Annotated in this window: 57 protein-coding genes (2 of these 57 cut by a window edge); 29 read left to right on the top strand and 28 right to left on the bottom strand. The window is 69.7% G+C overall.

The genetic code is table 11. The annotated features are described in order from the left end of the window. Together C693_RS0101330 and C693_RS0101325 are read left to right on the top strand one after the other, a co-directional pair. On the top strand, nt 1-817 hold the 3' portion of the coding sequence (locus tag C693_RS0101330) for a DNA-3-methyladenine glycosylase 2 family protein (protein ID WP_017460445.1). Its footprint begins 677 nt before the window's first position; 817 of the gene's 1,494 nt are visible here — the last part of the coding sequence; its start codon lies beyond the left edge, outside the window; its stop codon occupies nt 815-817. After that, on the top strand, nt 814-1,320 hold the full coding sequence (locus tag C693_RS0101325; protein ID WP_017460444.1) for a methylated-DNA--[protein]-cysteine S-methyltransferase: 507 nt from the start codon (nt 814-816) through the stop codon (nt 1,318-1,320). The genes C693_RS0101330 and C693_RS0101325 overlap by 4 nt, the downstream gene beginning before the upstream one ends. Nucleotides 1,321-1,332: 12 nt before the next feature. On the opposite strand, the gene C693_RS23500 is transcribed toward C693_RS0101325, so the two are convergent. Next, the gene (locus C693_RS23500) at nt 1,333-1,755 is read right to left on the bottom strand and encodes a hypothetical protein (RefSeq protein WP_157798526.1); all 423 of its coding nucleotides are present in this window, start codon (nt 1,753-1,755) and stop codon (nt 1,333-1,335) included. Nucleotides 1,756-1,815: 60 nt separating this feature from the next. On the opposite strand from C693_RS23500, the gene C693_RS0101315 reads away from it, so the two are divergent. Next, a complete protein-coding gene (locus C693_RS0101315; RefSeq protein ID WP_017460442.1) occupies nt 1,816-3,069 on the top strand; it encodes an ectonucleotide pyrophosphatase/phosphodiesterase in 1,254 nt (417 codons plus the stop codon). Between the two features lie 105 nt (nt 3,070-3,174). Next, nucleotides 3,175-4,431 carry an ectonucleotide pyrophosphatase/phosphodiesterase gene (locus C693_RS0101310; protein WP_017460441.1) on the top strand — a complete coding sequence of 419 codons (1,257 nt, stop codon included), beginning with the start codon at nt 3,175-3,177 and terminating at the stop codon, nt 4,429-4,431. An 896-nt stretch (nt 4,432-5,327) separates the two neighbouring features. Here the strand turns inward: C693_RS0101310 and C693_RS0101305 are convergent. The 3 genes from C693_RS0101305 to C693_RS0101295 all read right to left on the bottom strand — a co-directional run bounded on the left by C693_RS0101305 (nt 5,328) and on the right by C693_RS0101295 (nt 8,760). Beyond that, nucleotides 5,328-6,605: an MFS transporter gene (locus tag C693_RS0101305; RefSeq protein WP_017460440.1), complete on the bottom strand. Its 1,278-nt coding sequence runs from the start codon at nt 6,603-6,605 to the stop codon at nt 5,328-5,330. 92 nt (nt 6,606-6,697) lie between these two features. Continuing rightward, nucleotides 6,698-8,077, bottom strand: a complete 1,380-nt coding sequence (locus C693_RS0101300; protein ID WP_017460439.1) for a sensor histidine kinase — start codon at nt 8,075-8,077, stop codon at nt 6,698-6,700. Beyond that, nucleotides 8,074-8,760, bottom strand: coding sequence for a response regulator (locus C693_RS0101295; protein WP_026107090.1), 687 nt, complete (start codon nt 8,758-8,760; stop codon nt 8,074-8,076). The genes C693_RS0101300 and C693_RS0101295 overlap by 4 nt, the downstream gene beginning before the upstream one ends. A gap of 132 nt (nt 8,761-8,892) precedes the next feature. Between C693_RS0101295 and C693_RS0101290 the strand changes: the two genes are divergently transcribed. Next, on the top strand, nt 8,893-9,399 hold the full coding sequence (locus tag C693_RS0101290) for a Spy/CpxP family protein refolding chaperone (protein WP_017460437.1): 507 nt from the start codon (nt 8,893-8,895) through the stop codon (nt 9,397-9,399). Nucleotides 9,400-9,551: 152 nt separating this feature from the next. Continuing rightward, a complete protein-coding gene (locus tag C693_RS0101285) occupies nt 9,552-10,103 on the top strand; it encodes a hypothetical protein (protein ID WP_017460436.1) in 552 nt (183 codons plus the stop codon). Nucleotides 10,104-10,164: 61 nt separating this feature from the next. On the opposite strand, the gene C693_RS23495 is transcribed toward C693_RS0101285, so the two are convergent. After that, nucleotides 10,165-10,332 carry a YXWGXW repeat-containing protein gene (locus tag C693_RS23495; protein ID WP_017460435.1) on the bottom strand — a complete coding sequence of 56 codons (168 nt, stop codon included), beginning with the start codon at nt 10,330-10,332 and terminating at the stop codon, nt 10,165-10,167. Nucleotides 10,333-10,419: 87 nt separating this feature from the next. After that, entirely contained in the window at nt 10,420-11,796 is a 1,377-nt protein-coding gene (locus C693_RS0101275; RefSeq protein WP_017460434.1) for a formimidoylglutamate deiminase, read from the bottom strand. A gap of 78 nt (nt 11,797-11,874) precedes the next feature. Between C693_RS0101275 and C693_RS0101270 the strand changes: the two genes are divergently transcribed. From C693_RS0101270 to hutI, 3 genes are read left to right on the top strand one after another with little or no spacing between them, the layout of a single operon-like run. Continuing rightward, complete coding sequence (locus C693_RS0101270; RefSeq protein WP_017460433.1) at nt 11,875-13,440, top strand: bifunctional GNAT family N-acetyltransferase/carbon-nitrogen hydrolase family protein; 1,566 nt, start codon at nt 11,875-11,877, stop codon at nt 13,438-13,440. A gap of 26 nt (nt 13,441-13,466) precedes the next feature. Further along, entirely contained in the window at nt 13,467-15,008 is a 1,542-nt protein-coding gene (locus C693_RS0101265; protein ID WP_017460432.1) for a chloride channel protein, read from the top strand. A 16-nt stretch (nt 15,009-15,024) separates the two neighbouring features. Then, nucleotides 15,025-16,251, top strand: a complete 1,227-nt coding sequence (gene hutI / locus C693_RS0101260; protein ID WP_017460431.1) for an imidazolonepropionase — start codon at nt 15,025-15,027, stop codon at nt 16,249-16,251. 62 nt (nt 16,252-16,313) lie between these two features. On the opposite strand, the gene C693_RS22840 is transcribed toward hutI, so the two are convergent. From C693_RS22840 to gltX, 5 genes are all read right to left on the bottom strand, one after another. Continuing rightward, the gene (locus tag C693_RS22840) at nt 16,314-16,475 is read right to left on the bottom strand and encodes a 30S ribosomal protein THX (protein ID WP_017460430.1); all 162 of its coding nucleotides are present in this window, start codon (nt 16,473-16,475) and stop codon (nt 16,314-16,316) included. Between the two features lie 89 nt (nt 16,476-16,564). Next, nucleotides 16,565-16,993, bottom strand: a complete 429-nt coding sequence (locus C693_RS0101250; protein WP_017460429.1) for a MerC domain-containing protein — start codon at nt 16,991-16,993, stop codon at nt 16,565-16,567. Between the two features lie 109 nt (nt 16,994-17,102). Beyond that, nucleotides 17,103-17,606: a transcriptional repressor gene (locus C693_RS0101245; RefSeq protein WP_017460428.1), complete on the bottom strand. Its 504-nt coding sequence runs from the start codon at nt 17,604-17,606 to the stop codon at nt 17,103-17,105. A gap of 69 nt (nt 17,607-17,675) precedes the next feature. Beyond that, nucleotides 17,676-17,966: a hypothetical protein gene (locus C693_RS0101240; protein ID WP_017460427.1), complete on the bottom strand. Its 291-nt coding sequence runs from the start codon at nt 17,964-17,966 to the stop codon at nt 17,676-17,678. A gap of 36 nt (nt 17,967-18,002) precedes the next feature. Continuing rightward, nucleotides 18,003-19,403 (bottom strand): glutamate--tRNA ligase, encoded by a 1,401-nt coding sequence (gene gltX, locus C693_RS0101235; protein ID WP_017460426.1) that lies wholly within the window; start codon nt 19,401-19,403, stop codon nt 18,003-18,005. A gap of 14 nt (nt 19,404-19,417) precedes the next feature. Between gltX and C693_RS0101230 the strand changes: the two genes are divergently transcribed. Continuing rightward, a complete protein-coding gene (locus C693_RS0101230) occupies nt 19,418-20,212 on the top strand; it encodes a transporter (RefSeq protein WP_157798525.1) in 795 nt (264 codons plus the stop codon). 12 nt (nt 20,213-20,224) lie between these two features. On the opposite strand, the gene C693_RS0101225 is transcribed toward C693_RS0101230, so the two are convergent. Next, nucleotides 20,225-20,560: a hypothetical protein gene (locus C693_RS0101225; RefSeq protein ID WP_017460424.1), complete on the bottom strand. Its 336-nt coding sequence runs from the start codon at nt 20,558-20,560 to the stop codon at nt 20,225-20,227. Nucleotides 20,561-20,706: 146 nt separating this feature from the next. On the opposite strand from C693_RS0101225, the gene C693_RS0101220 reads away from it, so the two are divergent. Both C693_RS0101220 and C693_RS0101215 read left to right on the top strand, forming a co-directional pair. Beyond that, the gene (locus C693_RS0101220) at nt 20,707-21,867 is read left to right on the top strand and encodes a glycosyltransferase family 4 protein (RefSeq protein ID WP_017460423.1); all 1,161 of its coding nucleotides are present in this window, start codon (nt 20,707-20,709) and stop codon (nt 21,865-21,867) included. Next, nucleotides 21,836-22,405 carry a phosphatase PAP2 family protein gene (locus C693_RS0101215; protein WP_017460422.1) on the top strand — a complete coding sequence of 190 codons (570 nt, stop codon included), beginning with the start codon at nt 21,836-21,838 and terminating at the stop codon, nt 22,403-22,405. The genes C693_RS0101220 and C693_RS0101215 overlap by 32 nt, the downstream gene beginning before the upstream one ends. A gap of 294 nt (nt 22,406-22,699) precedes the next feature. Here the strand turns inward: C693_RS0101215 and accD are convergent, their stop codons facing one another. From accD to trpB, 3 genes are all read right to left on the bottom strand, one after another. Continuing rightward, nucleotides 22,700-23,572: an acetyl-CoA carboxylase, carboxyltransferase subunit beta gene (gene accD / locus C693_RS0101210; RefSeq protein WP_017460421.1), complete on the bottom strand. Its 873-nt coding sequence runs from the start codon at nt 23,570-23,572 to the stop codon at nt 22,700-22,702. Between the two features lie 45 nt (nt 23,573-23,617). After that, entirely contained in the window at nt 23,618-24,418 is an 801-nt protein-coding gene (gene trpA, locus C693_RS0101205) for a tryptophan synthase subunit alpha (protein WP_017460420.1), read from the bottom strand. Between the two features lie 120 nt (nt 24,419-24,538). Continuing rightward, nucleotides 24,539-25,774: a tryptophan synthase subunit beta gene (gene trpB / locus C693_RS0101200; protein WP_017460419.1), complete on the bottom strand. Its 1,236-nt coding sequence runs from the start codon at nt 25,772-25,774 to the stop codon at nt 24,539-24,541. Between the two features lie 126 nt (nt 25,775-25,900). Between trpB and C693_RS0101195 the strand changes: the two genes are divergently transcribed. Next, nucleotides 25,901-26,809 (top strand): LysR family transcriptional regulator, encoded by a 909-nt coding sequence (locus tag C693_RS0101195; RefSeq protein WP_017460418.1) that lies wholly within the window; start codon nt 25,901-25,903, stop codon nt 26,807-26,809. Here the strand turns inward: C693_RS0101195 and C693_RS0101190 are convergent. From C693_RS0101190 to prmB, 9 genes are all read right to left on the bottom strand, one after another. Continuing rightward, on the bottom strand, nt 26,793-27,797 hold the full coding sequence (locus C693_RS0101190; protein WP_017460417.1) for a cupin-like domain-containing protein: 1,005 nt from the start codon (nt 27,795-27,797) through the stop codon (nt 26,793-26,795). The two genes, C693_RS0101195 and C693_RS0101190, sit on opposite strands and share 17 nt — an antisense overlap. Before the next feature lie 19 nt (nt 27,798-27,816). Next, nucleotides 27,817-28,446, bottom strand: coding sequence for a phosphoribosylanthranilate isomerase (locus C693_RS0101185; protein WP_017460416.1), 630 nt, complete (start codon nt 28,444-28,446; stop codon nt 27,817-27,819). After that, nucleotides 28,443-29,210 (bottom strand): tRNA pseudouridine(38-40) synthase TruA, encoded by a 768-nt coding sequence (truA, locus tag C693_RS0101180; protein ID WP_026107089.1) that lies wholly within the window; start codon nt 29,208-29,210, stop codon nt 28,443-28,445. Before truA ends, C693_RS0101185 begins: the two co-directional genes overlap by 4 nt. Before the next feature lie 108 nt (nt 29,211-29,318). Beyond that, on the bottom strand, nt 29,319-31,610 hold the full coding sequence (locus C693_RS0101175) for a FimV/HubP family polar landmark protein (RefSeq protein ID WP_017460414.1): 2,292 nt from the start codon (nt 31,608-31,610) through the stop codon (nt 29,319-29,321). Nucleotides 31,611-31,770: 160 nt separating this feature from the next. Further along, complete coding sequence (locus C693_RS23950; RefSeq protein WP_198506815.1) at nt 31,771-31,965, bottom strand: hypothetical protein; 195 nt, start codon at nt 31,963-31,965, stop codon at nt 31,771-31,773. A 130-nt stretch (nt 31,966-32,095) separates the two neighbouring features. Continuing rightward, nucleotides 32,096-33,124: an aspartate-semialdehyde dehydrogenase gene (locus C693_RS0101165; protein WP_017460412.1), complete on the bottom strand. Its 1,029-nt coding sequence runs from the start codon at nt 33,122-33,124 to the stop codon at nt 32,096-32,098. Between the two features lie 123 nt (nt 33,125-33,247). Beyond that, nucleotides 33,248-34,267 carry a 2-hydroxyacid dehydrogenase gene (locus C693_RS0101160; RefSeq protein WP_017460411.1) on the bottom strand — a complete coding sequence of 340 codons (1,020 nt, stop codon included), beginning with the start codon at nt 34,265-34,267 and terminating at the stop codon, nt 33,248-33,250. 44 nt (nt 34,268-34,311) lie between these two features. Beyond that, on the bottom strand, nt 34,312-35,400 hold the full coding sequence (gene aroC / locus C693_RS0101155; RefSeq protein ID WP_017460410.1) for a chorismate synthase: 1,089 nt from the start codon (nt 35,398-35,400) through the stop codon (nt 34,312-34,314). Between the two features lie 103 nt (nt 35,401-35,503). Then, a complete protein-coding gene (prmB, locus tag C693_RS0101150) occupies nt 35,504-36,424 on the bottom strand; it encodes a 50S ribosomal protein L3 N(5)-glutamine methyltransferase (RefSeq protein ID WP_017460409.1) in 921 nt (306 codons plus the stop codon). Nucleotides 36,425-36,487: 63 nt separating this feature from the next. On the opposite strand from prmB, the gene asd reads away from it, so the two are divergent. Both asd and C693_RS0101140 read left to right on the top strand, forming a co-directional pair. Then, nucleotides 36,488-37,324 carry an archaetidylserine decarboxylase gene (gene asd / locus C693_RS0101145; RefSeq protein ID WP_017460408.1) on the top strand — a complete coding sequence of 279 codons (837 nt, stop codon included), beginning with the start codon at nt 36,488-36,490 and terminating at the stop codon, nt 37,322-37,324. Nucleotides 37,325-37,458: 134 nt separating this feature from the next. Next, the gene (locus tag C693_RS0101140) at nt 37,459-37,902 is read left to right on the top strand and encodes a hypothetical protein (RefSeq protein WP_017460407.1); all 444 of its coding nucleotides are present in this window, start codon (nt 37,459-37,461) and stop codon (nt 37,900-37,902) included. A 3-nt stretch (nt 37,903-37,905) separates the two neighbouring features. On the opposite strand, the gene C693_RS0101135 is transcribed toward C693_RS0101140, so the two are convergent. Continuing rightward, nucleotides 37,906-39,384 carry a transglycosylase SLT domain-containing protein gene (locus C693_RS0101135; RefSeq protein WP_017460406.1) on the bottom strand — a complete coding sequence of 493 codons (1,479 nt, stop codon included), beginning with the start codon at nt 39,382-39,384 and terminating at the stop codon, nt 37,906-37,908. A 109-nt stretch (nt 39,385-39,493) separates the two neighbouring features. Here C693_RS0101135 and C693_RS0101130 point away from each other — a divergent pair, with 109 nt between their 5' ends. Genes C693_RS0101130 through greB form a run of 3 tightly spaced genes read left to right on the top strand, consistent with a single transcriptional unit; the run spans nt 39,494 to nt 42,761 of the window. After that, nucleotides 39,494-40,996: a helicase HerA-like domain-containing protein gene (locus C693_RS0101130; protein ID WP_017460405.1), complete on the top strand. Its 1,503-nt coding sequence runs from the start codon at nt 39,494-39,496 to the stop codon at nt 40,994-40,996. Beyond that, nucleotides 40,993-42,258, top strand: coding sequence for a hypothetical protein (locus C693_RS0101125; RefSeq protein WP_017460404.1), 1,266 nt, complete (start codon nt 40,993-40,995; stop codon nt 42,256-42,258). The genes C693_RS0101130 and C693_RS0101125 overlap by 4 nt, the downstream gene beginning before the upstream one ends. Beyond that, entirely contained in the window at nt 42,255-42,761 is a 507-nt protein-coding gene (greB, locus tag C693_RS0101120) for a transcription elongation factor GreB (RefSeq protein WP_017460403.1), read from the top strand. Before C693_RS0101125 ends, greB begins: the two co-directional genes overlap by 4 nt. A gap of 52 nt (nt 42,762-42,813) precedes the next feature. On the opposite strand, the gene C693_RS0101115 is transcribed toward greB, so the two are convergent. Continuing rightward, entirely contained in the window at nt 42,814-43,650 is an 837-nt protein-coding gene (locus tag C693_RS0101115) for a sulfotransferase domain-containing protein (protein ID WP_017460402.1), read from the bottom strand. Between the two features lie 660 nt (nt 43,651-44,310). Between C693_RS0101115 and C693_RS0101105 the strand changes: the two genes are divergently transcribed. The 3 genes from C693_RS0101105 to C693_RS0101095 all read left to right on the top strand — a co-directional run bounded on the left by C693_RS0101105 (nt 44,311) and on the right by C693_RS0101095 (nt 46,490). After that, nucleotides 44,311-45,303: an OmpA family protein gene (locus tag C693_RS0101105; RefSeq protein WP_017460400.1), complete on the top strand. Its 993-nt coding sequence runs from the start codon at nt 44,311-44,313 to the stop codon at nt 45,301-45,303. 156 nt (nt 45,304-45,459) lie between these two features. After that, nucleotides 45,460-46,098: a peroxiredoxin-like family protein gene (locus C693_RS20795; RefSeq protein WP_017460399.1), complete on the top strand. Its 639-nt coding sequence runs from the start codon at nt 45,460-45,462 to the stop codon at nt 46,096-46,098. Between the two features lie 107 nt (nt 46,099-46,205). Beyond that, a complete protein-coding gene (locus C693_RS0101095; protein ID WP_017460398.1) occupies nt 46,206-46,490 on the top strand; it encodes a hypothetical protein in 285 nt (94 codons plus the stop codon). Here the strand turns inward: C693_RS0101095 and C693_RS20790 are convergent. Beyond that, nucleotides 46,487-47,362 carry a DUF3025 domain-containing protein gene (locus C693_RS20790; RefSeq protein ID WP_017460397.1) on the bottom strand — a complete coding sequence of 292 codons (876 nt, stop codon included), beginning with the start codon at nt 47,360-47,362 and terminating at the stop codon, nt 46,487-46,489. The genes C693_RS0101095 and C693_RS20790 overlap by 4 nt on opposite strands. Continuing rightward, nucleotides 47,359-48,702 carry a 30S ribosomal protein S12 methylthiotransferase RimO gene (gene rimO / locus C693_RS0101085; RefSeq protein WP_017460396.1) on the bottom strand — a complete coding sequence of 448 codons (1,344 nt, stop codon included), beginning with the start codon at nt 48,700-48,702 and terminating at the stop codon, nt 47,359-47,361. The genes C693_RS20790 and rimO overlap by 4 nt, the downstream gene beginning before the upstream one ends. Nucleotides 48,703-48,838: 136 nt before the next feature. On the opposite strand from rimO, the gene C693_RS0101080 reads away from it, so the two are divergent. The 8 genes from C693_RS0101080 to C693_RS0101045 form a co-directional block, all read left to right on the top strand. Beyond that, nucleotides 48,839-49,495: a dienelactone hydrolase family protein gene (locus C693_RS0101080; protein WP_017460395.1), complete on the top strand. Its 657-nt coding sequence runs from the start codon at nt 48,839-48,841 to the stop codon at nt 49,493-49,495. A 77-nt stretch (nt 49,496-49,572) separates the two neighbouring features. Next, a complete protein-coding gene (locus tag C693_RS0101075) occupies nt 49,573-50,247 on the top strand; it encodes a dienelactone hydrolase family protein (RefSeq protein ID WP_017460394.1) in 675 nt (224 codons plus the stop codon). Next, nucleotides 50,244-50,666, top strand: a complete 423-nt coding sequence (locus C693_RS0101070; protein WP_017460393.1) for an HIT domain-containing protein — start codon at nt 50,244-50,246, stop codon at nt 50,664-50,666. Before C693_RS0101075 ends, C693_RS0101070 begins: the two co-directional genes overlap by 4 nt. Before the next feature lie 7 nt (nt 50,667-50,673). Next, complete coding sequence (pxpB, locus tag C693_RS20785; protein WP_043598285.1) at nt 50,674-51,378, top strand: 5-oxoprolinase subunit PxpB; 705 nt, start codon at nt 50,674-50,676, stop codon at nt 51,376-51,378. Continuing rightward, entirely contained in the window at nt 51,375-52,352 is a 978-nt protein-coding gene (locus C693_RS0101060; RefSeq protein ID WP_017460391.1) for a biotin-dependent carboxyltransferase family protein, read from the top strand. Before pxpB ends, C693_RS0101060 begins: the two co-directional genes overlap by 4 nt. Further along, nucleotides 52,349-53,113: a LamB/YcsF family protein gene (locus tag C693_RS0101055; protein ID WP_017460390.1), complete on the top strand. Its 765-nt coding sequence runs from the start codon at nt 52,349-52,351 to the stop codon at nt 53,111-53,113. The genes C693_RS0101060 and C693_RS0101055 overlap by 4 nt, the downstream gene beginning before the upstream one ends. Next, nucleotides 53,110-53,796: a DUF969 domain-containing protein gene (locus tag C693_RS0101050; RefSeq protein ID WP_017460389.1), complete on the top strand. Its 687-nt coding sequence runs from the start codon at nt 53,110-53,112 to the stop codon at nt 53,794-53,796. The genes C693_RS0101055 and C693_RS0101050 overlap by 4 nt, the downstream gene beginning before the upstream one ends. A 3-nt stretch (nt 53,797-53,799) precedes the next feature. Beyond that, nucleotides 53,800-54,503, top strand: partial view of a 5-oxoproline transporter, DUF979 family subunit gene (locus C693_RS0101045; protein ID WP_017460388.1) — the 5' portion only. Its footprint extends 268 nt past the window's final position; only the first 704 of its 972 coding nucleotides appear in the window; it begins with the start codon at nt 53,800-53,802; its stop codon lies off the right edge, out of view.

Genomic DNA, 54,503 nt, shown 5'->3' with positions numbered 1-54,503 from the left:
GCCCGGCGTGGAGGCGGTGGACGAAGCCAGCTACAGCCGCGTGTTCGGCGACCCGGCCGCGCCGTCGTGGCTGCGGGTGAGCGTCGGTGCACGCGACGAGCATGCGCTGCGGCTGGAGGTGCACGGCGTGCCGCCGGGCGAACTGCTGGCGGTGGTGACGCGGCTGCGCCGCATGTTCGACCTGGACGCCGCGCCGCAGACGATCGCTGCCGCGTTCCGCCGCGACGCCGTGCTCGGCCCGCTGGTGAGGAAGCACCCGGGACAGCGCCTGCCCGGCGGCTGGGACGGCTTCGAGATCGCAGTGCGCGCGATCCTGGGACAGCAGGTCAGCGTGGCCGCCGCGCGCACGCTGGCAGCGCGGGTGGTCGAGCGCTTCGGCACGCCGGTGGCCGGCGCCCCACCGGGGCTGGCGAAACTGTTTCCCGATGCCGCGCAGCTGGTCGAGGCGGACCTCGGTGCGCTCGGCATCACCACGGCGCGCGCGGCGACGATCCGCGGCGTGGCGCAGGCGCTGCTGGACGGCCGCATCGACTTCCGCCCGGAACAGCCGCTGGATGCGTTCGCGGAACGCTGGGTGGCGCTGCCCGGCATTGGCGCATGGACCGCGCACTACATGGCGATGCGCGGTTTGAGTCACCCCGACGCGTTCCCCGCGGCGGACCTGATCCTGCGCCGCGCGGCCGCCCCCGGTGGCGACGCGTTGAGCACGCGGGCGATGGAGCAGCGCGCCGAGGCATGGCGGCCCTGGCGCGCCTATGCGGTGATGCACCTGTGGCGCAGCGTGGCCGTTGCGCCGAAGACGAAACCGTCCCGATGAACGATACGACGATCCGCTACGTCGACCTGCCCTCGCCCTGCGGCGTGCTGCGGCTCAGCGCCGATGCGCACGGCCTGCGCGGCATCCATTTCGAAGGACGGCGCGGCCACGGCCCGGTGCCTGCCGGATGGGTGCACGATCCGGAAGCGCTGGCCTTCGCACGCGAGGCGCTGGAGGAATATTTCGCCGGCACGCGCACGACATTCGAGCTGCCACTGAACCCGCGGGGCACGCCGTTCCAGCTCGCAGTGTGGCGCGAGCTGTCGCAGATCCCGTACGGCGAGACGATCAGCTATGGCGAGCTGGCACGGCGCGTGGGCGACCCCGGCGCGGCGCGGGCGGTGGGTGCGGCGAACGGCGCCAATCCGCTGCCGATCGTGGTGCCCTGCCACCGGGTGATCGGCGCCAACGGCAACCTCACCGGCTTCGGCGGCGGCCTGCCGAACAAGCGCTGGCTGCTGGCGCTGGAAGCGCGCGTGGCGCGCGGCGACCTGTTCGGCTGAAACTACTCCGGCTCAGTGGCCGGTGGTGGTGTCCTTTTCGGCGGCCACTGGCCGGGGTGCGGGCTGCGGCACCGGCTGCGCCATCAGGGCGTCGCTGTAGCGCTGCACGCGGGCGCGCTGCTGGGCGTTGTAGAGCTGGTCCTGCGCCTGCTTGGCGTTGTCGACCTGCTTGTCGTTCGAGGTGGTGCTGCCCGGCTTGTGCCGCGTGCTCTCCAGCGTGCGCTGGGTCAGCTGGTGCTCGACCTGGGCCTTCTGCAACTGGTCGCGCACCTGGCTCTGCTGCACCGCCTCGCGGAAGCGCTGCTGCGAGCCGGTCGGCTGGATCGGCACCGGGCGCGGGGCCGGCACGGTGGACTGGGCCTGCGCGACGCCAGCGGCAAGCAGGGCCACGGCCATGGTGGCAAGCACGGGGGAGAGCGGGCGGGAACGTGTCATTGTCACACCTGTGCGCGATCATGGCGCGTTGTCATGGATGTGGATCCTAGGTTTCAACGCATGAAATTCCTGTTTCGTTTACTCGCCCTGGCGCTGCTGCCGTTCATCGCGGCCTGCGCAGGGACCCCGGCACGGGATGCCGCAGACCATCGCCCCGCGCCGCTGCTGCTGATCTCGATCGACGGCTATCGCCACGACTACATCGACCGCGACTTCAGTCCGAACCTGGCCGCGCTGGCCCGCGACGGCGTGCGCGCCCGCAGCATGCAGCCCTCGTTCCCCTCGCTGACCTTTCCGAACCACTACACCCTGGTCACCGGCCTGCGCCCGGACCGCCACGGCATCGTGCACAACACGATGGACGATCCGCAGCTGGGCCATTTCGACCTGGGCGATCGCAAGGCGGTGAGCGACGGGCGATGGTGGGACGAGGCGACGCCGCTGTGGATCACGGCCGACCGCCACGGGCTGAAGACCGCGACGATGTTCTGGCCCGGCACCGAGGCCGACATCCAGGGCATGCATCCGGATCACTGGCGCCCCTACGACGGCGACGTCACCGCCGACCAGCGGGTGGACCAGGTGCTGGCCTGGCTCGACCTGCCGGGCGATCAGCGGCCGGGCTTCCTCACCCTGTATTTCGACGCGGTGGACCATGCCGGCCACGACTACGGTCCGGATTCGCCGCAGGTGGACCAGGCCCTGCGCGACACCGACGAGGCGCTGGGCCGGCTGGTCGCCGGGCTGCGCCGGCGCGGCCTGCTCGAGCGCATGAACATCATCGTGGTGTCCGACCACGGCATGGCCACGGTGCCGACGGGCCACGTGATCACGCTGGACGGGCTGCTGCCGCTGGACCAGGTGAAGCTGGTCACCGCCGGCGTGCTGGCCGGCATCGACCCGAAGCCGGGCGCCGACTTCGCCGCGATCGAGGCCCGCATGGAACGGCCGCACGCGCACATGCAGTGCTGGGACAAGTCGCGCGTACCGGCCCGGCTCGCCTATGGCCACAACCCGCGCGTGCCGCAACTGCTGTGTCTGGCGGACACCGGCTGGACGATCTCCACCGAACGCTACATGCGCCGCCACCCGCAGACCCGGACCCGCGGCGAGCACGGCTACGACAACGCCGATCCACGCATGGGCGCGCTGTTCGTGGCGCATGGGCCGGCGTTCGAGCGCGGCGTGGTGCATGGCGCGTTCCCGAACGTGGACGTGTATCCGCTGATGGCGCACCTGCTCGGGCTGCCGGCGCAGCCGAACGATGGCGATTACCGACAGGTCGAAGACATGCTGGTACCGGCGGCGCGCTGAGCGCACTGCCGGACCGCCGCAGGCAGATGCCATAGGCCGATCGGGCCATGGCATGCGCAGGACAAGTGCGCATCATCAACGGTCCCCATCCATCCGTCGCCCCGAATGCATACGATCCTCCGCTACTTCAGCTGCGCCGCCCTCGCCCTCCTGGCAGGCTGCGCTACCCCGGCCACCCGCCACGCCCGGTCGCATGACGCGAAGCCCGCGACGCTGCTGCTGGTTTCGCTCGACGGCTTCCGCGCCGATTACCTGGATCGCGGCCTTTCGCCCACGCTGTCCACGCTGGCGGACGAGGGCGTGCGCGCGAGGGCGATGCGGCCGTCGTTTCCGTCGCTCACGTTCCCCAACCACTACACCCTGGTAACCGGGCGCTACCCGGATGACCACGGCATCGTCGACAACTCGATGTTCGATCCCGCGCTGGGTCGCTTCAGCCTGGGCAACCGCAAGGCGGTGGGCGACGCACGCTGGTGGAACGAGGCCGAGCCGATCTGGGTGACCGCGCAGAAGCAGGGCCTGCGCGCCGCCACACTGTTCTGGCCCGGCTCGGAGGCGGCCATCCATGGCGTGCGCCCGGACCACTGGCTGCCGTACGACGGCGACATGCCGTACGACGCGCGCGTGGACAAGGTGCTGTCCTGGCTGGATCTGCCGGCCGCACAGCGCCCGCAGCTGCTCACGCTGTACTTCGAGGCAGTGGATACCGCCGGGCACTACTACGGACCGGATGCGCCGCAGACCAATGCGGCCATCGGCCAGGTGGATGCCGCGCTGGCGCGGCTGGTGGCCGGGCTGAAGCAGCGCGGCCTGTACGACCGCATCGACCTGATCGTGGTGGCCGACCACGGCATGGCACAGACGCCGCCGGACCAGCGCATCTTCCTCGACGACCTGATCGTGCCGGGGCACGCCACGGTGGTGTCCACCGGCGCGATCTCCGGGATCATCCCGGCGCCCGGCCACGAGGCCGAGGTGGCGAACGCACTGCTGCGCCCGCACCCGCACATGCAGTGCTGGAAGAAATCGGACATCCCGGCCCACCTGCATTACGGCCACAACGCACGGGTGCCCCCGCTGTTCTGCCTGGCGCAGACCGGCTGGCTGATCACCAGCAACACCCGCAGCATGCTCCACCACGGCAAGCCGATCTGGGGCGAGCATGGCTTCGACAACGACGACCCGGCGATGCGCGCGCTGTTCCTGGCGCACGGCCCGGACTTCCGCCAACACGTGGTGGTGCCGGAGTTCCCGAACGTGGACGTCTATCCGCTGATGACCCACCTGCTGCACATCGTGCCCGAGCGCAACGACGGCGATTACCGGCAGGTGGAGGAGATGCTGGTGCCGGCGGCGCGGTGAGGGTTGTCCGCGTTACCGGGATAGCTTGAGCTTGATCGGGTGACCGTTTAGGGCATCCGCACGGTTGTCTGAGTGCCACGCTGCCGCAGCTCAAAGCGGCTCGGCGCGCAGGAAAAGCAGGGCTTTCGTGCGCCTTCGGCGCCCGAGTCACTTTCTCTTGGATCGCCAAGAGAAAGTAACCAAAGAGAAGGCGACCCTCCTCGGCGCTTGCCGGGCTGAGCCCGGCAAGTCCGTGAGCCGCGGCCGGGCTTTTCGACAGGGCTTCCTGCCCTGACGAAAAGGCATCGGCGTCCCTGCCGATGCCCCTGCGGGCCTGTCGTCCGCGCCTCACCGCCTCACAAGGGAGGGGGCGCTCAAAAGCAAAAGCAAAAGCAAAAGCCAAAGCCAAAGCCAAAGCACAGGCGATGGTGATCGCGTAAGCGATCGCCGAGCCTGGGCGCGCTGCTTTTGACCTTCCCTCCCCTCTGCAGCGGCGGCCGGGCGGAGGATCAGCCCGTAGGGTGGCCGGCATGGATGCCGGCCAGTTTGGCGTCAGTCCATGGATGGACTGTCGACAAACCCCGCAGCCCGGACGCGGACCTCCCGGGCCAACGGCCCGGGAGGCGCGGAAGCGGGGTGGCCTCTCTTTTGGTTACTTTTCTCTGGCCAAACAGAGAAAAGTGACTCGGCCTCCGCAGGAGGACGAAACCGCTCTTCGCTCTGATGCTGCGCACAACGAGAACTGCGGAAAGACACTGGATGGCCGGCTTCCGCCATTGAAACGCACCTCCCGCTTGACCAGCCTGCGGCTGTTGAAAAGCTCTTCGCGGGAATGACGGCGGTGGGGCGTGCGGCAACGCTTGGCGCGCGACACTCTCACCCCTCAACTGCGACGGCCGAGCCGACAAAAAGCCCCCTCACGGCATCGCCCCGCGACTGGTCGGCTGCGGCAGCGTCGCTACGTTGACCAGTGGCGGCAGGCGATACAGCCGCCACGCCACCAGCAGGCCGGCCAGCACCAGCGCGCCGACGAAACCGACCACGCCGTTCCAGCCGTGCGCGGCGTAGAACAGCCCGCCACTGGCGCCGGCGATGCTCGAGCCCATGTAGTACGAGAACAGGTACACGCTCGAGCCCTGCGCCTTGGCCGTGCCGGCGCGACGGCCGACCCAGCTGCTGACGATGGAGTGGCCACCGAAGAAGCCGAAGGTGATCGCCACGATGCCGAGCAGGATCAGCGGCAGCGGCGCGGCGGCGGTTAGCGCCACGCCGGCCAGCATCAGCGCGAACGCGCTCCACAGCACCTTGCGCCGGCCCAGCCGGCCGGCCAGGTGGCCCATCCAGGTGGAGCTGAAGGTGCCGATCAGGTAGATGCCGAAGACCAGGCCGACCGCGGTCTGGCTGAGGTGGTACGGCGCGGCCAGCAGGCGATAGCCCAGGTAGTTGTAGACGGTGACGAAGGCGCCGAGCAGCAGGAAACCCTCGGCGAACAGCCACGGCAGGCCGGGGTCGCGGAACAGGCCGGCGAAGCGGCCGAGCAGGCTGCGCAGGTGGAACGGCCGCGCGATGAAATGCCGCGACGGTGGCAGGCTGCGCCAGAACAGCAGGCAGGCCACCAGGCCTACCGCGCCCACCGTGCCCATGCCCACGCGCCAGCCGAAGTGGTCGGTCAGCACGCCGGCGATCAGCCGTCCGCTCATGCCGCCGATCGCGTTGCCACTGATGTACAGGCCCATGCCCAGGCCGATCGAGTCGTGGTGCACCTCCTCGGCAAGGTAGGTCATCGCCACCACCGGCACCCCGCTCAGGGTGAAGCCGAGCAGCATGCGCAGCGCAAGCAGCAGCGGCCACTGCTGCACCATCGTGCTGGCCAGCACCAGCAGCGCGGAGGACAGCAGCGAAGCGACCATCACCGACTTGCGCCCCACCGCGTCGGACACCCCGCCCATGAACAGCATGGCGAACGCCAGCACGCCAGTGCTCAGCGACAGCGATAGCGCGCTGGTCGCCGCGCTGACCCCGTAGTCGCGGCTGAACTCGGGCATCAGCGGCTGCACGCAGTACAGCAGGCCGAAGGTGGCGAAGCCGGCGGCGAACAAGGCCAGGTTGGTGCGCCGGAAGGCCGCGGTGCCGTGGCGGATGGCCTCGTGCGAAGCGTCCGCGGGGGCGGGGGCGGCGGCAGATGACGGGGGCATGACCTTGGGGGAGGATCGGAAAGCGCGCAGCTTACGCTGCCTGATCCGGACTATCGACAACGCCGTCCCACGCGGGACGCTCCGGCCATCGGTCAACCAGGGCCGGTGCTGGCATCCGCCTGGGCCAGCGGCAGATGCAGGCAGACTTCCAGTCCACCGCCCTCGGCGTTGCGCGCAACCACCCGCCCACCGTGCACACGGGCCACGCGCTGCACGATGCCCAGGCCCAGCCCCTGCCCTTCGGCACGCCCCGCATTGCTGCCGCGGAAGAACGGACGGAACAGCGACGCCAGCTCCGCTGCGGGTACACCCGGCCCGTGGTCGCGGACGCTGAACTCCGCCTCGCTGCCGACGGTGCGCACATGCAGCTCGACCGCGCCACCCTCGCCACTGAACTTCAGGGCATTGCCGAGCAGGTTGTCGATCGCCCGTTCGAGCAACTGCACGCTGCCATCGACCCACACCGATCCGGTCGCATCGCAGGTCAATGCCATCCCGCGCGTGGAGGCCTCCAGTGCCGCCTGCCCTACGGCATGCCGCACCAGCTCCGACAGATCCACCGGCTCGCGCCGGTCGCCCGGCAGGCCGCCTTCCAGCCGCGACAGCGCGAGCATCTCGCCGGTCATGCGGTCCAGCCGCTCGATCTCCTGTTCGGCGCGGGCGAAGTAGCCGGCGGCCTCGTCGGGATCGCGACTGCGCCGCGCGAAATCCAGCAGCAGCTGCAGCCGCGCCAGCGGCGAGCGCAGTTCGTGGGAGAGGTCCTGCAGCACCCCGCGGTCGTGCGCGACCAGCGCCTCGATGCGCTCGGCCATCGCGTCGAAATCGCCGGCCAGCTGCGCCAGCTCGTCGCGGCCGCGACCGTCCTTCCATCGCACGCGGGTGGACAGCTCGCCGGCCGCCATGCGCCGGGTCGCCGCACGCAGCGCCGCCACCGGGCGCGCCACGCTGCGCGCGATCCACCAGCCGATCACGCCGATCAGCAACAGCGAGAGCGCGGCCTGCACGGCGAGCAGGATGGTCTGCCGGGTGTGCTGGTGCAGCCGGGTGTGGGTGCGACTGAGGGCCACCAGCTGGCGCGTCCGGCCGTCGGCACCCTGTACCGGCTGCACGGCCAGGTAAAGCCCCGGACGCGGCTGCACCAGCACGTCGTGCCCGGCAGCGAGCCAGGTGGGAAGGTCGCGCAGCATGGTCGGCCCCGCACGGAACGGCGTCAGCGGGCGGCCGTCCTCGAACAGCGTCGCCTCGATCCCCTCCCGGCGCTGCTCGTGCGACCACTCGACCAGCCCGCGGCCGCCGCCGGTGTCGTAGGCGTGGCTGGCATCCCGGGCCAGCGCCGACCAGTCGATCTCCACGGCCGTGCTGTACTCGATGAAACGCTGCGCCAGCGAACCGCCGACGAACAGCACCACCAGGTTGGCCAGGCAGAAGCCGATCAGCAGGCGCCGGTAGAGCGAGCTGCGCAACGGGTTCATGCGCCACCCGCCAGCAGCAGGTAGCCGGAACCGCGCACCGACTCGATCCGCGGCGCATCGGCGGACGCCTCGGCCAGCTTGTGCCGCAGGCGGCTGATGTGCACGTCGATGCTGCGGTCGAAACGTTCCAGCTCGCGCCCGAGCGCGAGCCGGGTGAGCGTGGCCTTGTCCACCAACTCGCCCGCGCGCTGCGCCAACGCCAGCAGCAGCGAAAACTCGGCACCGGTCAGCGTCAGCTCCTGCGCGTCGACAAAGGCCTGGCGGTCGCCCGGCTGCAGGCGCAGGTGGCCGACCTGCACGTTCGCCGCCGCCTCCGGCGTCTGCCGGCGCAGCTGCGCGCGCACGCGGGCGAGCAGCTCGCGCGGCAGGCAGGGCTTGGACAGGTAGTCGTCCGCTCCCAGTTCGAGCCCGATCACCCGGTCCACCGGCTCGCCGCGCGCGGACAGCATGATCACCGGCAGCCGCTGTTGCATGCGCAGTTCGCGCAGCGTCTCCAGGCCGTCGCGGCCGGGCATCATCACGTCGAGGATCAGCAGGTCCGGGCGCTGCGCACCGTCGCGCAGGCGCGCCAGCGCGGCCTCGCCGTCGTGCACCACGTCCACGGCAAAACCCTCGCGTTGCAGGTACTCGGCCAGCAGCCCGGTCAGGGCACGGTCGTCGTCGGCGATCAGGATCCGTTGCATGGCGGCCATTTCAGTGGGGCCGCGGCGCGGACGCCACGGGCTTTACGCATCTTTACCTACGCGCAAAGAACATACACGCGGGGGTGTCGTCCAATGATCGCAAGTCCTCCACCCACGCAAGAGGTGTTACCCATGCGCAAGACGACCACCCTCGGCCTCATCCTCGCTTCGGCCCTGACGATCACCGGCGCGGCCTTCGCCGCCGGTGGCAACCATGATGGCGGGCACCGCTTCGGCGACCATGGCCATCGCGGCCACCACGGCATGCACGAGGCCTTCGCCAAGCTCAACCTCACCGACGCGCAGAAGGCCAGCATCAAGCAGATCACCCAGGCCAGCCGCGAGCAGAACAAGGGGCAGTGGCAGGCGCTGCGTACCCAACGCGCGGCGTTCGAGCAGATGACCCCGGACCAGGTTGGCTACCAGGCCGCCGCGGCCCGCCTGGCGCAGGCGGAAGGCCAGGCGACCCAGACCCGCATCGAGCAGCGCGCCAGGGTGAAGGCGCAGATCTACGCGGTGCTGACGGCGCAGCAGAAGGCCCAGCTGGCGACCATGCGCAGCCAGCGCGAGGCGCGCCGCGAGCAGTGGAAGGAGTTCCGCCAGAGCCATCCGGTGCCGTCGGCCAGTCCGGCCCAGTAAGCCCCTCGGCCCCCTCCGCAAAAGACCGGGCGCCAGCGCAGGCTGGCGCCCTTTTTCGTTCCGCTCACGGGGCCTCCACGGCGCGAAGACAAGGCGCAAGCGCGCCCTTCATGCAGGGCACCGGACCATCCCGGCAAACCCGGGAGTCGCCCATGAAACGCCTCTGCCTGATCACCGCCAGCCTTGCCCTGCTCGCCGGATGCCACGGCGAACCGACCGATGCGTCGTCCGCTGCGCACACACCGACGCCCCACGTGTTCACCGCCCCGCCGCTGGGACTGTCGATCGCCATCCCGGCCGACATGACGCTGCGCCGCGATTTCGATCGCAGCTATCTGGATGCCGCGGCATGGCAGGCCTTCGCCGGCGGCAAAGGGCAAGGTCACCCGCTGGCCGCGCTGATGCTGAAAGGATCGGACCGGATCACCGCCGCCGAGCTGCGCATCAGCGAGAGAGGCGATGCCGACGCACTGGCGCACTGCGAGGACACGCCGGCCAGCGCCGAACCCGGATCGATCGCCAGCCAGGCGCTCGGCGGCGTGTCCTTCCAGCGCTTTCGCGCCGGCGACGCGGCGATGAGCCACTACCTGCAGGTGGAGGGTTACCGTGCAGTGCGCAACGACCGCTGCGTGGCGATCGACCTGCTGGTATACGGCACCCGACCGGAGGTCTACGCCCCGCCGCGCACGCCGCCCTTCAGCTAGGCCCAGGCATGGAAGGCACTGCACGCCGCGCTGGCCGGACTGCACTGGTCACGCTGAGCGCTCAGCGAACGCGCCAGTGGCCGGCGACCCATACATGCGGCGCGGCCCAGTAGCCCGGTATCCACACGCGCGCATGACCGCGGGCCGGCACCACGATGCAACCGGCCAACAGCGCGCTGGCGCCCAGCAAGGCGGTGGAGATCAACAGACGTGATGCGAATCGGCGCATGGCGCACTCCCGGCGTGGATGGTGCTGACAGGAACGCCTGAAGCGGCTCACAGCCGACCGCCTAGGAAGCTTTCAGATGGCTGCCGTTCACCCGCTTCGACCAAGGCGCGCCACCGTCGCGCGGTAACGGGCGGCGATGCGCTCCTCGTCGTGATGCACGAAGTCGCGCACCACCCAGCGGCCGCCGCACATCACGTGGCGCACCAGCGGCACGTTGCCTGCGAACAGGAAGCTGTCCATCGCCGAGGTGGCGTCGCGTGCGGCGAGCAGCGGGGCCTGGTCATCCAGCACCAGCAGGTCGGCACGCCGCCCCGCTTCCAGCGCGCCGATCGGCAGACCGGAGGCCTGCGCACCGCCGCGCAGGGCGGCGGACCAGAGCGTTTCGCCCACGCTGGCGCCCTCGCCGCGCGAAGCGATGTTGCGATGGCGGGTGACCAGCCGCTGGCCGTATTCGAGCCAGCGCAGTTCCTCCACCGGCGACACCGAGATGTGCGAGTCCGAGCCGACGCCGAGGACGCCGCCGGCATCGAGGTAGTCGGCCAGCGGGAACAGGCCGTCGCCGAGGTTCGCCTCGGTGGTCGGGCACAGGCCTGCGACCGCGCCGCTGCGCGCCAGACGCGAGGTCTCGTGGCCGGTCAGGTGGGTGGCGTGGACCAGGCACCAGCGCGCGTCGACCTCGGCGTGGTCGAGCAGCCATTCGACCGGTCGCGCACCGCGCACGGCCAGGCAGTCCTGCACCTCGCCGACCTGCTCGGCGATGTGGATGTGGATCTGGCGGTCCTGCGCCGCGCCCGTCGCCAGCAGGGTGCGCATCGCGGTCTCCGGCACCGCGCGCAGCGAGTGCAGCGCGATCCCCACCCGCAGGTCGGCCGATTCGTGCGCGCGCAGCGCCTCGAGCAGGCGCAGGTAGTCGGACACCTCCGCATGGCCGAAGCGGCGCTGTCGCGGCGCCAGCGGGCGGCCGTCGAAACCGCCGGTCATGTACAGCACCGGCAGCAGGGTCAGTGCGATGCCGGCTTCCTTCGCCGCCTCGACCAGCGCCAGCGACATCGCTTCGGGCTGCGCGTAGGGCGTGCCGTCCGGCTGGTGATGCACGTAGTGGAACTCGCAGACCTGGGTATAACCGGCCTTGAGCATCTCCACGTAGAGCTGGGCGGCGATCGCCTGCAGCGATTCCGGATCCAGCGCGGCGGCGAAGCCGTACATCGCCTCGCGCCAGGTCCAGAAGCTGTCGTTGCCGGGGCCGCGCCGTTCGGCCAGCCCGGCCATGGCGCGCTGGAACGCGTGCGAATGCAGGTTGGGCATGCCCGGCAGCACCCAGCGGCCGAGGGGCTCGCCGACCGCATCGGGCGACTCGGCCAGATGCCCGGTGGCATCGACGGCCAGCTGGCCGCCGGCCCGCCAGCCCTGGGGCGTCCAGTGGACATCGGCACTGGGGGATTCTTGCGAAACCGGCGACATCATGGGGGCGATCCGTCGAAAAGCCCCAGTGTAGCGGCCCGCGTCGACCCGGCCTTCGCGGCAGTGCGGCATAATGGGCGGATGGCCAAGAAAACTTCCGAGCAAGCACCCAAGCTGCAGCTTCGGCTGGCGGTGCCCGCGGACGTCCCTCAACTGGTCGAGCTGACCGCCCGCGTCTACACCGCCGAGTGGGGCCATTCGGCGGAAATGCTGCGCTCCCAGCAGACGCACTTCCCGGAAGGCCAGTTCGTGGTCGAGTACGAGGGGCGCATCGTCGGTTACTGCGCCACCTTCCGCATCGACGAGGCCACCGCGCTGGCGCCGCACACCTGGGTGCAGATCACCGGTGGCGGCATGGCCTCGCGGCACAAGCCCGACGGCGACTGGCTGTACGGGATGGAAGTGGTGGTGCACCCGGACTATCGCGGCATGCGCATCGGCCAGCGCCTGTACCAGGCGCGCAAGCGGCTGTGCCAGGAACTGAAGTTGCGCGGCATCGTGTTCGGCGGACGCATCCCCGGCCTGGCCAAGAACCTCGCCCGCTACGGCAGCGCCGAGGCCTACGTGCAGGCGGTGGTCGAAGGCAGGCGCCGCGACCAGACGCTGAGCTTCCAGCTGCACAACGATTTCGAACTGGTCGGCCTGCTGCGCAACTACGTGCCGTCGGACTACGACTCGCTCGGCTACGCCGCCCATCTGGTGTGGCGCAACCCGAAGCGCATGGACCATCCGGACATGCCCTCGGTACCGACGCCGCAGCGCCTGCCCGAATCGGTGCGCGTGGCCTCGGTGCAGTACCAGCAGCGGCGGATCAAGTCGTTCGAGGAGTTCGCCACCCAGGTGGAATACTTCACCGACATCGCCGCCGACTACAGCGCCGACTTCGTCACCTTCCCCGAGCTGATCACGCTGCAGCTGCTGTCGATCGAGAACGAGGAGCTCTCGCCGGTCGAGACGATCCGCAAGCTGAGCCACTACACGCCGCAGGTGAAGGAGCTCTTCAGTTCGCTGGCGGTGCGCTACAACATCAACATCATCGGCGGCTCGCACCCGACCGAACAGCCGAACGGCGACATCCACAACGTCTGCTACGTGTGCCTGCGCGACGGCTCGATCCACGAACGCGAGAAGCTGCACCCCACGCCCAGCGAACGCACCGTGTGGAACATCACCGGCGGCGAGAGTGCGGCGACGATCCAGACCGACTGCGGCCCGATCGGCGTGATGATCTGCTACGACTCGGAGTTCCCCGAGGTCGCCCGCCACCTCACCGACCAGGGCGCGCTGATCCTGTTCGTGCCGTTCTGCACCGACGTGCGCGAGGGCTACCTGCGCGTGCGCTACTGCTCGCAGGCGCGGGCGATCGAGAACCAGTGCTACGTGGTGCTCTCAGGCAACGTGGGCAACCTGCCCGGCGTGAACAACTTCGACATCCAGTACGGCCAGAGCTGCATCCTGACCCCCAGCGACTTCCCGTTTGCCCGCGACGGCATTGCCGCCGACTCCACGCCGAACATCGAGACGGTGCTGTTTGCCGACCTCAGCCTGGAGAGCCTGGCCAAGGCACGCAACGCCGGCGCGGTGCAGAACCTCAAGGACCGCCGCTTCGACCTCTACCAGACGCGCTGGCACACGCTGGCGCGCTGACCTAATTCCCTCCATTGCCCGACGACATGACCGACCAGCAAACACCTCCATCGACCTCGTCCAACCCGCGCCTGCAGGCGCTGCTCGGCCACGAATTCTTCGCCCCCGCCCAGTGGAAGCGCCGCCTGGCGCTATGGATCGGCGCGGTGCTGGTGGCGCTGGCGGCGATCGTGTTCGCCAAGGCCAGCGACTGGTCGTTCCACCTGTTCCAGCAGATGCTCGGCTACGGCGTGTGGATCCCGCTGATCCTCACGCCGATCGTGTTCGCCGGGCTCGCCTGGGTGACCGAAGGCAAGCTGCGCGCCACGCGCGGCAGCGGTATCCCGCAGGTGATCGGCACGCTGCACATCGAGGACGAAGGCTTCCGCGCGCGAATGCTGGCGCTGCCGATCGCCGCCGGCAAGATGGTGCTCACCCTGATCGCGCTGGGCGTCGGTGCCTCGATCGGCCGCGAGGGTCCGACCGTGCACGTGGGTGCGGGCCTGTTCTACACGCTGGGCCGGCGCTTCGGCTTCACCGATCCGAAGGCGGCCTCGCGCTTCATCTTGGCCGGTGGTGCGGCGGGTATCGCCGCGGCGTTCAACACGCCGCTGGCCGGCGTGGTGTTCGCCATCGAGGAACTGGCCGGCACCTTCGAGCACCGCTTCAGCGGTCTGCTGCTGACCGCGGTGATCGTCGGCGGTGTGGTCTCGCTGGGCATCATGGGCAACTACGCCTACTTCGGCGAAGTCGAGGCGAGCCTGCCGCTGGGTCATGCCTGGCTGGCGGTGCTGCTCACCGGCATCATCTGCGGCCTGCTCGGCGGCCTGTTCGCGCGACTGATCCTGCTCAGCCGCCGCGGCCCGCTGGCCTACATCGGACGGCTGCGCTCGCACGCACCGGTGCTGTTCGCCGCCGGCTGCGGCCTGGCGCTGGCCGTGCTTGGCGTGCTCACCCACAACAACATCTACGGCACCGGTTACGACCAGGCCCGTGCCTTCGTGCAGGAAGCCGCGGCCACCCCGGGCCAAGGCTTCGGCATCGCCAAGCTGCTGGCCAACGTGGTGTCGTACTGGGCCGGCATCCCGGGCGGCATCTTCTCGCCGGCGCTGGCCGTCGGTGCGGGACTGGGCCACAACATCGCCACCTTCCTGCCCGGCGTGCCGGCCGGCGCGGTGGTGCTGCTGGGCATGAGCGCCTACCTGTCGGGCGTGACCGGCGCACCGCTGACCTCGGCAGTGATCGCGATGGAGCTGACCGACAACCAGGACATGGTGATCCCGATCATGGCCGCCTGCCTGCTGGCACGCGCGGCTGCGTCGATCTTCAGCCCGACCCCGGTCTACAAGGATTTCGCAGAGCGCATGGTGCAGGACTTCGAGCGCCAGCATGCCGCCGCCGCCCAGGCTGCCGCCAAGGCCGAGGCAGAAGCGCGTGGAGACGCTGATCCCGCCACTGCGCACGAGGACCTGGAGATCGAGGAACCCATGCCTGCCGGCAAGACCAGCGCCTACGACGAACAAGCCGCTCCGCGCGACTACGAGGAGCCGACGGCACCACCGAACGACACCGCACCCGACGCCCACTGAGCCGGAGGCCGCAGCGATGACCGCACCGCGCTGGGACGTGCTGCTGACCGGAGCCCGGCTGGCGACATTCGCCGGGGACGCGCCGTTCGGTCTGATCGACGACGGCGCGCTGGCGATCGCGGGGGACCGCATCGCCTGGGTGGGCCGACGCGCGGAACTGGCCTCGAGCGTACTCCCGCCGGCGGTCGAGACGATCGACCTGGGCGGCGCGCTGGTCACGCCGGGTCTGATCGACTGCCACACCCACCTGGTGTTCGGCGGACAGCGCGCACGCGAGTTCGACATGCGCCTGCACGGCGCCAGCTACGAGACGATCGCGCGGGCGGGAGGCGGCATCGTCTCGACCGTGACCGCCACCCGCGCAGCCAGCGAGAATGAACTGCTGGCCAGCGCCTCGATGCGCGCGCGCGCGCTGCTGGCCGACGGCGTCACCACGCTGGAAATCAAATCCGGCTACGGTCTGGCTCTGGACGACGAGCGGAAAATGCTGCGCGTGGCGCGCCGCCTCGGCGAGGAGCTGGGTGTCACCGTGCGCACCAGCTTTCTCGGCCTGCACACGGTTCCGCCGGAATTCCGCGAAAGGCGCGCGGCCTACGTCACCGAGGTCTGCGACCGCTGGCTGCCGGCGCTGGCGGAGGAAGGCCTGATCGATGCAGTGGATGCCTTCTGCGAACGGATTGCGTTCACCGCGGAAGAGACCCGTCGCCTGTTCGAGCGGGCGACCGCGCTGAACCTGCCGGTGAAGCTGCACGCCGAGCAGCTGTCCGACCAGGGCGGCGCGGCGCTGGTGGCGGAGTTCGGCGGACTGTCGGCCGACCATCTGGAACACCTGGACGACGCCGGCATCGAGGCGATGGCCGGCGCCGGCACCGTCGCGGTGCTGCTGCCGGGCGCGTTCTACGCGCTGCGCGAGACGACGCTACCGCCGGTGGACGGTCTGCGCGCCGCCGGCGTGCCGCTGGCCGTGGCTACCGACTGCAACCCTGGCACCTCGCCACTGCTGTCGCTGCGGCTGGCGGCGAACATGGCCTGCACGCTGTTCCGGCTGACCCCGGACGAGGCGCTGCGCGGCATCACGGTGCACGCCGCCCGCGCGCTGGGACTGGACGACCGCGGCACGCTCGCCGCCGGACAGCGTGCGGATCTCGCCGTGTGGCGCGTGCAGGAGCCGGCCGAACTCTGCTACTGGATCGGCGGCGACCTGCTCGGCCAGCGCTGGGTCGGCGGTCGCGCCACGGGCTGAATGCCGGACACGAAAAACCCCGCCGCGGCGGGGTTTTTCGTGATGTCGCCTGGCGCGTGCGCTCAGGCCGACTTCTTCTTCGGTGCCGCCTTCTTGGCCGCCGCCGGCTTGGTCACGGTCGGCTTGCCGCCGGCCACGGCCGGCTGGGCGCCATGAGCGCGGCTGTTGCCGTAGCTGGCACGATTGATCTTGCCGCGGCGGGTCCTGCGATCGCCCTTACCCATGGGAACTCCTCGATGATTCGTTGATGACTGGAACGGCCGGTCATCGTAGCAGCCGACCTGCAAATCGCAAGACGGCGCAGCGCCGCCGTTCAGTGCACGCAGGTGGGGCCGTGGATGTGCCCGTTCAGGCGGTCGGCTCGCAGGTTGAGGAAGTGCGAGAAGGCCAGCAGCAGACCGCCGATCGTTACCAGCACGCTGTGCACCGCGATCGAATACCCCTCGGCCAGGGTCACGCCGAGCAGCAGCAGGGTCAGCCCCGGCAACGCGAACGTCAGTGGCTGCGGCATGCGGTGACGCCGGTAGCCCCGGCCCAGGCTGAACAGCGCCAGCGCACTGGCGAACATCACGAACCCGCGCTCGAAGGTGTGACTGGCGAGAAACTCCAGCCCCACCAGTGGCAGGATCGCCAGCACGAACGGCAACGCGGCGCAGTGGATCGCGCAGAGGAACGAGGCCGTGGCGCCGATGCGATCGGCCACATGCCACCAGAAGGATTTGTCGGAAGGCTCGGGTTGCATGGGGTCGCCCCAGTCAACGGCGGCGGGGAGGACCGCCTGTCTGGACAAGGATGTTACTTTATAACACTGCCACTTGCCAACCCGAAGCCGACGGCTCGCGTGGGTCGGTTCAGTCCTTGCGGCAGTTGCGACACACGCCGTGCACTTCCAGCGTCTGCGCCTGCGGCCGGAAGCCGAAACTCTCGGCCTGCGCCTCGATCAGTGCCGCGACCCGTTCGTCGCACACTTCCTGCGCGCTGGAGCAGACATCGCAGATCAGGAACGGCACCTGATGCGCCTCGGCCGGATGGTGGCAGGATACGAACGCGTTGACCGATTCGAGCTTGTGGATGAAGCCCTGCTCGAGCAGGAAATCCAGCGCGCGGTAAACCGTGGGCGGTGCCGCATTGCCGTGATGCTCGCGCAGCTGGTCGAGCAGGTCGTAGGCCTTGACCGGCTTGCCTGCTGCGGCCACCAGTTCCAGCACTTCCTTGCGCAGCGGCGTCAGCCGCAGGCCGCGCTCCTCGCTGGCGTGCGAAACCGCCTCGACAAAACCCTGCGGGGTCTCCTCGTGGTGCGTGTGGAACTTGCCCGCTGCCTGCTTGCTCAATGGGTTCACCTCGATCGGGATCATACATCGGGCACCACCGGCACCCGATACCGCCAGATGGGGGCGAACGGCAGGAACGAAAGTTCGTACGGATCAGCGCGACGGACGTCGTGGTGGCAACGGCGGCGGACGGCTGGCCGAGGGTGGCGGCAGGCGCCAGACCACCCACCAACCGACCGGTCCGAGCAGCAGTGCCCAGACCACGCCCGCGCCGGTGCGTCCGCGCCACCATCCCAGCGCGGCACCGACCGCGACGAAGAACAGGCTCCACCAGGTCAACGCGGCCCAAGGCACCAACGCCATCAGGTTGGCAAAGACGTGCCAGAACGCGCCCGGCGCATCCAGATCCACGCCCTGCGTCGCCTTGGCCAGCAATTCATCCATGCCGATGGCCGGGGCGACGATGCATGGCGCGGCCGATCAACCCTGCGCGCGGGCGATTGCGGCGTCGATGCGCTCGAGCGCCACGTCGCGGCCAGCCAGGTAGATGGTGTGGTCGATCGACGGCGACACCTGGGTACCGGTCATCGCCACGCGCAGCGGCTGGGCCACCTTGCCCATGCCCAACTCGAGCTTCGCCGCCACCTGCTCGATCACCGCATGGATCGGCTCGGGCTTCCACGCGCAGTCGGCCAACTGCGCCTTCGCCTCGGTCAGCACGGCGACCGCACTGTCGTTCTTCAGGTGCTTGGCGACGGCCTTCTCGTCCCACTCGGTGATCGGACCGAACCAGATCGCCGCGCGCTCGGCCATCTCCTTCAGCGTCTGCACGCGGTCGCGCAGGGCGACGATGAGGTCGGCCGCGGCCGGCCCCTTCGCCGGATCCAGTCCCGCCTGGCGCAGGTGCCACTCGAATTCCGGCGCGATCGCCTGCGGATCGTCGGTCTTCAGGTAGTGCTGGTTCAGCCACTTCAGCTTTTCGGTGTCGAAGCGCGAGGCGGCCTTGTTGACGTCGGCGATGTCGAACAGCTTCACCATCTCCTCGCGCGAGAAGATCTCCTGGTCGCCGTGCGACCAGCCGAGGCGCACCAGGTAGTTGAGCAGCGCGTGCGGCAGGTAGCCGTCGCTGCGGTACTCCATCACGCTGACCGAGTTGGTGCGCTTGGAGAGCTTCCTGCCCTCGTGGTCGAGGATCATCGGCAGGTGGGCGAACTCCGGCACCGGCGCGCCCAGCGCGTGGTAGATGTTGATCTGGCGCGGGGTGTTGTTGACGTGGTCGTCGCCGCGGATCACCTCGGTGATGCCCATGTCGATGTCATCCACCACCACGGCGAAGTTGTAGGTCGGCCAGCCGTCGGAGCGGAAGATCACCAGGTCGTCCAGCTCGCTGTTGGCGATCTCGATGCGCCCCTTGACCTTGTCCTCGAACACCACCGAACCCTCGGCGGGATTCCTGAAGCGGATCACCCGGTTCGGATCGTCGCGGTACGGTTCGTTGCGATCGCGGTAGTAGCCGTTGTAGCGGGGCTTCTCGCCCTTCGCCATGGCCGCCTCGCGCATCGCCTCGATCTCGTCCTTCGACTCGTAGGCGTAGTAGGCCTTGCCCTCGGCCAGCAGCTTGTCGGCGACCTCCTTGTAGCGGGCCAGCCGATGGGTCTGGTAGACCGGCGCCTCGTCGGCATCCAGGTCGAGCCAGTGAATGGCGTCGAGGATCGCCTGCACGGCCGCGTCGGTGGAGCGCTCGCGATCGGTGTCCTCGATGCGCAGCACGAACTCGCCGCCGCGACGACGCGCCTCCAGCCAGCAGTACAGCGCGGTGCGCGCGCCGCCGATGTGCAGGAAGCCGGTGGGACTGGGGGCGAAGCGGGTGCGGACGGTCATGGGATACTGGCGCGATGCGAAAGGGAACGTTCCATTTTAGACCATCCGGCCCGTCGTGCCGGTCCGCGTCCTGGGCGATCGCGCTGGCCGCCACGGCCGGACTCGGGTTGGCGCACGCACAGACCCGCAACCCCGGCTACGACCGACCGGGCATGGGCTTTGCCCCCGCGGTCCTGGATGCCGGTGCGTTCACCATCGAACAAGGCCTGCCGGATGTCAGCGAAGACCGCGACGGCGCCACGACCACCCGCCTGTACAGCGCCGACACCCTGCTCCGCCTGGGCCTGGGCGGACCGCTGGAACTGCAGCTGGGCAGCACGCCGTGGAACCGGCTGGCCACGCCCGGCGGCGACCTGTACGGCCGCGGCAGCAGCAGCCTGGGCCTCAAGTTCGCGCTGCCGGCCGGCAACCCGGCGTGGAGCTGGGGCCTCCTCGGCAGCATGACATTCACCGACGGCAGTCGCGCGTTCCGGGCCGACCGCCGCCAGTACATGCTCGGACTGGAAGTGAACCGGCAGGCGGGAGCAAGGCAGTCGCTGGGGCTGTATCTCGCCGATGCGCGTGCCGCAGGCGACAGCAGCACGCTGGCGCTCAGCGACACCGTGTCGGTCACGCCGACACTGAGCGCCTACCTGCAACTGGCGACGCTGCATCCGAGCCATGCGCAAGCCGGGCAGCTCGCCGGCGCTGGCCTCGCATGGATGGCCACTCCACGCCTGCAGCTCGACGCCGGCTTCAACCACCGGCTGGCGGGCAGCGCGTCACGCTGGCAGGCCAACCTCGGCGCGTCGTACTACTTCGGCGACTGAGCCGGCCGGACTTCAGCGGCGCGGCTGCGCTTCGCAACCCCAGCCGCGGCACAGCTCCATGTTGGGATTGTGGAACTGCCCTCCCACCGCAATCCCGCCCGGAACGTCCAGCGACAACGGGTGGATGGCAGGCTTCGCGCTGCCCATGTCGATCTGCGGCAAGGGCTCCGGACGCCTGGAAGGAATCGCGCTGACCAGCTCGTAGCGCACCTCGAACAGCGGGCGGTGCGTCCTCGCCGACACCTTGTCGGGGCCGACGAAGCCGACGTCCTCGCGCTGCGGCGGCACGGCGGCGGCGAGGCAGCCCATCGGCAGGGCCCATCCGAGAAACAGCAACATCGGCTTCATGGCGACCTCCTGTGCCTCGCGCACGTGGGGACGGCGGGCACCGGCCCGATATTAGCCCTTCCGGGGCGTCACCGGGACGTCACAACCGCGCCATGCCGCCGAAACCTCGCCTGACCACGCTATGTCAAGCCAGACAGAGGCACGCCATGCGTATCGGCATCGTCACCGAAACCTATCCGCCCGAGATCAACGGCGTCGCGCTGACCGTACACAGCCTTGCCGCCGGACTCGCGTCGCTGGGGCACTCGATCGAGGTGATCCGCCCGCGGCAGCCGCAGCCGTTCGTCGACGAACCGGGCACGCTGCCGGTGGAGACTCGCGGCGCCTCGCTGCCGCGCTACCCGGGCCTTCGCTTCGGGTTGCCCGCCGGTCGGATGCTGCGACGCCGCTGGAACCGCTTGAGGCCGGATGCCATCTACGTGGCCACGGAAGGCCCCCTGGGGTGGTCGGCCATGCGCGCGGCACAACAGCTCGACCTGCCGGTCGCCACCGGCTTCCATACCCGCTTCGACACCTACGCCGCGCACTACGGAGTCGGCTTCCTGACCGAGGCGGTACGTGGCTACCTGAGACGCTTCCACAACCGCGGCGGCGCCACGCTGGTACCGACCGAGGCGCTGCGGCGGGAACTCAACGACATGGGCGTGGCCAACGCGCGCATCCTGCGCCGCGCCGTCGACACCCGGCTGTTTCATCCGCAATACCGCGACCCGGCGCTGCGCCTGCAGTGGGGCGCGGAAGGCCATGCGCCGGTGATGCTCTACGTCGGACGCATCGCCGCGGAGAAGAACCTTGAGCTCGCCGTGCGGGCGTTCCGCGCGCTGCAGCAGCAGGTACCCGAAGCCCGCTATGTGTGGGTCGGCGATGGCCCCGAGCGCACGGCGCTGCAGGAAGCGAACCCGGATTTCATCTTCGCCGGCATGCAGCGCGGCGAATCGCTGGCGCGGCACGTGGCCAGCGCGGACCTGTTCGCCTTTCCCAGCCTGAGCGAGACCTTCGGCAACGTGATCCTCGAGTCGCTGGCCGCCGGTGTGCCGGTGGTGGCCTACCGCGAAGGCGCCGCGCGCGAACACATGACCGACGGCCACAACGGCTACGTGATCGAGCCGGACAACGAGCCGAGGTTCATCGAGTCGGTGATCACCCTGGGCAGCAACCCCAGCCTGATCCGCCACATGGGCCGCGCCGCCCAGACCAGCGTGGCCGCACTGTCGCCGGACGCGGTGATCCGCGATTTCGAATCCCTGCTGATGCAGCTCGCCGAGGAGAAGCGCCATGTCCCGCCTGCCGCCGCTGTCCACGCCTGAGCTTTCCCTGGGACCGCGCTTCGCGATCGACCGCCGCATGTGCGTGGCCGCCAACCGCTGGGGCGGGCGCCGCGCGGTGGGCGTGTTCTTCGGTGCGATCAGCCGCCTGGGCGATGGAGTGTTCTGGTATGCCCTGATGGCATCGCTGGCGCTGCTGGATGGGCTGCGCGGGCTGACCGCCGCCTCGCACATGGCGCTCACCGGACTGAGCGCGCTGCTGCTGTACCGCCTGCTCAAGCGCTGGACCCGTCGCCCGCGCCCGTTCCGCGCCTGCCCCGGCGTGATCGCCCACGTGCCGCCGCTGGACGAATTCAGCTTCCCCTCCGGCCACACGCTGCAGGCGGTGGGCTTCACCGTGGTGGCGCTGGCCTGGTATCCGATGCTGGCGCCGCTGCTGCTGCCGTTCACCGCACTGGTCGCCGCCTCGCGGGTGATCCTCGGCCTGCACTACCCCAGCGACGTGCTGGCCGCGATCGGCATCGGCGGCGCACTCGGATCGCTCGCGCTGTGGCTGGGCCACCTCGCCCTGCCGATGTGATCAGATCGTAGGCATCGCGTGCACGAGTGCTGTGCGATCAGCACGATAGGCCACCTATCCACAGGCTTTTCCCAAGCGCCTCCACAGAAGCTGTGGAAAACGCGCGCACGACTGCGCAAAAACTGATCGATGCGTGACAAGTGCCTGATCGCGAAACGGTGAATCGCGCTTGTCCACAGGCTTGTCCCCGTGGCCATGCACACCGCCTGTGGAAAACTCCGGAGTACCAACGACGAAGCCGCCGCACCTTGCGGTGCGACGGCTTCGGGTGACGACCTGCGCAAACGACCTCGATCAGGCCGCGCGCGGCACCTTCATCAGCAGGCCGAGCACGTCGGCGAGCCTGTCGCGCATCTCGCGGCGGTCGACGATCATGTCGATGGCGCCGTGCTCGAGCAGGAACTCCGACCGCTGGAAGCCTTCCGGCAGCGTCTCGCGCACGGTCTGCTCGATCACGCGCGGACCGGCGAAACCGATCAGCGCCTTCGGCTCGCCGATGTTGATGTCGCCGAGCATCGCCAGGCTGGCCGACACGCCGCCGGTGGTCGGGTTGGTCATCACGCTGATGTACGGCACGCCGGCGTCGCGCAGCTTCGCCAGCGCGGCCGAGGTCTTGGCCATCTGCATCAGCGAGAACAGCGACTCCTGCATGCGCGCGCCACCGGTCGCCGAAAAGCACACCAGGGCGCTGCGCTCGGCCAGCGCCTTCTCCGCCGCGCGGGCGAACTTCTCGCCGACCACCGAACCCATCGAGCCGCCCATGTAGGCGAACTCGAAGGCCACGGCGACCAGCGGGCGCTCCTTGAGCTTGCCGCTCATGGCGACCAGCGCGTCCTTCTCGCCGGTGGACTTCTGTGCGCCCACCACGCGGTCGCGGTACTTCTTCGAGTCGCGGAACTTCAGCGGATCGGTCGGCTCGAGGTTCGGCCACAGTTCGACCGTGCTGTCCTCGTCGAACAGCGCGGCCAGGCGCGCGCGCGCGCGGATCGCGTGGTGATGGCCGCACTTCGGGCAGACCATCAGGTTGCGCTCCAGCTCCGGACGGTAGAGCACGGCGCCGCAGCCGCCGCACTTGTCCCACACGCCCTCGGGCACCTTGCCCTTGCCGGCGGCGGGTGCGCCCTGGGTGCGGGCGCGCGGGGTCATGATTTTCTGCAGCCAGTTCATTGCAACACCTCAAACGTTCCTGACCGAAACGGTCAGGCGACCGTTTCAGTGTGCATCGAGTGCGGCGCGGATCGGTGCCAGGAAGTCCTTTGCCCGGGCCACGGCTTCATCCGCCGTGCCTGCCCCGTCCAACCGCTCCACCAGCGCGCTGCCGATCACCACCGCATCGGCGAAGGCGGCAATCTCCTTCGCGCTCTGCGCATCGCGCACGCCGAACCCCACTGCCACCGGCGCCCTGGCACGCGAGCGGATGTCGGCCACGCGGGACGCGATGTCCCGGGTGCTCAACCGCCCGGCGCCGGTGATGCCGGCAAACGACACATAATACAGGAAGCCCTCGGCGACCTCGCACAACTGCGCCATACGCGCGGGTGCGGTGGTCGGCGCCGCCAGACGGATGGTCTCGAGGCCCGCGGCGCGCAGCGGTTCGAGCACGGCGGACTCTTCCAGCGGGCAATCCACCAGCAACACGCCGTCCACCCCGGCCGCCGCGGCCTCGGCGGCGAACGCCTCGTAGCCGTGGATCTCCACGGGATTGAGGTAGCCCATCAGCACCACCGGCGTGTCCGCATCGCGCTGGCGGAATTCGCCCACCCAACGCAGCACGTCGCCCAGGCCGACACCCTTGGCGATCGCCCGCTCGCTGGCGTGCTGGATCACCGGGCCGTCGGCCATCGGGTCGGAAAACGGCACGCCCAGTTCGATCAGGTCCGCGCCGGCTTCCACCAGCGCGTGCATCAGTGCGACCACGGCATCGGGCGAGGGATCGCCGGCGGTGATAAAGGGAATCAGGCCGGTGCGACCGGCGGCCTTTAGCGAGGCAAAGCGTTTATCGATTCGGGACATGGGAGCCAGCAGCGAGGAGTGAGTGGAGAGGAGTGAGAGCAGGCAAGTCCGGAAGATTCGAGTGGCGTGGAGCGAAGTGGCTTTCTCTCACTTCTCACTCCTCGACACTCACTCCTGCTCTCAGACGGTGACGCCCTCGCGCGCGGCGATCGTGTGCACGTCCTTGTCGCCGCGGCCGGACAGGTTGCACAGCACCAACCCGTCTTTCGGAAGCTCGCGGGCGAGCTTCATCGCCTGAGCCACCGCATGGCTGGACTCCAGCGCGGGAAGGATGCCTTCCATGCGCGCCAGCAGGTGGAACGCCTCCATCGCCTCGGCGTCGGTGATGCCGACGTAATCGGCGCGGCCGGTGTCCTTGAGGAAGGCGTGCTCGGGTCCGACGCCAGGGTAGTCCAGGCCGGCAGAAATCGAATGGGTCTCGGCGATCTGGCCGTTGTCGTCGCACAGCACGTAGGTGCGGTTGCCGTGCAGCACGCCGGGGCGGCCGGCCGCCAGCGAGGCCGCGTGCAGGCCGCTGCCGATGCCCTCGCCCGCCGCCTCGGCGCCGACGATGCGCACGTCGCGGTCGTTGAGGAATTCGTGGAACAGGCCGATCGCGTTGGAGCCGCCGCCGACGCAGGCGGTGATCGCGTCCGGCAGCCGGCCGTACTCGGTGAGCATCTGCGCGCGCGCCTCGCGGCCGACGATGGCGTTGAAGTCGCGCACCATCATCGGGTACGGGTGCGGACCGGCCACGGTGCCGATGATGTAGAAGGTGTCGGCCACGTTGGTGACCCAGTCGCGCATCGCTTCGTTCAGCGCGTCCTTCAGCGTCTTCGAGCCGGAGGTCACCGGCACCACCTCGGCGCCGAGCAGTTTCATGCGGTAGACGTTGATCTTCTGCCGCTCGATGTCGGTGGCGCCCATGTACACCACGCACTTCAGGCCCAGTCGTGCGGCCACCGTGGCGCTGGCCACGCCGTGCTGGCCGGCGCCGGTCTCGGCGATGATGCGCGGCTTGCCCATGCGCTTGGCGACCAGGCCCTGGCCGATGGTGTTGTTGATCTTGTGCGCGCCGGTGTGGTTCAGGTCCTCGCGCTTGAGGATGATGCGCGCGCCGCCGACGTGCGCCGACAGCCGCTCGGCGTGGTACAGCGGGCTGGGCCGGCCGACGTAGTGGGTCAGGTCGCGGTCCAGCTCGGCGAGGAATTCCGGATCCTTGCGCAGGCGCTCGTAGGCCTCGGTCAGTTCGGCCAGCGGCGCCATCAGGGTTTCGGCCACGTACTGGCCGCCGAACTGGCCGAAGCGGCCGTGGGGATCGGGCCAGGCATGGAAATCGGTGACGGTGGGGACGGCGAGCGGTGCGGGCGTGGCCATGGCGGGTGTCCTGTGCGAAAAACTGCGATCCACCGACCCGTGTTGTCGGCGGAACATCCAGCATAGACGCGCCACCCCCCGGGAAAAAGCGAGAAGTTTTCACCAACATGTGAGTAAATATCACACATGACCGAACGCGACCTGCCCCCGCTAAACGCCCTGCGCGCCTTCGAGGCCACGTCCCGTCTGCAGAGCGTGAGCCGGGCCGCCGAGGCCCTGCACGTCACCCATGGCGCGGTAAGCCGACAGATCCGGCAACTGGAAGAGGCGCTCGGCCGTCCGCTGTTCGCTCGCCAGGGACGTGGCCTGGTGCTCACCGAGGCCGGCGAACGGCTGCGCGAGGCGGCCGGCAGCGCCTTCGACGGCCTGCGCGATGCCTGGGCCGCGCTGCGGCAACCGTCGAGCGCCCCGTTCGTGCTCGGCTGCCCAGCCAGCGTGCTCGCGCGCTGGATGATTCCCCGGCTGGACCGGTTGGCCCACGACCTGCCCGGCCTGACCCTGCACCTGTCCGCGCAGGAGGCGCCCCCCGCGCCGGAGCTGCGCGGCCTGGACGCGGCCCTGCTGATCGGGACCGCACCGTGGCCGCCCGGCTGGGAGGTGACGCCGCTGGCGCCCGAGCGGATCGGACCGGTCATGAGCCCGCGCTACGCGGGCACCGCGCGGTTGGCCGCGGCACCCGCCACAAGCCTGCTCGACGAACCGCTGCTGCACACCACCTCGCGTCCGCAGGCCTGGACGGACTGGGCGCAGGCCAGCGGCCTCGACGCGGTACCGCGCGCGCGTGGCCAGGGCTTCGAACACCTGTATTACCTGCTGGAAGCGGCACTCGCCGGGCTGGGCGTGGCGATCGCGCCGCAGCCGCTGGTCGCCGACGATCTCGCCGCCGGCCGGCTCGTCGCGCCGTGGGGCTTTGTCACCACCGAAGCGCAGTGGGTACTGGCCACGCCGGCACGGGCGAACGGGGAGCGCGCCGCCGCACTGGCACGCTGGCTGGCCGGGGAACTGCGCGAAGCGCCGGCTACAGATACTGTCTGATCTTCTCGCGCAGGGTCGCCGCCTCCTCGGGCGTCAGGTCGCCCAGCGCACCGCGTCGGCCGGCCGGAATGTGTTCGCCCGGATCGTCGTCGCCGAAGGCGTAGTGGTCCAGCAGGGTACGCCAGCCGGCGCGCTCGGCCGGCCCCAGTCGCCGGAACGCCAGGACCGCATGCAGCAGCGCACCCAGCGCCGTCCCGGTGGCGGCGCCGCCGGCCGGCACCGGCTTCCACCAGTAGTTCACCAGCGCGTTGAGCCGGCCGAGCGAGGCCACGTGATGCCACCACAGCGGCGGGATGTAGATCGCGTCGCCCGGTTCCAGTTCGGCGACCTGGGCCGCGGCCAGCGCCTCGCGCAGGCGCGGGAAGCGCGGGTCGTCGGGACGGTCGGGCCGGGCCAGGCTGATCGCCGCCCCGGTGGGTGCGAAGTCCAGCGGACCGACGTAGAGGTTGCCCACCTGTTCGGGCGGAAACAGCGTGAAGCGCCGGCGCCCGGCAGCCACGCAGGCGATGTTGTGGTACTCGTCGAAATGCGCCGGCGTGGTCACCCGGTTGCCGATCCACAGGCGCGGGGCGATCGTCGGGTCGAGCAGTGGCAACGGGTGGCCAGCGAGGAACCCCGGCAGGCAGTCGGCGATCGGCGCGCTCTGGATCGCCACGCCGTGTGGCCGCTCCTGCCTTGCCTCGTGCGCGATGCGGCGCAGCCCTTCGGTCACGGTCACGCGGAAGTGGTCGTAATTGAAGCCGCTGAGATCGGCGTTGTAGCCGACGCAGCCGTCTTCCTCCGGCGCCATCACCAGGGTGTCGACCTCGCCGCCGGCGTCGAGCGCGGCGAGGCCACGGGCGAAGGCGGTGTCGGATTCGCGCGCCCAGGCCACCACGGGCCAGTGCGCGGCCAGGTCGCACAGCACCAGCGGCCGCTCCCGCGCGACCAGCGCGGCCATGTCGGGCAGCGGATCGGACGGGCGAACTTCCTCGATGGGCTGGCTCATCCGATCGGCTCCCGTTGGCTCAGCCGCGGTCGGCGGCGCGCACCGCCGCGATGAAGTCGGCCATGCGCTGCGGATCCTTGATCCCCGGCGAGGACTCGATGCCGCTGGCCACATCCACCGCCCACGGCCGTGCGAGATGGATCGCCGCGCCGACATTGCCGGGATGCAGCCCACCGGCCAGCAGCAGCGGCTGCGGCAGGTCGGCCGGCATCAGCGACCAGTCGAACGCCTTGCCGCTGCCACCAGGCTCGCCGAGGCCATGGCCATCAAGCAAAAGACCCGCCGCACGCGGGTAGTCGCGCAGGCGCGGCAGTGCCGCGGCGCCCTCGCCCATGGCGACGGCCTTCAGGTACGGACGTCCGAACTGCGCGCACCATGCGTCGCTCTCGCCGCCGTGGAACTGCAGCATGTCCGGCTGCACCTGCTCGATCACCGCGCGCACGGTCTCGGCGCTGTCGTCCATCAGCAGCGCCACGGTGGTGACGAACGGCGGCATCGCGGCGACGATCGCCCGCGCCTGTATCAGTTCGACCCGGCGCTTGCTGCGTGCCGTGATCACCACTCCGATCGCATCGGCGCCCAGTTCAGCAGCGAGCCGCGCATCCTCGACGCGGGTCATGCCGCAGCATTTGATCCGCGTGCGGTTCATTGGCTGACCTCCGCCGGCAGGCCCCAGTGCGCCTCGTAGCGCGGACCGATGAACGTGAGGCCGGACGACGGCGCCGTCGGTCCGGCGACCTCGCGGTTGCGGCCGGCCAGCAGCTCGCCCATCCACGCCACCGGCTGTTCACCACGCCCGATCGGCAGCAGCGAACCGACGATGTTGCGCACCATGTGATGCAGGAAGGCGTTGGCCTCGATCTCGACGATCACCTGCTCGCCCTCGCGCCGTACCGACACCGCGATCACCTCGCGCCGCGCGTGGGCCGCCTGGCAGGCGATCGCGCGGAAGGCGGTGAAATCGTGCTCGCCGACCAGCGCCTGCGCGGCCTCGTGCATGCGCGCGGCATCGAGCGGATGGCGCTCCCAGGTCACGTAGCGCGCATCCAGCGCCGCCCGCACCGGCCGGTTGAGGATGCGGTAGCAGTAGCGCCGGCTGCGCGCGGAAAAGCGGGCGTGGAATTGGTCGGAAACCTCCTGCGCCCACAGCACCGCCACCGCGGTCGGCAGGTTGGAACAGGCGCCCAGCACCCAGCCACGCGGATCGCGGCGGACGTCGGTATCGAAATGCACCACCTGGCAACGGCCATGCACGCCCGCGTCGGTGCGGCCGGCGCAGGTGACGTCGACCGGCTGCGCGGCGACGAACGACAACGCTTTCTCCACTGCCCCCTGCACGCTCTCCCGATGGCTGAGCCGCTGCCAGCCGGAGAAGTCGGTGCCGTCGTATTCGATGCCCAGGGCGATGCGCATGTAAGGGAAGAGGACTGCGGTGGAGCGGGCGCCGAGCATAGCAGCCGGCAAGAAAAAGCCCGGACCGACGCAGGGTCGATCCGGGCCAGGGTCACGCAGGCGAAACGATCAGGCGATGCCGTCGAGCAGGCGTCGCGCGGTATCGCGCTGCATCTGGGTGCCTTCGGCCAGCACTTCCTCCAGCATGGCGCGGGCGCCGTCGGCGTCGCCCATGTCGAGGTAGGCGCGGGCCAGATCGAGCTTGGTGTCGATCGGGTCGTCGCTGAACTCGCCCATCTCGAAGTCACCACCACCCTCGGACGGCTGCCAGGCCGGCAGTTCGTCCGCCTCGCCGGCCGGAGCCGCGGCCGGCTCACTGGCGAGCGAATCCAGCGACAGGCTATCGTCCATGGCGCCGAGCGGGTGCTCTTCAGCCTGCTCGACCGGCTCTTCGTGCTGCCCGGCATCGCCCGGCGCACCGGGGCGGGGAGTGAGGTTGAAGTCGAAGTGGTACTCGCTGATCTTGGACGGACCCGACGGCATCGGCGGCGGCACCGGGGCACCTTCGTGCAGGTCTTCGGCCGGCTCGTCGAGGTTGAAGCCGCCCAGCGGGGCGCGCTCGGACTCGGGCACCGACGTGTCGACGCCGGCGAACAGCGGGTGACCGGGCACCAGATCCTCGCCCATCGCCGCCACGTCCTGCCACTCGGACTGCTGCGGATCGCTGATATGGGCGTACATGGCCTCCGCAGCAGCCTCGAAATGCTCCACATCACGACGGTGGTAGTACAGGCTGACCAGCTCCAGGTGCAGGCTGATGTCGTCGGGGTGCTCGGCAAGCTGATCGAGCAGCTCGTCCTGATCCGGATCGCTGCTGCCGCTGTCATCCAGCGGAGGCACCGAGCCGAAGCGGTCGGCCAGCGAGGACGTGCTCTTGGCCGGGGCCTTGTTGCGTCGACCGCGCAGCAGGAGGAGCAGCAGCAGCACGACGACGCCACCACCAGCCCCCCACGCCCAGGTCTGCATGTACCAGGGCTCTTCGGTCGCCATCGGCCTGGGCGCAACCTTGGCCGGCACGGTCTTCGCCGCCGGCTTCGTCACGGGCTTGACGACCGGCTCGCTCGCCTGCGGCTTGGCGCCGGACGGCACGCTCGCGGCGGAAGCGGGGGCACCGGCAGTGGACGCCGGCACCGGAGCCACGTTGCCGGCAGGGGCTGTCGATGCCGAAGCCGGCTGCAGCGGCGCCGTCGCCGGGGCCGGCTTGGCGACACTTGCCATGCTCGCAGGCGCGGACATGGGCGCCGGAGCCGGAGCGGCAACCGGCTCACTCGCCGGGGCGCCATTGCGGGCTTCGGCGAGCTTGCGCTGCAGCTCGGCGATCTCGCTGTCCTTCAGTGCCAGCAGGCGCTGGTTCTTGCCATTGATGTCTTCCAGGTCCTTCAGGCGCGACCGGAGGTCGGCGCTCTGCTGCTGCAGGTTGGCCACGCTCTCCTGGCTCTGCTGCAGGTCGCGACGCAGGTCGGCGGCCTTGCCGCCACCCGCACTGGCGCTCTTGCTGCCCTTGGCGGACGGAAGCAACTCGAGATGGTCGCTGGCCTTGGTCGCCGGCGCAGTCGGCGAGCTCGAAGCCGAGGGCCGGGTGCCGGCATCGGCCACGTTGGTCGGCGCGGAGACGGTCCCTGCGCGCCAGTCGCTGTTCTGCCGCCGCACCTCTGCCATCGCCGCGGCGATCGAGGTAGCGCGGGCCTCTTCGGCGCTGGGCACGCGCAACACGGCGCCGCGCTTGAGCGCGTTGATGTTGTCGCGATAGAAGGCATCCGGGTTGGACTGCTTCAGCGCCAGCAGCATCTGGTTGAGGTCGACACCGTCCGGCCGGACCTTGGCGGCGATGGCGGAAAGCGTATCTCCGCTCTGCACCGGGCCGATCTGACCATTCGCGGCCACCTGCGGCGCGGGCGCCGGAGCCGGTGCGCGGGATGGCGCCTTGCGGGCCGGCGCCGGGGCGGCGGCCGGCGGTGCCGACGCCATGCCCGGCGGATCGAGCAGGATGGTGTACTCGCGCAGGCTCTTGCCCGACGCATTGTCCACTTCGACCAGCAGGTCGAGGTAGGGATCGTTGATCGCCTCGGCACTGGTGATGCGGATCAGCTTGGTGCCGTGCGGACCATTGACGATGGCGAAACTCAGCGGAACCGAGGTCCGGCCGTCGGTAATGCCGGCGCGCATGAAATCCGCGTCCGAAGCCAGCTTGGCGCTTAGATTGCGCAGATCCCCCGCACCTTCCGGCGTTACCGGGATTTCCGCCACCAGCGGCTGCCCCAGCGCCGATTTCACCTGGATCTGGCCCAGCTCGAGCGCTGCCGCCTGGCTGCTCCCCAGCGCCAGCGCCAGCATCAAAGACAGTTTCAACGAACGATTCATCGCGTTTCCCCCGGACTCCCCGTGACGCTTACCCGGTGGCCGCAAGCTGCGACAACCGCCTGAATGACGCGCCACTTTAGTTATATGCCAGCCAATCAACAATAGGCGCGGCGACCACTTGCAGGATGTTTCTGCGCCAGCTTCTCATTATTGTGCCCGATCACGGGCCGGTGGCGAGCGCCTCATCGGACACTCCGGCCGCCTTGAGCTGGCGACGAAGGCGCTCCAGCGCCTGGTCCTGCTCCCGAAGCCGTTGGCTCGCCTGGCGGCTGCGCGCCTCCTGCTCGGCCACCTCCCGCTGGAGTTTGGCGACCTCGGCGGCATGGCTGGCCACGGCCTTGTGGGCCTTGACCACCTTTCCCCTTTCCGCGCCATGCGCCGGCGGCGATGCCGCCCCACAGGCCGCTGCCACGCCCGCGGACAGCATGCCGCCGAGGACCAGCCCATACATCGGACCTGCACGCATCATCGATCCACCCTCTTGATTACAGATAGTCCCGGACCAGCAGCTCGGCCACCTGCACGGCATTGAGTGCCGCACCTTTGCGGATGTTGTCGGACACGACCCACAGGTCCAGTCCGTGCTCGTGCGAGATGTCCTCGCGGATGCGACCGACGTAGACCGGATCCTTGCCGGCCGCGTCGCCCACCGGGGTCGGATAGCCGCCGGCCTTGCGCTCGTCGATCACCACCACGCCCTCGGCCTGCTCCAGCAGCGCGCGGGCCTGCTCGGCGGTGATCTTGTCGCGGGTTTCGATGTGCACGGCCTCGGAGTGGCCGAAGAACACCGGCACGCGCACGGCGGTCGGATTCACCTGGATCGACGCGTCCTCGAGAATCTTTCGCGTCTCCCAGACCATCTTCATCTCTTCCTTGGTGTAGCCGTTGGCCTGGAACTCGTCGATGTGCGGGATCACGTTGAACGCGATCTGCTTGGGGAACTTGGCCGGTTCCACGTCCTGGAAGTTGAGCAGCGCCGCGGTCTGCCTGCCCAGCTCCTCCAGGCCCGAGCGGCCGGCGCCGGACACCGACTGGTAGGTCGCCACGTTGATCCGCTCGATGCCCACCGCGCGATGGATCGGCGCCAGCGCCACCAGCATGCCCATGGTGGAGCAGTTCGGGTTGGCGATGATGTTGCGCACCGTGTAGTCGGCGATCGCGTGCGGGTTGACCTCGCTGACCACCAGCGGGATGTCGTCCTGGTAACGGAACTCGGAGGTGTTGTCGATCACCACCGCGCCCGCCGCGGCCGCCCGCGGCGCGTGCTCGCGACTGACCGAACCGCCCGCCGAGAAGAAGGCGATGTCCACGCCGGCAAAGTCGTAGTCGGCCAGGTTCTGCACGGTGACCTTTTTGCCGGCGAACTCGACCTGGCCGCCGGCCGAGCGCTCGCTCGCCAAGGGCACCAGCTCGCTCACCGGGAAATCGCGCTCGGCCAGAATGGCCAGCAGGGTTTCGCCCACCGCGCCGGTCGCACCGACCATCGCCACCTTGTAACTGCTCTTCTTGCTCATGATTGGTCTGTCTGCCAGGAAAGTCCTAAAAGGCCGCCGGGCCGATGACGTTCCCGCATTCGCGGGAATCTAGCCGGGGCGGAACGCAACTCAAACGTACCAACTGCGCGACCGTGAAACGGGTCACGCTTTACCGCCACGCCCCCTCATCGCCAGCACGTGGGGGTTGATCGGTGCCGGTGGGCGCCCCGCCCTGGGGCCTACGCCCAGCCCTGCCAGCACATTGTCGACGGCCAGCTCGGCCATGTTGCGGCGGGTGTCGGCGCTGGCGCTGCCCAGGTGCGGGCTGAGCACCACCTGCTCGAGTGCCAGCAGGTCGGGATGCACCACCGGCTCGTCCTCGAAAACGTCCAGGCCCGCCGCAGCCAGCCGTCCCTCGCGCAACGCCGCCGCCAGCGCAGCCTCGTCGACCAGGCCACCACGGGCGATGTTCACCAGCACACTGCCCCGCTTCATCAACGCCAACTCCCGGGCGCCGATGATGTGGTGGTTGTCCCTGGTATACGGCAACACCAGTACCAGGTGGTCCGCCTCACTCAGCAGCCCTGCCTTGTCGACCCAGCGCGCCGCGCATTCGCACTCCACCGGCTCGGGCAACCGGCTTCGATTGTGGTAGAGCACGCGCATGTCGAAGCCGCTCGCGCGGCGCGCGATCGCCTGCCCGATCCGCCCCATGCCGAGGATGCCGAGCGTCTTGCCGTGAAGATCCACGCCCAGCCAGTCGTCGAAGCGCATGGCTCCCCGCCACTGCCCGGCACGCAGCCAGCGCTCGGCGGCACCGACCCGCCGGGCGGCGGCGAGCAACAGCGCCCAGGCATAGTCGGCCGCGGTCTCGTTGAGCACTTCCGGCGTGTTGCAGGCAAGTACGCCGGCCCGCGTCAGCGCCTCGACATCGAGGTTGTTGTAGCCCACGGCCAGATTCGAGACGACCCTGAGCCGGTCGTTGCCGGCGAGCGTCGCGGCATCGACCCGGTCGGCCAGGCCGATGATCGCGCCGTCCACCGCAGCCAGGCGCCGCCCAAGCTCCTGCGCATCGTGAACCCGCTCCACCGCCTCGGCGTCGATGTCCACGTACTGCTCGAGCCGCGCCAGCACGTCGGCGAACAGTGGCCGCGACACCCAAACCTTGAGACGTTTGCTCATGCCGGAAACCTGGTCGGGGAGCGGCGTGCATGGCACGCATCCGCTCAGGGAATGCGGGGCAGCACCGCGCCGACATCGCCGCATTGGGCGCGATGGCGCAGGGCCTGGTCCATCAGCACCAGGGCCAGCATGGCCTCGACGATGGGCGTGGCGCGGATCCCGACGCAGGGATCGTGGCGCCCCTTGGTCACCACCTCCACCGGTTCGCCGGCAAGGTTCACGCTGGCCCCGGGGACGAGGATGCTGGAGGTGGGCTTGAAGGCCACCGAGACAATCACCGGCTGGCCGGTGCTGATTCCGCCGAGGATGCCACCAGCATGATTGGACGTAAAGCCGTCCAAATGAATCTCATCGCGATGCTGCGTGCCACGCTGGGACACGACGGCGAATCCATCGCCGACTTCCACGCCTTTCACCGCATTGATCGACATCATGGCCGCGGCAAGCTCCCCGTCGAGCTTGCCGTAGATCGGCTCGCCCCACCCCGGCGGCACGCCTTCGGCGATCGCGGTGACGCGGGCGCCGACCGAATCGCCGGACTTGCGCAGCGCGTCCATGTACGCCTCCAGCCGGGGCAGCTGCGCGGCATCCGGCCAGAAGAACGGATTCTGCTCGACCACGTCCAGGTCCATATCGGCCGGTACGAGTTCGCCCAGCTGCGACAGGTAACCGCGCACACGCACGCCATGACGTTCGGCCAGCCATTTCCTGGCGATCACGCCGGCAGCGACGCGCATGGTGGTCTCGCGCGCCGACGAGCGGCCACCACCGCGCGGGTCGCGAATGCCGTATTTCTGCCAGTAGGTGTAGTCGGCGTGACCGGGCCGGAAGGTCTGCGCGATCTCGCCGTAGTCCTTGCTTCGCTGGTCGGTGTTGCGGATCAGCAGCGCGATCGGCGTGCCGGTGGTGCGCCCCTCGTAGACGCCGGAGAGGATCTCGATGGCGTCGTCCTCGCGTCGCTGCGAGGTATGCCGGGTACGGCCGGTGGCGCGGCGATCCAGGTCAGCGCGGAAGTCCTCCGGGGCGATTGCCAGCCCGGGTGGGCAACCGTCCACGACGCAGCCGATGGCCGGACCGTGGCTTTCGCCGAAGGTGGTGACGGTGAAGAGCTTGCCGAAGGAGTTGCTGGACACGGGCGCTACCGCTGGGAAGAAGGTGCGAAGGCCGGATCAGCCGGCCTCATGCTGCACTGCATCTTGCCACAGCCGGCGACCGTGGCGGCCGCCGGCAAGCCGGTCAGCGGCGCGCCTGGGCTGCGGCGCGGATCGTCTTGGCGTGCTCGATCAGATCCCGGCGCTCCAGCGCGAACACGCCCATTGCGCCGACCTTGAACTCGACCCACACGAAGGGCACCTCGGGCAGCAGCTTGCCCAGCGCCCGCTCGCTTTCGCCCACCTCGACGATCAGCAGGCCGTCGTCGGTGAGGTAATCGGCCGCCTCGTCGAGCATGCGCAGGCACAGGTCCAGTCCGTCCGCGCCCGAGGTCAGCCCCAGCTTCGGCTCGTGGCTGTACTCGCCGGGCAGCGCGGCGTACTCGTCCTCGGTGACGTAGGGCGGGTTGGAGACGATCAGGTCGTAGCGCCGCCCGACCAGGCTGGTGAACAGGTCGGACTGGATCGCCTCGACCCGCTCCTCCACGTGCTGGAACGCGATGTTCTCGCGGGCCAGCGACAGCGCCTCCGGGCTGATGTCGACGATGTCGACCAGCCAGTCGGGGTTGTACTCGGCCATCGCGATGCCGATGCAGCCCGAGCCGGTGCACAGGTCCAGCGCGCGCTCCACGTGGCGATGGTCCAGCCAGGGAGCGAAGCCCGATTCGATCAACTCGGCGATCGGCGAGCGCGGCACCAGCGCGCGGCGGTCGCTCTTGAACTTCAGGCCCGCGAACCACGCCTCGCCCACCAGGTAGGCCACCGGCACGCGCTCGCTGACGCGGCGTTCGATCAGCCCCAGCACCCGCTCGCGCTCGTCGGCCACGAGCCTGCCGGCGCCATAGGCCGGCGGCAGGTCCGGCGGCAGGTGCAGTGCGGCGAGCACCAGGTGGGTGGCCTCGTCGATCGGATTGTCGTGGCTGTGGCCGAAGGTCAGCCCGGCGGCCGAGAAGCGGCTGGCGCCGTAGCGGATGAAGTCGATGATGGTGGACAGTTCGGCGGTCACGGCGCATTCCGGGCGGCATTGGCGAGCCGGCCATTATAGGTGGCTCGCCTCTATACTGGCGGGATGACTTTCAAGGTACTCCTGCAATACCTGCTGCCGCACCGCGCCCTGTCGCGGGTGGTCTACTGGGCCACCCGCTGGACCTTCCGCCCATGGAAGGACTGGCTGATCGGCACCATCGTGCGCAACTACCAGGTCGACATGGACGAGGCGGCGCAACCGGACCCGCGCGCGTACGAGCACTTCAATGCCTTCTTCACCCGGGTCCTCAAGCCCGGCGCACGCCAGCCCGACCCGGATCCCGCGGTGGTGCTGTGCCCGGCCGATGGCCGCATCAGCCAGGCCGGCACGATCGAGGACGGTCGCATCTTCCAGGCCAAGGGGCAGTCGTTCACCGCCGCCGAACTGCTGGGGGACGAGGCCGCGGCCGAACCGTACCGCAACGGCCGCTTCGTCACCGTCTATCTGTCGCCGCGCGACTACCACCGGGTGCACATGCCGCTTGCCGGCAAACTGCGCGAGACGGTCCACATCCCCGGACGAATCTTCAGCGTGGCGCCGTTCGCGGTGGAAGCGATCCCGCGCCTGTTTGCCCGCAACGAACGGCTGGTGTGCCACTTCGACGGCGAGCACGGCCCGTTCGCCATGGTGATGGTCGGGGCCGTGCTGGTCTCCTCCGTGTCCACCGTGTGGGACGGACTGGTGATCCCTCCATACGCCTCCCACATCCGCCGCAAGTCCTTCACCGGCCAGGATATTCGCCTCACGCGTTTTGCCGAGATGGGGCGTTTCAACATGGGCTCGACGGTGATCCTGCTGCTCCCCCCGGGCATGGCCGAATGGGACCCGCTCGCCTCCCAGCAGCCGGTGAGGGTCGGCCAGCGCATCGGGCACGGGTGACGCAAAACGGCAGCTGGCGCACATATTCGTGACCATGCGCGGCAGTTTGTGACCACGACCGTACAAAACTGACGCAGGCCCGGGTATTCTGGTGTATAGCGTATGAACGCGCTGCCTCCGTACCCGAGAGTCCCATGCGCCTGCTCACCCAGCTCATCGCCCTGAACCGCGCCCGCCAGCTCAATCGCCAGCTGCGTGACATCCAGCAGGCCATCCAGGGACTGTCGCGGCAAAACCGCATGCGCCTGGGCACGCTCGCCCTGCGCGAGATCGGCCAGGCCACCCGTTGCGACTTCCCGCACCTCTACGGCACCCCGCCGGAGGAGCGCTACCTGCCATGGGGCCAGGGCACCGAGATCGGCTACACCCGGGCCCGCTCGGAGAACGTCGAAGTTGCCATCCGCGGCATCGCGCTGTGGCTGGCGGTCGCCTACCACGAGACCAAGGACGCCCAGCTCGGCGGCCTGCAGACTGTGTACCGCCAGCTGATGCGCCAGCTGCGCGAGCTGAAGGACATGCGCCAGGCGTCTAACGGGGACATCCCCGGAGGCTGGATGAAGGAGGCTGCCGCCGCCTGAACGTCAGCGGCGCCGGCAGTCCGGGATCCGCAGCACCTGCCCGGGCTTGATCCGGTGCCCGTGCAGCTCGTTGGCTTCCACCACGTCCCGCACGCTGGAACAGCGCATCCGGTGCACGATGCCGATCAACGTGTCGCCAGAGCGCACGCGGTAATGCCGCGTGGGGCCATGGTGCTGTGGCTTGACCGGTGACGGGTCGACTGTCGGCTTGGGCACCACCGCATCATGCAGATCGGTGGCGAGGATCGGCCAAGGGCCATCCACGCAGCGCGCGGCGTAGGCCCGCTCCAGCGCCTTGGGCAGGGCGAGCGTGGTGCCGGCAGGCTGCTCCGCTTCCGGATCCATCCGCGGGTTGAGGTTGCGCAGGGTGCGGAACCAGCCGCCCGGCAGGTTCGCCGTGTTGCCCAGGCAGACGGTCAGCTCCGACAGCGAGGCCGGGCGCTTGAGCACCACCTGCCCCGGCCGGCCATCCACCTTCGGGAAATGCAGGTTGTAGCTGTCCGGGTGCAGGAACAGCCAGGCCGCAGCCAGCACCGCCGGCACGTAGTCACGGGTTTCCTGCGACAACTCGTCGTACACCGACGGATCGTAGAAGCTCACCCCGGGGCGGTCGCCGGCGATGCGGCGCATGCGGCCCTCGCCCGCGTTGTAGGCGGCCAGGGTGAGCTCGAGGTTGTTGTTGAAGGCACCGAGCTGCTCGTTGAGATACTCGGCATTGGCGCGCGCCGCCTGCTTCGGGTCGAAGCGCGTATCGAAGCCGTTGTCCGTGCCCAACCCGAAGCGCAGCCCGGTGGAATACATGAACTGCAGCGGCCCGGCTGCGCCCGAGCGCGACACCGCATGCACCTTGCCGCCGGATTCCTTGGCCATGATGCCGAACAGCAGCGCCTCGGGCAGGTCGGCCTTCTGGTATTGCGGCCACATCTCGAAGCGCATGTACTGGTAATTGACCCAGGCATCCATCAGATTTGGCCGCCACTGCGTCAGCCACATCTCCAGCGCTGCCTTGACCGGACCGTTCATCGCGATCAGCTCGGACAGCTTCTGGCCGTGCAGCAACGTCACCGCACGGCGTGCCTGGGGCAGGCCGGCCGCCCCTGTCGCCGCGCCGTCCGGCCCGCCCGACTCGCCCGCGGTTTCCAGTCCTTCCACCCCGATGTCGCTACCGTCCTTCAGTCGCAGCAGGCGGTCGTAGACGGCGTAGAACCGCTGGGGGTCACAGCCGGACGTGGCGTCGCAACCGGCCGCCGCCTGTTTCAGCTGGTCGAGCGCGGCCGAGAGCGTCTTCTCCGAGCCGGCCTGGTCGCCCGCCCGGGCCTGGCGCAGCGCGTTCTCGTAGCCCTGGCTGGCCGCATCGAGCCGGCCGTACAGCGCGTTGAGCGAAGGAGAAGCCGGTGCCTTGTCCGGGGCACTGGCGCAACCGGCCAGCGAAACAGCGACAGCAAACGACAGCGAACGGAGCAACGGGACACGCACGGACATGGGCAGTTGGGCTTGGGCGAAACGACCACATTAGCCGCGAGCGCCCCTCGACTCAATTGAAGTAGCGCACGGTGGTTAGAATCGTCCCATTCCCAGGGAGCGACATGCCATGAGCCAGATCCTGATCGGTCGCAACGACGAGACCGGCGTCAGCCTCGACCCGCGCTACGGCAACCGCCACGGCATGATCGCCGGCGCGACCGGCACCGGAAAGTCGGTCTCGCTGATGGTGCTGGCCGAAGGCTTCTCCCGGCTCGGCGTGCCCTGTTTCCTGGCAGACGCCAAGGGCGACCTCGCCGGCCTTGCGATGGCTGCCGGCGAACCGGGCGACAAGCTCAAGGCGCGACTGGACAAGCTCAAGCTCAGCGACTGGAAGCCACAGGCCAATCCGGTGGTGTTCTGGGACCTGTACGGCAAGCTCGGCCACCCCGTGCGCGCCACCATCAGCGAGATGGGCCCCACCCTGCTCGGCCGCGTGCTGGAGCTCAACGACACCCAGCAGGGCGTGCTCGAGGTGGTGTTCAAGGTCGCCGACGACCAGGGCCTGCTGCTGCTCGACCTGGCCGACCTGCGCAGCATGCTCGGCTTCGCCAGCGAGAGCGCCAAGGCGATCTCCGCCCAGTACGGCCTGATCAGCCCGCAGAGCATCGCCGCGATCCAGCGCAGCCTGCTCAAGCTGGAACAGGACGGCGCCGACCAGTTCTTCGGCGAACCGGCGCTGGACCTCACCGACCTGATGCGCCAGGACATGAGCGGCCGCGGCGTGATCAACGTGCTGGCCGCCGACCAGCTGATCCTCAAGCCCAAGCTCTACTCCACCTTCCTGCTGTGGCTGCTGTCGGAACTGTTCGAGCAGCTGCCCGAAGTGGGCGACCTGGACCAGCCCAAGCTGGTGTTCTTCTTCGACGAGGCGCACCTGCTGTTCGACGACTGCCCGCCGGCGCTGCGCCAGCGCGTGGAGCAGGTGGTGCGGCTGATCCGCTCCAAGGGCGTGGGCGTCTACTTCTGCTCGCAGAACCCCGACGACGTGCCCGGCGAGATCCTCGGCCAGCTCGGCAACCGCGTGCAGCACGCGCTGCGCGCCTTCACCCCGCGCGACCAGAAGGCGGTGAAGGCCGCCGCCGAGACCTTCGTCGCCAACCCGAAACTGGATGTGGTCCAGGCGATCACCCAGCTTGGCGTGGGCGAGGCACTGGCCTCCACGCTGGGCAACGGTGGCGTGCCGACCCCGGTCGAGCAGGTGCTGGTGACCACGCCGTGCTGCCGCATCGGCGCGATCACCGCCGAGGAACGCCAGACCGTACGCATGCGCTCACCGGTGGGCAGCAAATACGACACGCCGGTGAACCGGGAATCGGCCGCCGAAAAGCTCGCTGCCCGCGCGCAGGACAAGGCCGCCGACGCCGACCGGGTTGCCACCAGCGCGCCCTCGACGGCCGGCACGCCCGGCTCGGCCTGGGGCGAGGCGGTGCACGACGCACTGTTCGGTACCAAGCGCCGGCAGGGCATGATCGAGGCGCTGGGCAAGTCGGCCGTGCGCACCATGGGCAACCAGCTGGGCCGGCAGATCCTGCGCGGCGTGCTCGGCGGCATCTTCGGCGGCAAGCGTTGAAGCCAGCGCACGTCCGCATCCGGACCGTCGACCCGGCCACTCCGCTCGGCGAGCGTTTCGCCGATGGTCTGGGCTACCCGCTGCGCGGGGCGGCGCTACCCACGCTGGTCGGCCTGGCGCTGGTTCACTACCTCGGCCTGCTGCCGCTGTTCCTCGGCACTGCAGCCAGCCTGCTGGTTTGGGGCGCGACCTGGCGTTACGCCGCCGAGTGCATGCTGCATACCGCCAACGGCTTCGCCGACCCGCCCGACGTCGGATTGGGCGACAGCGACCGCGCAGCCTGGGGGCTGACCGCCGTGCACGTGCTGGCGGCCGTCGCCTGTGTGGCAGTCCCGCTGCATTCGCCCGGACTGTTCTGGCCCACGCTGCTGGCCGTGGCCCTGGTGCTGCCGGCCATCGACATGGCGCTGGCCTTCGACGGCAACCTGCTGCTGGCGATCAATCCGCTGCACTGGGGCGAGATCATCCGGCGCTTCGGCTGGACCTACCTGCTGCCGGTGGGCATCAACGTGGCCGTGGGCATCCTCGCCGTGCTGGCCTCGCTGGTCAGTGCGCGGCTGCCGCGCCTGCTCTCGCTGCCGCTGTTCGCTTTCGCCTGCACCTACCTGATCGTGCTCGGCTTCCACCTGATGGGCGCGATGATCCATCGCCGCCACGAGCACTTCGGCCTGACCCCGGAGGCCGAGGTAATCGCCGAGGCACTGGGCCAGCACGACGACCAGCGGCTGCTCGACCACGTCCGCGCACTGGCCGCGAACGATCCGATGGCGGCGACGCGGCTGCTGGTGCCGCGCCTGCAGGATCGCGAGGCCCCAGCGGAGCTGCACCAGGCTTATCGCGACCTGCTGCGCAGGCAGAACCTCACCGATGCGCTGCTGGTCCACGGACAGATCCGCATCGCCGCACTGATGGCGAACAACCAGCCGCGCAAGGCACTGGGCATGGTGCAGGACTGCATGACGATCGACCCCGACTTCCTGCCCGACGACCCCGGCAATGCCGGCGCGCTGGCCGAGGTAGCCTCACGCAGCGGCATGCGGCGGATGTCGCTCAAGCTCTGTCGCGGCTGGCTGGCCCGCTGGCCGCGCGACGGTCGCAGCCCCGCTGTCGCCCTGCTCGCCTCACGCGAACTCGAAGCCGAGGGCCAGGCGATGGAAGCCGCCGTGCTGCTCGGCCGCATCGCCGGCGCCTGGACCGACCATCCGCAACATGGCGAGCTGCTCGCCCGCATCCAGCAACTGCATTCCGGAACCCGCGCATGAGTCGTTGGCGCCCTCCCTCGCCGTCGTCGACGGCCATCATCACGCGCGCCGGTTTCGAACGGCTGAAGGCCGAACTGGACCACCTGTGGCACACCCTGCGGCCGGAGGTGGTCAGGGCGCTTGCCGCCGCCGCGGCCGAGGGCGACCGCTCGGAGAACGCCGAGTACACCTACCGCAAGAAGCAGCTCGGCGAGATCGATCGCCGCGTACGCTACCTCAGCAAGCGCATCCCGTCGCTGAAGGTGGCCGAGGGCACCCCGACCGACCGCGAGGCGGTGTTTTTCGGCGCCACGATCGAGCTGGAGAACGTCGACAGCGGGGAGACCAGCCGATACCGCATCGTCGGCCCGGACGAGACCGACGCGAAGCTCGGCTGGATCAGCATCGACTCGCCGCTCGCCCGCGCGGTTCTGAAGAAGCGCCTGGACGACGAAGTCTCTGCCGAACTACCCGCCGGCCCTGCACGGTTCGCGATCGTATCGATCACCTACGACCCGGCCTGAGCAGCCCCTCGCCTATCGGCGGCCAACGGAAATCCAGGCATCACGAGATGCGTCAGAATCCGGCCGGGACGTACCCGAATCGCTGCATCTGCTCGCGGTGCTGCTCAACCACGCGCCGAACCTGTTCGCGCGTGAGCGCGGTGCGCCATTCATTGGCACGACCTTTCCTGAAAAAGCGCACGCCCTTGTCCGACGCTTCGATGAAGCCGCCCTGCTTTTCCATTCCGGCGAGATTGCGAAATTCGGCGTGGCGGATGGCGCGATCGATACGGGTGCGGTCGACGCCAGCGGTCACCAGCTTGGCGACTTTCAGAAAGGCCTTCACCGGCTTGTCGATCATGTCCTCGTAGCGCACGACGAGGACGCGATCGTGCTTGATGTCGGCCCAGCTCCGTACGTGTTGTGACCACGATCCAAGCATCTGACTCACGAACTGGGCGTCGTTGGCCGTCGCCACATTTTCGTTGCCCAACCGCTCGATCGCCTCGTCGAGGCCGAGGCCGAAATGATGGGTCATGCTGACCGCCACATCGAGCGGATTGCGCACCACGTAAATGGCTCCCGCCGTTACGTGCATGTTGTGGAGCGGATATCCGTTGAAGCTGCCAGCCATGTTGTGCGTCTTGACGAAACGCGTCCCCGCGGCTCGCTCGGCAATCGCCATGTGAACCTGCGGACGCAGCACGGCAATCTCGTCGATATCGAAGCCGCTGCTGGGCCGACCGCCCAACTCGCTGAAGAGATCCGGGTTCGCCTCGTCTTCGGCGTACTGCGACAGCTCGTTCAGTGGTACCGGAACGGAGCGATTGGCGATGAGGTTGGCGAGGAACGCGCGCAGCCACGTATTTCCGGACTTGGGATACGAAGCCAGCCAGACGATGTTGCCCATGGTGGTTTTCGCCAGTGACAAGAGGGGCGCCGATGCTACCAGCCGCCACATGGCCGACGCGAACAGAAGCGGGGCCCGGCATCCAGCTTGCTGCAACCATCATGCGGACCGCAGCCCGGGCAATGATCGTGGATTCGGAACACGCATATCCCACGTTCCCGGATACATGCTTCGTTCGTGCCCGGAAACATCTTGGACGTCGCTGGGAAGCCCTGCAGTCTGGGCACAGGAATCACATCGGCGGATAGCGACGACGAGTGGCACGATGTTTGGCAGTGGAGCGCTTCCCCAGCGTTGCACGGCTGCCTGCCAGGGATGCCTGGCAGCGGCAGCGAACCCAGTTCCAGCGAATCCATCGCCAACCCGCTGGCGGCGATGCGCGGGACCAGGTCGACGACCATCCCGGCCCACGGCGCGGCCACGCCGGCTGCCAGCGCCAACGCCTTGCCGACCGGCAGCTCGCTCATGCCGCGCGGTGCCAGGAAAAAGCGCGGACGATAAACTTCCGGCCGGCGTCCGGACGGCGAAGCCCACCTCGCCGTGGTCGCAGTGAGCGACAAAAGTCACCCGGACGACCGAATTCCCCATGCGGCAACGGAACGAGCCGCACGGACTGGCCAATCCCCCTTCGTTCCATCACACCCGCAAGGATCCGCACACGTGAAACCGTTTCGCCTGCTCGCCTGCCTGGCCGCATGGGCCATCACCGGCACCGCCCTCGCCACTCCGCACGACTTCCCGGCGCACGACAGTTCGAACAGCCATGACCATCCCCTGGTATCGCGCTTCGCCGGCTCGGTAATCATCGGCTACCAGCAGGTCGACTATGATCGGATGCTGCTCCCTCTGGGCAAGGTCGTCGACGACAAGCTGACGCAATCCGCATCGGTCGAGGGACGCATCACGCGCATCGCCTACGTCGCTCCGCTCAACAAGAGCGCACTGGAAATCTTCCGCAATTTCCAGGCGGCGCTGGCTTCGGCTGGATTCACCACCCGCTTCAGCTGCGAAGGTGACGCCACCTGCGGCGACGGCTACCACTTCGCCGACGCCGTGTTCGACCCGGTGCGGGAACAGCTGGCCTATGACGAGCCGACCCTGGCGATCGACACGATGGAGCCGGCCAACGACAACATCAACGAGCTGACCGCCCACCTCTCGCGCCCCCGGGGAGACGTCGATCTGGTGCTGCTGGTCGCCAAGGACGACAACCAGCTGCCCGGCATCTTCCTGGAGATCTGCGAGCACAAGCCGATGGCCAGCGGTGAGGTCACCGTCGATGCCAAGGCGATGGGCGAAGACCTGGCCAGCGCGGGCCATGTCGCCCTGTACGGCCTGCACTTCGCCAACGACAGCGCCACGATCGATCCCTCGTCGAAGGCCACGCTGGACGAGATGGCCAAGCTGCTGACTGGCCATCCCGCGCTCAAGGTCTACATCGTCGGCCATACCGACGATACCGGGTCCGCAGCGCACAACCTGGCGCTGTCGCAGCAGCGTGCGCAGGCCGTGGTGCAGGCCCTGGCCACGGGCTATCACATCGCCGCCAACCGCATGGCCGCCGAAGGTGTCGCCTCGTGGGCGCCGGTGGCCAGCAACGCTACCGATGCCGGGCGCGCGCAGAACCGGCGGGTCGAGCTGGTCGCCCAGTAGTCGCGCTGTCGTCATGCGGAGCGGGGGCGGGCTGCGGCCCGTTCCCGCTCTCCGGGCGGCGGCCTGCTCAAGCGGTTCGCACTCCCGCGGCCATCCGGCGTATCCAACGGGCGTCGTCCGGCGAATGGGCGGTACGTTCCCCGATGGAAAGCGCTCATGCTCCGGTTCCTCCTGTCTGCCGCCCTTTTGCTGGGTACCGCCTCCGCCACCGCCGGTGAGCTGGCCAACGCCCCCGAGCAGGTCCACCCGATCCTGCTCGGCTCCAGGCTGCCGCAAGTGCCGCTGCGCACGCTGGACGGCCAGCCCACCACGCTGAAGGAGCAGGTCGCCGGCAAGCCGGCGATCCTGGTGTTCTACCGCGGCGGCTGGTGCCCGTACTGCAACCTGCAGCTGAGCCGGCTGCGGCTGATCCAGAAGGATGTCGAGGCACTGGGCTACCGCATCCTCGCGATCAGCCCGGACCGCCCGGAAGAGCTGCGCAAGACCCTGGGCAAGGACAAGCTCGGCTATACCCTGCTGTCGGACAGCCCGGCCAACGCGATGAAGGCCTTCGGCATCGGCTACCGGGTCGACGCGAAGCGGCTGGCGCAGTACCAGGGCTACGGCATCGACCTGAAGGCGTCGACCGGCGAGGCACAGCCGGTGCTGCCGGTACCTTCGGTGTTCATCGTCGACGGCCATGGCGAGCTGCAGTTCTCGTACTCGCACCCCGACTACCGCGTGCGCATTCCGGCCTCGGTCGTCCTGGCCGCGGCAAAGGCGATCGCCCGGCAGGAACAGGACGAGCACCCGTGATGCCATGCCGGCGGCTCACCTGCGACAGATGAAGGCATCGTGCGCGCCGCTTGGCCCGGCATGCTCCGCGGCGCACAATCCACCAAAGCCTTGATCGGGGTACGTCGATGAAAACCATTCGTCACATCAGTGCCATCGCGCCACTGCTCATGTCGCTGGCCGCACTGGCCATCGTGCTCGGTTACCTGGCCCTGTCCGGACCGGTACGCCAGCCGGACGAGGGCGCCGCCGCCCACCTGTTCCAGTTGCTGATCGTCGGCCAGTTGCCCTTCGTGGCGTATTTCGCCTTCCGCTGGATGCCGAAGGCGCCGGCCCGCGGCCTGGGCGTGCTGGGGCTGCAGGTGCTCGCGGCGAGCGTGGCGATCCTTCCGGTCGCGCTGTTCCAGCTCTAGGCCGATACGCCCGTCCCTGGACGAGCCCGCGCTCCCATCGGTCCGGCCATATCCGGAAGCATCCGCGGTGGCGGATAACCACGGCCTTCGCGCCGCGGCTGGTAGCAGGGCGTGCTGCGATGAAAGGTCTCGTCGCCGTTGTGCGGATGCCAACCCGGGATGCCCGAGAGCGGCAGCGGACGCAGCTCCAGCGGATCGAGCAGCAGGTCGGCGCGCACGACGCCCGCGGCCAGGTCGGCAACGATCGGCGCCCACGGCGCATCCGCATCGGCCGCCACCACCAACGCCTTGCCAACCAGCAGCTTGCCGGGCGTGAGGGCGTGCTCCAGCAGGGCATGGCCGAACACGGCAGCGTCGATGCGCCCGTCCCTCCAGGCGGCGCGCTCGCGCCAGAACAGGCCGTGCCAGTCGTGTGCGTCCCAAAGCGCCAGCAACGCGGGATCGGTCACGCGCACGATCACCCCGGCCTCGTCGAAATGGGTCATCGCGCATTGCGGCCGCGAGCGCTCGCGCGGCCCCATGCGGGCGATTTCCTCGACCTGGCGCTGATTCAGCGCCTGCTTGAGCCGCGGGTAGCGCAGCCACACCAGCGCGTTGAACAGGTCGTGCCAGTTGCGCTCGCGGGTGGCGACGATGCCGCGTTCGGCAATGCGCTGCTCGTAATGCAGGCCGTCGTCGAGCAGGGCGCGGTCCTGCGCCGCGAAGCGCGGCAGCGACGCGCCGCTAAGTTGCGCATTCAGTGCATCCACGGCGGGCCAGTCAGGCCCGCGCAACAACGTGGTGAACTCGGCCCACGCCGCCAGCGGTGGTACCGCGAACACGGCCGGGTCGACCGCCTCGCGCGCCGGGGCGACGTAGCGCTGCCGCTTCACACCACCGGCAGCACGGGTTGCGCCAGGCGCGCGTGCAGGTCGTGCTCGCTGGCCGACTCCACCACCACCTGCACGAACTGGCCGGGCTTGAGCTGCTGGCCGTCGGCGATCAGCACGGTGCCGTCGATCTCCGGCGCATCGGCCGCCGAGCGCGCCACCGCACCGGCCTCGTTCGCCTCGTCGACCAGCACCTGGATGGTGCGGCCGACCTTGCGCTGCAGCTTGGCGGCGGAGATCTCCGCCTGCACCGCCATGAACTGCTCCAGGCGATCTTCCTTCAGCTCCTCGGAGACCGGGTCGGGCAGCTCGTTGGCACGGGCACCGTCCACCGGCGAATAGGTGAAGGCACCGACGCGGTCCAGCTCGGCCTCGCGCAGGAAGTCCAGCAGCTCCTCGAACTCGGCGTCGGTCTCGCCGGGGAAGCCGACGATGAAGGTGCTGCGGATGGTGAGGTCCGGCACCGCCTTGCGCCAGTTCTTCACCCGCTCCAGCGTCTTGTCGATGTTGCCCGGACGCTTCATCAGCTTGAGGATGCGCGGGCTGGCGTGCTGGAACGGGATGTCCAGGTAGGGAAGGATCTTGCCCGCCGCCATCAGCGGCATCAGCTCGTCCACGTGCGGGTACGGGTAGACGTAGTGCAGGCGCGTCCACACGCCGAGCTCGGACAGGCCCTCGCACAGCTCGGTCATCCGCGTACGGTAGCTCTTGTCGCGCCACAGGTGCTCGGCGTACTTCACGTCGACGCCGTAGGCGCTGGTGTCCTGCGAGATCACCAGCAGCTCCTTCACGCCGCCCTTGACCAGCCTCTCGGCCTCGCGCAGCACCTCGTCGACCGGCCGCGAGACCAGGTCGCCGCGCATCGAGGGGATGATGCAGAAGCTGCAGCGGTGATTGCAGCCTTCGGAAATCTTGAGATACGCGTAGTGCTTCGGGGTGAGCTTGATGCCGGTATCCGGCACCAGGTCCAGGAACTTGTTGCGCGCGGGCGGCAGCGCCGTGTGCACCGCGCTCATCACGCTGGCGTAGTCCTGCGGACCGCTGATCGACAACACGTCCGGATAAGCCTCGCGGATCAGTTCCTCGCGCTTGCCCAGGCAGCCGGTGACGATCACCTTGCCGTTCTCGTGCAGCGCCTCGCCGATCGCGTCCAGCGACTCCTGCACCGCCGCGTCGATGAAGCCGCAGGTGTTCACCACCACCGCGTCGGCCGCGTCGTAGCTGGGCACGATCTCGTAACCCTCGACCTTGAGCTGGGTGAGGATGCGCTCGGAATCGACCAGCGCCTTGGGGCAACCGAGGCTGACAAAACCGATCTTCTGGGAGGTGGACTGGGCGGACATGAGGGTTACCGGGTGGGGCAGCCTGCCATTGTAACGCGACGGCCGTCCCGCGCCTCCGAAAACGTATCCTGCACGCATGCCTGACGCGACAGGTATTAACCTTCTGCCGCTTCCCCCCGCCATCGAAGGAGACCCCATGGGTCGGATGATCGAACTGCCGAGCGCCACACCGATCGGCGCCTACCTCGCCGAACCGGCCGGCACGCCACGCGGTGGCGTCGTGGTGATCCAGGAAATTTTCGGCGTGAACGCGCACATCCGCGAAGTCACGGACCGGATCGCCGCCGCCGGCTATCTGGCGATCGCGCCAGCGCTGTTCGACTCGGCAAAGCCCGGCGTGGAGCTGGGCTACGACGCCGACGGCATGCGCGAGGGCGTGGCTCTGAAGGCCCGGGTCAGCCTCGAACGTGCCGTGCAGGACGTGGCCGCCGCTGCCAGGCGCGTGGCCGGCGCCGGCAAGGTCGGCACCATCGGCTTCTGCTGGGGTGGTTCGGTCGCCTATGCCGCCGCCATCGAGCTGGGCCTGCCCGGCGCGAGCTACTACGGCGGCAGCAACGCCCAGCTGGTCGACAGGCCGGCCAGGGCTCCGCTGATCTTCCACTACGGGCTGAAGGACACCCACATCACCGCGGCCGACCGTGCCGCGGTAGCTGCCGCCAATCCGGACGCCGCGGTGTACGAATACGAGGCGGACCACGGCTTCAACTGCGACCAGCGTGGCGCTTACGACGCCGCCAGTGCCGCCATGGCCTGGCAGCGCACGCTGGCGTTCCTCGCCGAGCACGTCGGCTGATCAGGATCCCACGATCGGCTCCGCAGCGCGAAGCGGACTAGACTTCCCGTTTCCGAGCCACACCGGGGGACCGCAAGATGGGTCAGTCGATCAGCCTCAATACGACCCGCCTGCATTGCATCGGCGCCTACCTCGCCCAGCCGACGGGAAAGCCCCGCGGCGGCATCGTGGTGGTGCAGGAGATCTTCGGCGTGAACGCGCACATGCGTGCCGTCACCGACCGCTTCGCCGCGGCCGGCTACACCGCGGTCGCGCCGTGCTTCTTCGACCACGTCGAGAGCGGCGTGGAACTGGACTACGACGAAGCCGGCTTCACCCGCGGCCGCACGCTGGTGTCCGAGGTTGGCATCGAGCTGGCGGTGGACGACGTGGCCAGCGCGGCCGAGGCGATCGCCTCGGCCGGCCGCATCGGCGTGGTCGGCTTCTGCTGGGGCGGCACGGTCGCGCTGCGCTCGGCGCAGCGGCTGGGCCTGCCGGCGGTGAGCTATTACGGCGCGCGCAACCCGGCGTATCTGGACGACACGCCGAAGGCGCCGGTGATCTTCCACTTCGGCGAACGCGACCCCTCGATCCCGCCGGAGACGGTGCAGCAACACCGCGAAAAGCTGCCGCAGATGCCGGTCTACACCTACCCGGCCGGACACGCCTTCAACCGCGACGTGGATCCGAACGCCTACGACAACGCCAGCGCGGCGCTGGCCTGGCAGCGCACGCTGGATTTCTTCGCCCATGCACTGGGCGGTGCGGCATGAGCACGGAGTTCACGCTGGATCCCCGCCTGGCCGGCGACTCGGTGCCGGTGATCGAGCTGCCGTTGTGCAGCGTGCGGCTGATGAACGACGCCCGCTTCGCCTGGCTGCTGCTGGTGCCGCGGCGGGCGGCGATGAGCGAGATCCACGAGCTGGACGAGATCGAGCGGGAGCGCCTGTGGCGCGAGATCGGCCTGGTCAGCGACGCGCTGCGCGCGGTGGCGCCCTGCGACAAGCTCAACCTCGGCGCGCTGGGCAACATCGTGCGCCAGCTGCATGTGCACGTGGTCGCCCGTCGCGAGGGCGACGCCGCCTGGCCCGGTCCGGTGTGGGGCAGCGGCGTCGCCGAACCGTATGCCGCGCCCGTCCGCGAGCGCCTGGTCGCCGCGCTGCACGACCGGCTCGCCGCCGCGGCGGGCTGAGCCGTCGATGGCGCCGATCCGCTGCGAACCCCTGGCCGAGGACGCGCTGCTGCTGCACGTCGGCGAGGGCATCGCCCCGGACACCAGTGACCGCGTGCTGGCCGCGACCGCGGTGCTCGCACGCGCCCTGCCCGGCGTGGAATGCGTACCCGCCTACGCCAGCGTGCTGCTGCGTTTCGACGCCGAGGCCTGGCGAACACCGGACGGACCCGCGCCGCATCAAGCCGTGCGCGAGGCCGCGATGGCCGCACTGGCCTCGCCGGACGCGGCGTCGCCGGTGCCGCGCGAGGTTACGGTGCCGGTCTGCTATGGCGGCGACGCCGGCCCCGATCTCGACGAGGTCGCCCGGCTGACCGGGCTGGGGGCCGACGAAGTCGTCGCCCGTCACGCGGCCGGCCACTACCGCGTGGCGATGCTCGGCTTCGCGCCGGGTTTTCCCTATCTGCTCGGCCTGGATCCGGTGCTGGCGGTGCCGCGCCGGGCCGATCCGCGCACCCGCGTGCCGGCCGGCAGCGTGGCGATCGGCGGCGCACAGACCGGCATCTATCCCGACACCCTGCCCGGCGGCTGGCAGCTGATCGGACGCACGCCGCTGCGGTTGTTCGACCCGGCCGCGGACGAACCGACCGCGCTGCGCCCGGGCGACCGCGTGCGCTTCGCGCCGATCGACGCCGCGCGCTTCGATGCGCTGCGGACGGAGGCTTGGCGATGAGCGTGCAGGTGCTGCGCCCCGGCCTGCTGACCACGCTGCAGGACGCCGGCCGCCCCGGCCACGCGGCGCTCGGTATCGGGCGTGCCGGGGCGGCGGACCGTCCGGCGTGGCAGCTGGCCAACGCGCTGGTCGGCAACACCGGCGGCGAGGCCGCGCTGGAGATCACCCTGCAGGGGCCGACCCTGCGTTTCGAGCGCGCGGCGCGGATCGCCCTGACCGGCGCGCCGATCGACGCCCGCGCAGGCGATGAACCGCTGCCGCCGTGGACCGCGGTCGACCTGCCGGCCGGGAGCGTGCTGCGCCTGCGCGGCATGCGCCAGGGCTGCCGCAGTTACCTCGCGGTACGCGGCGGCTTCGCCGTGCCGGCCGTGCTCGGCAGCCGCAGCGAGGACCTGCATGCCCGGCTCGGACCGTTCGGCGGGCGCGCGCTGGCCGCCGGCGACGCGCTGCCGCTGGACCCGACCCGCGGAATCGACGCGATCGATCGCCCGCGGATCCGGCGCTGGGGCGTCGATCCGCAGCCCTGGTTCGACTTCGCGATGGGTCCGCTGGCGCTGCTGCCGGGCAGCCATGCCGACCGGCTCGATGCGGCATCCCGCGAGCGGCTGCATCGACAGCCGTTCCGCCTCGCCAGTTCAAGCAACCGCACCGGCGCGCGGCTGGAGGGCGAGGCGCTGGCGCTGACCGCGCCGCTGGAGCTGGTGTCCGAAGCCGTGCTGCCGGGCACCGTGCAGCTGCCGCCGTCGGGCCAGCCGATCGCCCTGCTGGCCGAGGCACCGGTCACCGGCGGCTACCCGCGCATCGGCCAGGTCGCGGCCGCGGACCTTCCCACGCTGGCACAACGCCGGCCGGGCGACCGCGTGCAGTTCGCCCCGACCTCGCTGGACGAGGCGCTGGAGCGCCAGTACCGGCGCGGGCGCGAGCTGCACCGGCTGGTGCAGCGGGTACTCGACCGGGGAGAATCGGAACGATGAAACGCATCGATCTCAACTGCGACCTCGGCGAATCCTTCGGCGCCTGGCGGATGGGCGAGGACAGCGCCCTGCTCGCCCTGGTCAGCTCGGCCAACGTCGCCTGCGGCTTCCACGCCGGCGATCCCACGATCATGCAGCGCACGGTAGCCGAGGCGACCGCGCGGGGCGTGGCGATCGGCGCCCACGTCTCGCTGCCCGACCTGCAGGGCTTCGGCCGCCGCGAGATGGCGGTGACGCCGGCCGAGGTGCACGCGATGACGCTGTACCAGCTCGGTGCGCTCGACGGCTTCGCCCGCGCCGCCGGCTCGGCCGTCGCCCACGTGAAACCGCACGGCGCGCTCTACAACATGGCCGCCCGCGACCGTGTCCTGGCCGACGCCATCGCCGATGCGGTGCGCGCGTTCGATCCGTCGTTGCGGCTGTTCGGGCTGGCCGGCTCCGCCCTGCTCGATGCCGGGCGCGCGGCGGGGCTGGCGGTGGTCTCCGAGGCCTTCGCCGACCGTCGCTACCGCGCCGACGGTTCGCTGCAGCCGCGCCGCGAGGCCGATGCGGTGATCACCGACGACGCCGAAGCCACCGCTCAGGCGCTGCGCATGGCCGTCGACGGCGTGGTCACCGCGGTCGACGGCACGGCCGTGCAGCTGGAGGCCGACACGCTCTGCCTGCACGGCGACGGCGCCCACGCGGTGGCCTTCGCACGCGCCCTGCGCGCCGCGTTGGAACAGGCCGGCCTGCGCATCGTTGCCCCGGGGGTCGCGTGAACTGGTGGCCGCTGCTGGGCGTGGCGGTGATCGCCCTGGGCTTCGTACTGCGCTTCAACCCGGTGCTGGTAGTGGTGACTGCGGCGGTCGCCAGCGGCCTGCTCTCGGGCATGAGCGTGCCCGACCTGCTGGCCGTACTCGGCACCAGCTTCGCCTCAAGCCGCATCCTGCTGATCATCGTGATGACCCTGCCGGCGATCGGCCTGCTGGAGCGCGCCGGCCTGCGCGAGCACGCGCGGGCGTGGATGGACCGCCTGCGCGGGATGACGCTCGCGCGGCTGCTGGTCGGCTACCTGCTGGGGCGCCAGGTGCTGTCGATGATCGGCCTGCAGAGCGTGGCCGGACCGGCCCAGACGGTGCGCCCGCTGCTGGCGCCGATGGCCGAGGCGGCCGCCGAGCGCATCGATCCGGCGCTGCCGGAGGACGAGCGCGACCGCCTGCGGGCACTGTGCGCCGCGACCGACAACGTCGGCCTGTTCTTCGGCGAGGACGTGTTCATCGCGCTGGGCGCGGTGCTGCTGATCCAGGGCTTCTACAGCCAGCACGGGATCGAACTGACACCACTGTCGATCGCGCTGTGGGCCCTGCCGACGGCGATCGCCGCGTTCGTCGTCCACGGCGTGCGGATCGCGCTGTTCCAGCGTCACCTGCGTCGCCGCGTCGCGACCCGCCAGGCGAGCTGAGCAATGCTCCGCGTCGAATACGTGCACCTGCTGCTGGCGCTGTTCATGGCCTACGCCGGGTGGCGCAACCTGCGCGAGCGCGAGGCCTGGCGCGGAGCGTTCTGGCTGATCCTGGCCGCGCTGTTCGGCACCGGAGGCGCCGTGCTGGAGGCCGCGCACGCCGGTCATCCGCTGCCGGCCCGGCTGGCCGGCGCGGCGGTGATCGTGGTGGCATTGATCGCGCCGAAGCTCGGCCATCGTCGCCCGCCGGAGGCCACCACCCCGGCCCAGCGCACGGCCTCCGCCGGCCGGCTCGGCCACCGGCTGTTCCTGCCGGCGCTGCTGATCCCGCTGGTGACCGTCGGCGTAGCGCTGGGCGGGGCGAAGCTGCAGTGGCACGGCTGGCAGCTGTTCGACCCCGTGCAGATGACCCTGACCGGACTGGCGCTGGCCTGCGTGCTGGCCCTGTTCGCGGCGGCTGCGGTGACCCGCGAGGCGCCGTCGCTGGGGCTGCTGGAAGGCCGCCGCCTGCTCGACACCATGGGCTGGGCCGTGCTGCTGCCGGTGCTGCTGGCCGCGCTGGGCCAGGTGTTCACCCGCAGCGGCGTGGGCGACGCGATCGCCCAGCTCACCACCGACGCGCTCCCGGCCGGCAGCGCCATGGCCTGCCTGCTGGCCTACGGGCTGGGCATGGTGGTGTTCACCGTGATCATGGGCAACGCGTTCGC

It is taken from the genome of Dyella ginsengisoli LA-4, from assembly GCF_000334915.1.
Taxonomy (GTDB): Bacteria; Pseudomonadota; Gammaproteobacteria; order Xanthomonadales; family Rhodanobacteraceae; genus Dyella_A; species Dyella_A ginsengisoli_A.
This window is presented reverse-complemented; position numbering and strand designations above follow the sequence as displayed.

What these genes read in the sequence shown, in the direction of transcription:
- C693_RS0101075 (WP_017460394.1), top strand. Translation starts at nt 49,573, where the DNA reads ATGGGTCAGTCGATCAGCCTCAATACGACCCGCCTGCATTGCATCGGC.
- C693_RS0101265 (WP_017460432.1), top strand. Translation starts at nt 13,467, where the DNA reads ATGACCGACCAGCAAACACCTCCATCGACCTCGTCCAACCCGCGCCTG.
- trpA (WP_017460420.1), bottom strand. Translation starts at nt 24,418, where the DNA reads ATGTCCCGAATCGATAAACGCTTTGCCTCGCTAAAGGCCGCCGGTCGC.
- pxpB (WP_043598285.1), top strand. Translation starts at nt 50,674, where the DNA reads ATGGCGCCGATCCGCTGCGAACCCCTGGCCGAGGACGCGCTGCTGCTG.
- greB (WP_017460403.1), top strand. Translation starts at nt 42,255, where the DNA reads ATGAGTCGTTGGCGCCCTCCCTCGCCGTCGTCGACGGCCATCATCACG.
- hutI (WP_017460431.1), top strand. Translation starts at nt 15,025, where the DNA reads ATGACCGCACCGCGCTGGGACGTGCTGCTGACCGGAGCCCGGCTGGCG.
- C693_RS0101060 (WP_017460391.1), top strand. Translation starts at nt 51,375, where the DNA reads ATGAGCGTGCAGGTGCTGCGCCCCGGCCTGCTGACCACGCTGCAGGAC.
- C693_RS0101315 (WP_017460442.1), top strand. Translation starts at nt 1,816, where the DNA reads ATGAAATTCCTGTTTCGTTTACTCGCCCTGGCGCTGCTGCCGTTCATC.
- C693_RS0101275 (WP_017460434.1), bottom strand. Translation starts at nt 11,796, where the DNA reads ATGATGTCGCCGGTTTCGCAAGAATCCCCCAGTGCCGATGTCCACTGG.
- asd (WP_017460408.1), top strand. Translation starts at nt 36,488, where the DNA reads ATGACTTTCAAGGTACTCCTGCAATACCTGCTGCCGCACCGCGCCCTG.
- C693_RS0101290 (WP_017460437.1), top strand. Translation starts at nt 8,893, where the DNA reads ATGCGCAAGACGACCACCCTCGGCCTCATCCTCGCTTCGGCCCTGACG.
- C693_RS0101300 (WP_017460439.1), bottom strand. Translation starts at nt 8,077, where the DNA reads ATGAACCCGTTGCGCAGCTCGCTCTACCGGCGCCTGCTGATCGGCTTC.
- C693_RS0101305 (WP_017460440.1), bottom strand. Translation starts at nt 6,605, where the DNA reads ATGCCCCCGTCATCTGCCGCCGCCCCCGCCCCCGCGGACGCTTCGCAC.
- C693_RS0101070 (WP_017460393.1), top strand. Translation starts at nt 50,244, where the DNA reads ATGAGCACGGAGTTCACGCTGGATCCCCGCCTGGCCGGCGACTCGGTG.
- accD (WP_017460421.1), bottom strand. Translation starts at nt 23,572, where the DNA reads ATGAACTGGCTGCAGAAAATCATGACCCCGCGCGCCCGCACCCAGGGC.
- C693_RS0101055 (WP_017460390.1), top strand. Translation starts at nt 52,349, where the DNA reads ATGAAACGCATCGATCTCAACTGCGACCTCGGCGAATCCTTCGGCGCC.
- C693_RS0101080 (WP_017460395.1), top strand. Translation starts at nt 48,839, where the DNA reads ATGGGTCGGATGATCGAACTGCCGAGCGCCACACCGATCGGCGCCTAC.
- C693_RS0101325 (WP_017460444.1), top strand. Translation starts at nt 814, where the DNA reads ATGAACGATACGACGATCCGCTACGTCGACCTGCCCTCGCCCTGCGGC.
- C693_RS0101165 (WP_017460412.1), bottom strand. Translation starts at nt 33,124, where the DNA reads ATGAGCAAGAAGAGCAGTTACAAGGTGGCGATGGTCGGTGCGACCGGC.
- rimO (WP_017460396.1), bottom strand. Translation starts at nt 48,702, where the DNA reads ATGTCCGCCCAGTCCACCTCCCAGAAGATCGGTTTTGTCAGCCTCGGT.
- C693_RS0101240 (WP_017460427.1), bottom strand. Translation starts at nt 17,966, where the DNA reads ATGGATGAATTGCTGGCCAAGGCGACGCAGGGCGTGGATCTGGATGCG.
- C693_RS0101245 (WP_017460428.1), bottom strand. Translation starts at nt 17,606, where the DNA reads ATGATCCCGATCGAGGTGAACCCATTGAGCAAGCAGGCAGCGGGCAAG.
- C693_RS0101115 (WP_017460402.1), bottom strand. Translation starts at nt 43,650, where the DNA reads ATGGGCAACATCGTCTGGCTGGCTTCGTATCCCAAGTCCGGAAATACG.
- C693_RS22840 (WP_017460430.1), bottom strand. Translation starts at nt 16,475, where the DNA reads ATGGGTAAGGGCGATCGCAGGACCCGCCGCGGCAAGATCAATCGTGCC.
- C693_RS0101135 (WP_017460406.1), bottom strand. Translation starts at nt 39,384, where the DNA reads ATGTCCGTGCGTGTCCCGTTGCTCCGTTCGCTGTCGTTTGCTGTCGCT.
- C693_RS0101295 (WP_026107090.1), bottom strand. Translation starts at nt 8,760, where the DNA reads ATGCAACGGATCCTGATCGCCGACGACGACCGTGCCCTGACCGGGCTG.
- C693_RS0101230 (WP_157798525.1), top strand. Translation starts at nt 19,418, where the DNA reads ATGCGAAAGGGAACGTTCCATTTTAGACCATCCGGCCCGTCGTGCCGG.
- C693_RS0101160 (WP_017460411.1), bottom strand. Translation starts at nt 34,267, where the DNA reads ATGAGCAAACGTCTCAAGGTTTGGGTGTCGCGGCCACTGTTCGCCGAC.
- C693_RS0101175 (WP_017460414.1), bottom strand. Translation starts at nt 31,610, where the DNA reads ATGAATCGTTCGTTGAAACTGTCTTTGATGCTGGCGCTGGCGCTGGGG.
- C693_RS0101095 (WP_017460398.1), top strand. Translation starts at nt 46,206, where the DNA reads ATGAAAACCATTCGTCACATCAGTGCCATCGCGCCACTGCTCATGTCG.
- C693_RS0101310 (WP_017460441.1), top strand. Translation starts at nt 3,175, where the DNA reads ATGCATACGATCCTCCGCTACTTCAGCTGCGCCGCCCTCGCCCTCCTG.
- C693_RS0101190 (WP_017460417.1), bottom strand. Translation starts at nt 27,797, where the DNA reads ATGAGCCAGCCCATCGAGGAAGTTCGCCCGTCCGATCCGCTGCCCGAC.
- C693_RS0101250 (WP_017460429.1), bottom strand. Translation starts at nt 16,993, where the DNA reads ATGCAACCCGAGCCTTCCGACAAATCCTTCTGGTGGCATGTGGCCGAT.
- C693_RS0101195 (WP_017460418.1), top strand. Translation starts at nt 25,901, where the DNA reads ATGACCGAACGCGACCTGCCCCCGCTAAACGCCCTGCGCGCCTTCGAG.
- C693_RS0101285 (WP_017460436.1), top strand. Translation starts at nt 9,552, where the DNA reads ATGAAACGCCTCTGCCTGATCACCGCCAGCCTTGCCCTGCTCGCCGGA.
- trpB (WP_017460419.1), bottom strand. Translation starts at nt 25,774, where the DNA reads ATGGCCACGCCCGCACCGCTCGCCGTCCCCACCGTCACCGATTTCCAT.
- C693_RS0101225 (WP_017460424.1), bottom strand. Translation starts at nt 20,560, where the DNA reads ATGAAGCCGATGTTGCTGTTTCTCGGATGGGCCCTGCCGATGGGCTGC.
- C693_RS23495 (WP_017460435.1), bottom strand. Translation starts at nt 10,332, where the DNA reads ATGCGCCGATTCGCATCACGTCTGTTGATCTCCACCGCCTTGCTGGGC.
- C693_RS0101220 (WP_017460423.1), top strand. Translation starts at nt 20,707, where the DNA reads ATGCGTATCGGCATCGTCACCGAAACCTATCCGCCCGAGATCAACGGC.
- C693_RS0101270 (WP_017460433.1), top strand. Translation starts at nt 11,875, where the DNA reads ATGGCCAAGAAAACTTCCGAGCAAGCACCCAAGCTGCAGCTTCGGCTG.
- gltX (WP_017460426.1), bottom strand. Translation starts at nt 19,403, where the DNA reads ATGACCGTCCGCACCCGCTTCGCCCCCAGTCCCACCGGCTTCCTGCAC.
- C693_RS0101130 (WP_017460405.1), top strand. Translation starts at nt 39,494, where the DNA reads ATGAGCCAGATCCTGATCGGTCGCAACGACGAGACCGGCGTCAGCCTC.
- C693_RS0101140 (WP_017460407.1), top strand. Translation starts at nt 37,459, where the DNA reads ATGCGCCTGCTCACCCAGCTCATCGCCCTGAACCGCGCCCGCCAGCTC.
- C693_RS23500 (WP_157798526.1), bottom strand. Translation starts at nt 1,755, where the DNA reads ATGACACGTTCCCGCCCGCTCTCCCCCGTGCTTGCCACCATGGCCGTG.
- C693_RS20795 (WP_017460399.1), top strand. Translation starts at nt 45,460, where the DNA reads ATGCTCCGGTTCCTCCTGTCTGCCGCCCTTTTGCTGGGTACCGCCTCC.
- C693_RS0101185 (WP_017460416.1), bottom strand. Translation starts at nt 28,446, where the DNA reads ATGAACCGCACGCGGATCAAATGCTGCGGCATGACCCGCGTCGAGGAT.
- truA (WP_026107089.1), bottom strand. Translation starts at nt 29,210, where the DNA reads ATGCGCATCGCCCTGGGCATCGAATACGACGGCACCGACTTCTCCGGC.
- C693_RS0101215 (WP_017460422.1), top strand. Translation starts at nt 21,836, where the DNA reads ATGTCCCGCCTGCCGCCGCTGTCCACGCCTGAGCTTTCCCTGGGACCG.